General features: G+C 68.9%; 49 protein-coding genes and 1 pseudogene (1 of these 50 only partly in view). 21 read left to right on the plus strand and 29 right to left on the minus strand.

Annotated features, from left to right (window positions below; translation table 11 throughout):
• A partial coding sequence (locus ABZ552_RS11590) for an NAD-dependent epimerase/dehydratase family protein (protein WP_357437214.1) occupies positions 1 to 152 on the minus strand: 152 nt, incomplete at its 3' end.
• 32 nt (positions 153 to 184) lie between these two features.
• Here ABZ552_RS11590 and ABZ552_RS11595 point away from each other — a divergent pair.
• From ABZ552_RS11595 to ABZ552_RS11605, 3 genes are all read left to right on the plus strand, one after another.
• Complete coding sequence (locus ABZ552_RS11595) at positions 185 to 331, plus strand: hypothetical protein (protein WP_281881289.1); 147 nt, start codon at positions 185 to 187, stop codon at positions 329 to 331.
• Positions 331 to 678, plus strand: a complete 348-nt coding sequence (locus tag ABZ552_RS11600) for a transposase (RefSeq protein WP_357437217.1) — start codon at positions 331 to 333, stop codon at positions 676 to 678. The genes ABZ552_RS11595 and ABZ552_RS11600 overlap by 1 nt, the downstream gene beginning before the upstream one ends.
• 432 nt (positions 679 to 1,110) lie before the next feature.
• Positions 1,111 to 2,070, plus strand: coding sequence for a ferritin-like domain-containing protein (locus ABZ552_RS11605; protein ID WP_281873251.1), 960 nt, complete (start codon positions 1,111 to 1,113; stop codon positions 2,068 to 2,070).
• A 192-nt stretch (positions 2,071 to 2,262) separates the two neighbouring features.
• Here the strand turns inward: ABZ552_RS11605 and ABZ552_RS11610 are convergent, their stop codons facing one another.
• Positions 2,263 to 3,300 carry a medium chain dehydrogenase/reductase family protein gene (locus ABZ552_RS11610; RefSeq protein ID WP_281873249.1) on the minus strand — a complete coding sequence of 346 codons (1,038 nt, stop codon included), beginning with the start codon at positions 3,298 to 3,300 and terminating at the stop codon, positions 2,263 to 2,265.
• Positions 3,301 to 3,375: 75 nt separating this feature from the next.
• Positions 3,376 to 3,948, minus strand: a complete 573-nt coding sequence (locus tag ABZ552_RS11615; RefSeq protein ID WP_281873248.1) for a TetR/AcrR family transcriptional regulator — start codon at positions 3,946 to 3,948, stop codon at positions 3,376 to 3,378.
• Between the two features lie 296 nt (positions 3,949 to 4,244).
• Here ABZ552_RS11615 and ABZ552_RS11620 point away from each other — a divergent pair, with 296 nt between their 5' ends.
• Together ABZ552_RS11620 and ABZ552_RS11625 are read left to right on the plus strand one after the other, a co-directional pair.
• Positions 4,245 to 5,432, plus strand: coding sequence for a serine hydrolase domain-containing protein (locus ABZ552_RS11620; RefSeq protein ID WP_281873246.1), 1,188 nt, complete (start codon positions 4,245 to 4,247; stop codon positions 5,430 to 5,432).
• A 134-nt stretch (positions 5,433 to 5,566) separates the two neighbouring features.
• Positions 5,567 to 6,970, plus strand: a complete 1,404-nt coding sequence (locus tag ABZ552_RS11625; protein WP_281873245.1) for an alpha/beta hydrolase — start codon at positions 5,567 to 5,569, stop codon at positions 6,968 to 6,970.
• Here ABZ552_RS11625 and ABZ552_RS11630 read toward each other — a convergent pair whose 3' ends face one another.
• Both ABZ552_RS11630 and ABZ552_RS11635 read right to left on the minus strand, forming a co-directional pair.
• A complete protein-coding gene (locus ABZ552_RS11630; RefSeq protein WP_281873244.1) occupies positions 6,971 to 7,618 on the minus strand; it encodes a response regulator transcription factor in 648 nt (215 codons plus the stop codon).
• A complete protein-coding gene (locus tag ABZ552_RS11635) occupies positions 7,606 to 8,937 on the minus strand; it encodes a sensor histidine kinase (RefSeq protein ID WP_281873242.1) in 1,332 nt (443 codons plus the stop codon). Before ABZ552_RS11635 ends, ABZ552_RS11630 begins: the two co-directional genes overlap by 13 nt.
• Before the next feature lie 523 nt (positions 8,938 to 9,460).
• Here ABZ552_RS11635 and ABZ552_RS11640 point away from each other — a divergent pair.
• On the plus strand, positions 9,461 to 10,216 hold the full coding sequence (locus ABZ552_RS11640; RefSeq protein ID WP_281873240.1) for a DUF6882 domain-containing protein: 756 nt from the start codon (positions 9,461 to 9,463) through the stop codon (positions 10,214 to 10,216).
• A gap of 19 nt (positions 10,217 to 10,235) precedes the next feature.
• Here ABZ552_RS11640 and ABZ552_RS11645 read toward each other — a convergent pair whose 3' ends face one another.
• Entirely contained in the window at positions 10,236 to 11,432 is a 1,197-nt protein-coding gene (locus tag ABZ552_RS11645) for a hypothetical protein (RefSeq protein WP_281873238.1), read from the minus strand.
• A 436-nt stretch (positions 11,433 to 11,868) separates the two neighbouring features.
• Here ABZ552_RS11645 and ABZ552_RS11650 point away from each other — a divergent pair, with 436 nt between their 5' ends.
• Both ABZ552_RS11650 and ABZ552_RS11655 read left to right on the plus strand, forming a co-directional pair.
• Entirely contained in the window at positions 11,869 to 12,447 is a 579-nt protein-coding gene (locus ABZ552_RS11650) for a hypothetical protein (RefSeq protein ID WP_281873235.1), read from the plus strand.
• A gap of 164 nt (positions 12,448 to 12,611) precedes the next feature.
• Positions 12,612 to 14,567, plus strand: a complete 1,956-nt coding sequence (locus tag ABZ552_RS11655; protein ID WP_281873233.1) for a GMC family oxidoreductase N-terminal domain-containing protein — start codon at positions 12,612 to 12,614, stop codon at positions 14,565 to 14,567.
• 15 nt (positions 14,568 to 14,582) lie between these two features.
• Here the strand turns inward: ABZ552_RS11655 and ABZ552_RS11660 are convergent, their stop codons facing one another.
• From ABZ552_RS11660 to ABZ552_RS11685, 6 genes are all read right to left on the minus strand, one after another.
• Positions 14,583 to 14,957, minus strand: coding sequence for a DUF742 domain-containing protein (locus tag ABZ552_RS11660; RefSeq protein WP_281873231.1), 375 nt, complete (start codon positions 14,955 to 14,957; stop codon positions 14,583 to 14,585).
• Positions 14,954 to 15,364, minus strand: coding sequence for a roadblock/LC7 domain-containing protein (locus tag ABZ552_RS11665; protein WP_195089227.1), 411 nt, complete (start codon positions 15,362 to 15,364; stop codon positions 14,954 to 14,956). The genes ABZ552_RS11660 and ABZ552_RS11665 overlap by 4 nt, the downstream gene beginning before the upstream one ends.
• A gap of 32 nt (positions 15,365 to 15,396) precedes the next feature.
• Positions 15,397 to 17,709, minus strand: a complete 2,313-nt coding sequence (locus ABZ552_RS11670; protein WP_281873226.1) for a nitrate- and nitrite sensing domain-containing protein — start codon at positions 17,707 to 17,709, stop codon at positions 15,397 to 15,399.
• Between the two features lie 721 nt (positions 17,710 to 18,430).
• The gene (locus ABZ552_RS11675; RefSeq protein ID WP_357436842.1) at positions 18,431 to 20,227 is read right to left on the minus strand and encodes a 3-deoxy-7-phosphoheptulonate synthase; all 1,797 of its coding nucleotides are present in this window, start codon (positions 20,225 to 20,227) and stop codon (positions 18,431 to 18,433) included.
• 50 nt (positions 20,228 to 20,277) lie between these two features.
• Positions 20,278 to 21,753 (minus strand): NAD(P)/FAD-dependent oxidoreductase, encoded by a 1,476-nt coding sequence (locus ABZ552_RS11680; protein WP_281873223.1) that lies wholly within the window; start codon positions 21,751 to 21,753, stop codon positions 20,278 to 20,280.
• 919 nt (positions 21,754 to 22,672) lie between these two features.
• Positions 22,673 to 23,329, minus strand: coding sequence for a TetR/AcrR family transcriptional regulator (locus ABZ552_RS11685; protein ID WP_281873221.1), 657 nt, complete (start codon positions 23,327 to 23,329; stop codon positions 22,673 to 22,675).
• Positions 23,330 to 23,418: 89 nt separating this feature from the next.
• Here ABZ552_RS11685 and ABZ552_RS11690 point away from each other — a divergent pair, with 89 nt between their 5' ends.
• On the plus strand, positions 23,419 to 23,613 hold the full coding sequence (locus tag ABZ552_RS11690; protein WP_281918684.1) for a hypothetical protein: 195 nt from the start codon (positions 23,419 to 23,421) through the stop codon (positions 23,611 to 23,613).
• A gap of 322 nt (positions 23,614 to 23,935) precedes the next feature.
• Positions 23,936 to 25,057, plus strand: a complete 1,122-nt coding sequence (locus ABZ552_RS11695) for a hypothetical protein (RefSeq protein ID WP_281918683.1) — start codon at positions 23,936 to 23,938, stop codon at positions 25,055 to 25,057.
• 70 nt (positions 25,058 to 25,127) lie between these two features.
• Here ABZ552_RS11695 and abc-f read toward each other — a convergent pair whose 3' ends face one another.
• Complete coding sequence (gene abc-f / locus ABZ552_RS11700) at positions 25,128 to 26,762, minus strand: ribosomal protection-like ABC-F family protein (RefSeq protein ID WP_357436847.1); 1,635 nt, start codon at positions 26,760 to 26,762, stop codon at positions 25,128 to 25,130.
• A 293-nt stretch (positions 26,763 to 27,055) separates the two neighbouring features.
• Here abc-f and ABZ552_RS11705 point away from each other — a divergent pair, with 293 nt between their 5' ends.
• The 3 genes from ABZ552_RS11705 (at position 27,056) to ABZ552_RS11715 (ending at position 31,009) form a co-directional block, all read left to right on the plus strand.
• Positions 27,056 to 29,767 carry a LuxR family transcriptional regulator gene (locus tag ABZ552_RS11705; protein ID WP_281918681.1) on the plus strand — a complete coding sequence of 904 codons (2,712 nt, stop codon included), beginning with the start codon at positions 27,056 to 27,058 and terminating at the stop codon, positions 29,765 to 29,767.
• A 327-nt stretch (positions 29,768 to 30,094) separates the two neighbouring features.
• Positions 30,095 to 30,523 (plus strand): hypothetical protein, encoded by a 429-nt coding sequence (locus tag ABZ552_RS11710; protein WP_281873212.1) that lies wholly within the window; start codon positions 30,095 to 30,097, stop codon positions 30,521 to 30,523.
• A 312-nt stretch (positions 30,524 to 30,835) separates the two neighbouring features.
• Positions 30,836 to 31,009, plus strand: coding sequence for a hypothetical protein (locus ABZ552_RS11715; protein ID WP_281873209.1), 174 nt, complete (start codon positions 30,836 to 30,838; stop codon positions 31,007 to 31,009).
• 123 nt (positions 31,010 to 31,132) lie between these two features.
• Here the strand turns inward: ABZ552_RS11715 and ABZ552_RS11720 are convergent, their stop codons facing one another.
• Complete coding sequence (locus ABZ552_RS11720) at positions 31,133 to 32,335, minus strand: glycoside hydrolase family 19 protein (protein WP_357436852.1); 1,203 nt, start codon at positions 32,333 to 32,335, stop codon at positions 31,133 to 31,135.
• Positions 32,336 to 32,483: 148 nt separating this feature from the next.
• On the opposite strand from ABZ552_RS11720, the gene ABZ552_RS11725 reads away from it, so the two are divergent.
• Entirely contained in the window at positions 32,484 to 34,016 is a 1,533-nt protein-coding gene (locus ABZ552_RS11725) for an FAD-dependent monooxygenase (protein ID WP_281873203.1), read from the plus strand.
• A 136-nt stretch (positions 34,017 to 34,152) separates the two neighbouring features.
• On the opposite strand, the gene ABZ552_RS11730 is transcribed toward ABZ552_RS11725, so the two are convergent.
• The 3 genes from ABZ552_RS11730 to ABZ552_RS11740 all read right to left on the minus strand — a co-directional run bounded on the left by ABZ552_RS11730 (position 34,153) and on the right by ABZ552_RS11740 (position 37,196).
• Entirely contained in the window at positions 34,153 to 34,827 is a 675-nt protein-coding gene (locus ABZ552_RS11730) for a hypothetical protein (protein ID WP_281873201.1), read from the minus strand.
• A 532-nt stretch (positions 34,828 to 35,359) separates the two neighbouring features.
• The gene (locus ABZ552_RS11735) at positions 35,360 to 36,583 is read right to left on the minus strand and encodes an oxygenase MpaB family protein (protein WP_281873200.1); all 1,224 of its coding nucleotides are present in this window, start codon (positions 36,581 to 36,583) and stop codon (positions 35,360 to 35,362) included.
• The gene (locus ABZ552_RS11740; RefSeq protein ID WP_281873198.1) at positions 36,534 to 37,196 is read right to left on the minus strand and encodes a TetR/AcrR family transcriptional regulator; all 663 of its coding nucleotides are present in this window, start codon (positions 37,194 to 37,196) and stop codon (positions 36,534 to 36,536) included. The genes ABZ552_RS11735 and ABZ552_RS11740 overlap by 50 nt, the downstream gene beginning before the upstream one ends.
• A gap of 182 nt (positions 37,197 to 37,378) precedes the next feature.
• On the opposite strand from ABZ552_RS11740, the gene ABZ552_RS11745 reads away from it, so the two are divergent.
• Positions 37,379 to 37,960 carry an LppA family lipoprotein gene (locus ABZ552_RS11745; protein ID WP_281873196.1) on the plus strand — a complete coding sequence of 194 codons (582 nt, stop codon included), beginning with the start codon at positions 37,379 to 37,381 and terminating at the stop codon, positions 37,958 to 37,960.
• Between the two features lie 262 nt (positions 37,961 to 38,222).
• On the opposite strand, the gene ABZ552_RS11750 is transcribed toward ABZ552_RS11745, so the two are convergent.
• Complete coding sequence (locus ABZ552_RS11750) at positions 38,223 to 39,158, minus strand: helix-turn-helix domain-containing protein (RefSeq protein WP_281873194.1); 936 nt, start codon at positions 39,156 to 39,158, stop codon at positions 38,223 to 38,225.
• A gap of 71 nt (positions 39,159 to 39,229) precedes the next feature.
• Here ABZ552_RS11750 and ABZ552_RS11755 point away from each other — a divergent pair, with 71 nt between their 5' ends.
• A complete protein-coding gene (locus tag ABZ552_RS11755; RefSeq protein ID WP_281873193.1) occupies positions 39,230 to 39,565 on the plus strand; it encodes a cupin domain-containing protein in 336 nt (111 codons plus the stop codon).
• Positions 39,566 to 39,800: 235 nt separating this feature from the next.
• On the opposite strand, the pseudogene helR reads toward ABZ552_RS11755, so the two are convergent.
• The 6 genes and pseudogenes from helR to ABZ552_RS11785 all read right to left on the minus strand — a co-directional run.
• A pseudogene (helR, locus tag ABZ552_RS11760) lies at positions 39,801 to 41,960 on the minus strand (RNA polymerase recycling motor ATPase HelR); the annotation flags it as partial.
• A gap of 215 nt (positions 41,961 to 42,175) precedes the next feature.
• Positions 42,176 to 43,162, minus strand: a complete 987-nt coding sequence (locus ABZ552_RS11765) for a glycine betaine ABC transporter substrate-binding protein (protein WP_281873191.1) — start codon at positions 43,160 to 43,162, stop codon at positions 42,176 to 42,178.
• Positions 43,159 to 43,896, minus strand: a complete 738-nt coding sequence (locus tag ABZ552_RS11770; protein ID WP_281873188.1) for an ABC transporter permease — start codon at positions 43,894 to 43,896, stop codon at positions 43,159 to 43,161. The genes ABZ552_RS11765 and ABZ552_RS11770 overlap by 4 nt, the downstream gene beginning before the upstream one ends.
• Positions 43,893 to 45,176 (minus strand): ATP-binding cassette domain-containing protein, encoded by a 1,284-nt coding sequence (locus ABZ552_RS11775; RefSeq protein WP_357436859.1) that lies wholly within the window; start codon positions 45,174 to 45,176, stop codon positions 43,893 to 43,895. The genes ABZ552_RS11770 and ABZ552_RS11775 overlap by 4 nt, the downstream gene beginning before the upstream one ends.
• Positions 45,173 to 45,817 carry an ABC transporter permease gene (locus ABZ552_RS11780; RefSeq protein ID WP_281873183.1) on the minus strand — a complete coding sequence of 215 codons (645 nt, stop codon included), beginning with the start codon at positions 45,815 to 45,817 and terminating at the stop codon, positions 45,173 to 45,175. The genes ABZ552_RS11775 and ABZ552_RS11780 overlap by 4 nt, the downstream gene beginning before the upstream one ends.
• A 297-nt stretch (positions 45,818 to 46,114) precedes the next feature.
• Positions 46,115 to 46,681 carry a TetR/AcrR family transcriptional regulator gene (locus ABZ552_RS11785; protein WP_281873180.1) on the minus strand — a complete coding sequence of 189 codons (567 nt, stop codon included), beginning with the start codon at positions 46,679 to 46,681 and terminating at the stop codon, positions 46,115 to 46,117.
• 92 nt (positions 46,682 to 46,773) lie between these two features.
• Between ABZ552_RS11785 and ABZ552_RS11790 the strand changes: the two genes are divergently transcribed.
• On the plus strand, positions 46,774 to 47,712 hold the full coding sequence (locus ABZ552_RS11790) for an SDR family NAD(P)-dependent oxidoreductase (protein WP_281873178.1): 939 nt from the start codon (positions 46,774 to 46,776) through the stop codon (positions 47,710 to 47,712).
• A 58-nt stretch (positions 47,713 to 47,770) separates the two neighbouring features.
• Here the strand turns inward: ABZ552_RS11790 and ABZ552_RS11795 are convergent, their stop codons facing one another.
• Complete coding sequence (locus tag ABZ552_RS11795; RefSeq protein WP_281918671.1) at positions 47,771 to 49,462, minus strand: hypothetical protein; 1,692 nt, start codon at positions 49,460 to 49,462, stop codon at positions 47,771 to 47,773.
• 597 nt (positions 49,463 to 50,059) lie between these two features.
• Here ABZ552_RS11795 and ABZ552_RS11800 point away from each other — a divergent pair.
• Positions 50,060 to 50,536: a hypothetical protein gene (locus ABZ552_RS11800; protein ID WP_281873172.1), complete on the plus strand. Its 477-nt coding sequence runs from the start codon at positions 50,060 to 50,062 to the stop codon at positions 50,534 to 50,536.
• Positions 50,537 to 50,545: 9 nt separating this feature from the next.
• Here ABZ552_RS11800 and ABZ552_RS11805 read toward each other — a convergent pair whose 3' ends face one another.
• Entirely contained in the window at positions 50,546 to 52,321 is a 1,776-nt protein-coding gene (locus ABZ552_RS11805) for a GMC oxidoreductase (RefSeq protein ID WP_281873169.1), read from the minus strand.
• The gene (locus ABZ552_RS11810; protein WP_357436866.1) at positions 52,314 to 53,183 is read right to left on the minus strand and encodes a hypothetical protein; all 870 of its coding nucleotides are present in this window, start codon (positions 53,181 to 53,183) and stop codon (positions 52,314 to 52,316) included. The genes ABZ552_RS11805 and ABZ552_RS11810 overlap by 8 nt, the downstream gene beginning before the upstream one ends.
• Before the next feature lie 334 nt (positions 53,184 to 53,517).
• On the opposite strand from ABZ552_RS11810, the gene ABZ552_RS11815 reads away from it, so the two are divergent.
• The 3 genes from ABZ552_RS11815 to ABZ552_RS11825 all read left to right on the plus strand — a co-directional run bounded on the left by ABZ552_RS11815 (position 53,518) and on the right by ABZ552_RS11825 (position 55,379).
• Positions 53,518 to 54,204 (plus strand): isochorismatase family cysteine hydrolase, encoded by a 687-nt coding sequence (locus ABZ552_RS11815; RefSeq protein WP_281880692.1) that lies wholly within the window; start codon positions 53,518 to 53,520, stop codon positions 54,202 to 54,204.
• A 179-nt stretch (positions 54,205 to 54,383) separates the two neighbouring features.
• The gene (locus ABZ552_RS11820) at positions 54,384 to 54,830 is read left to right on the plus strand and encodes a hypothetical protein (RefSeq protein ID WP_281880690.1); all 447 of its coding nucleotides are present in this window, start codon (positions 54,384 to 54,386) and stop codon (positions 54,828 to 54,830) included.
• A 246-nt stretch (positions 54,831 to 55,076) separates the two neighbouring features.
• Positions 55,077 to 55,379 (plus strand): hypothetical protein, encoded by a 303-nt coding sequence (locus tag ABZ552_RS11825; RefSeq protein ID WP_357437220.1) that lies wholly within the window; start codon positions 55,077 to 55,079, stop codon positions 55,377 to 55,379.
• Between the two features lie 31 nt (positions 55,380 to 55,410).
• On the opposite strand, the gene ABZ552_RS11830 is transcribed toward ABZ552_RS11825, so the two are convergent.
• Positions 55,411 to 56,613, minus strand: coding sequence for a Dyp-type peroxidase (locus tag ABZ552_RS11830; RefSeq protein ID WP_357436871.1), 1,203 nt, complete (start codon positions 56,611 to 56,613; stop codon positions 55,411 to 55,413).
• Positions 56,606 to 56,982 carry the 3' portion of a copper chaperone PCu(A)C gene (locus ABZ552_RS11835; RefSeq protein WP_281880686.1) on the minus strand. 196 nt of this gene lie beyond the right edge of the window, so only the last 377 of its 573 coding nucleotides appear in the window; its start codon lies off the right edge, out of view; it ends in the stop codon at positions 56,606 to 56,608. The genes ABZ552_RS11830 and ABZ552_RS11835 overlap by 8 nt, the downstream gene beginning before the upstream one ends.

Raw genomic sequence — 56,982 nt, forward strand, 5'->3', positions numbered from 1 at the left:
CGGAGTTTGATGAATTCGGCGTCGTGGGGGATTTGGCGGTCGTCGTTGCGGGAGAGGTCGTCGATGACGGTGACGTTGTGTCCGGCGTCGAGGAGCAGTCGTGTGACGGTGGCTCCGACGAATCCTGCACCCCCGGTGACCAGGATTTTCATCTGACCTGCACTTTCATGGCGAGTAGGTGGTGGTGGGCGCTGACCCAGTTGTCGAACACGCCGGAAACCTCTGCGCCGATTGCGCCTGCGCTGCCGGGTTCAAGCACGCGCTCACCGCCGACTTCTTCGACGATCCCACGATCCGCGCGGCGCTGGCAGACCACGACTTGCTCGGCTGATCGGACGCACCGGTCCGGCGACACGGTTCGCGACCGCAGTCGCCTACGCCACCTACAACGGCACCGCGCCGATCGAGATCGCCAGCGCCGACCGCCAGGTACATCGGCTCAGCCGTTACGGAGACCGGCAACTCGACGCCGCCCTCCACACCATCGCCATGGTCCAGGTCCGCATGCCCGCCAGCGCTGGCCGCGCCTATTACGACCGCAGGATCGCTGCCGGAGCATCCCCACGCGCGGCCATGCGCTGCCTGAAACGACACCTGTCCAACGTCATCTGGCGGATCATGATCGCCGACGACACCAACCGCCACCGAAGCCCAGCCGAGCCATGTTGTGCGACTTGACAACATAGAGAGGCACCCCCGGTTAGCTGGAGGGGCTGATGTTCGCCGCTGACGAGGCCGAGGTTGACGAGGATCGGATAAGCGAACTTCTGGCAGATGCCAAGACTCCAGGCAACCGCTAGGGGAAATTTGTTCGATTGGCCGTATGGTTTCCTGCATTCCTCAGCAGGAGCCGCGAGGCTGGACCGACAAAGTCATGGGTTCACTGAGCTCCGATTGTGACCGTGGCACTCTTGGTCCCGCAGCCGTAAGCGTCGAACGTTCCAAGGGGCGGGCATGCGATCTGGCCCTACCCCGCCGCACCACGAAACCGCCGAAGACGGCTCTTCGTGAGATGAAGCGTGTTACCGACCGGTAGGTGTGGGTAGTCGTGGGAGTGGTGCATCGTTGCGCCGACCCGATGCTGTCACACACCGGAGGGACGAGATTCGCATGAGCACACCCGATACCTCTACTTTGCTGGCGCAGTTGCGCGCGGTGCTGTCGTTGACCAATACCGAGCTCCAGGTCGCCGAGACCCGCATCGCCCAAGCCCGCACCGAAGCGGTGCGCCGGGAGCTGTCCGAAAACGCCGAGAACGCCCGCGCCCGCGCGCAGGCCATCGAGGCCGCCATCCGCGACCTGGGTGGAGTCCCGGAGTTGGTCGGCCCATTCCTGGGTCAGGCCGCCGCGGCGGTCAAGGCGATGGTCGAGCAGGCGCTGCCGTTCGATGAGGCCCTGCTCGGTGACCTGACTCTCGAACACCAACTGGTCGACCGCGCCCGCTACATCAAGGCCCTCGCGACCACCGCCCAGTTGCCCGAGGTGGTGGAGTTGGCGGAGCGGTTGATCACCGCGCATTCGGCGACGGTGGACTGGCTGACCACCGTCCTGGCCGAGGACGCCCTCGGCGGCCCGGCCGCGCTGCGCCGCACCCCTTTGCAGGCCGCGGCCGGGACCGCGGTGAAACTGTTCAACCTCCCGGTCACCTGGTCTGCTCGAGGCCTGGACCGGGCCTTGGACACCGTGCGTGCCACCCCACCCGCGCTGGGTGGATTACTGGCCCAAGGCGCGCGGGCGGGTGATGTCGCCGTCAAAACCCTCTCCGCGTCCCGTGACGCCGCGCTCGAAACCGCCGAGCAGGTCGCGCGCCGCGAAGGCGCCGACGCCGCCGCCGATGCCCTGCGGTCGATCCGCACCAGCGGGGTCCCCGAGCCCGGCGAGTTGCCGATCGATGACTACGACGAGCTGAACGTCTCCCAAGCCGTCGCCGAGGTGAAGGAACTCACCGACCCCGCCGACATCCGAGCGATCGTCGCCTACGAGGAGGCCCACAAGAACCGCCACGGCGTCGTCTCCGCCGCGCAAACCCGACTCGCCGCCATCGCTCAAGAAGTCGCCGGCCTCATCTAACGGCCTGAAATCGGATCCCGGCCATCCATCGGCCGCGGCGCCCATGGCCCCCCGCGGCTGGGCACACGGTTGCGACCATGCTCGGTTATCGGCAGCAGCGGCGGGGCCGCACTGACGGAACGTGGTCTATGGGGGCAGTGGCAGGTCGCGTGGTCTGGCGGGCGTGGTGGTGAAGAGGCCAGCAGGCGTGGCTCAGTGGTGGGCGTCGGCCACGATCACGACCTTGCCGACGACCGTGCCGGACTCGGCGAGTTCCATGGCGCGGGCGGCCTCGGTCAGGGGGATGCGGGCAGCGACCTGTGCGCTGAGCGCGCCTTTGGCGGCGAGGTCGAAGATGTTGCCCAAGTCCTCGGCGATGCGGCTGCGGAAGCGGGGGAGGTTGCGTTTGCCCGCCCACAGGTTGAAGAAGTGCGCGTTGCGGTGGTTGGGCAACATGTTCCACAGCGTCAGCTGGATGAGCAATTTCAGCACTGGAAGTCGTGAGTTGCCTTCGTCGTTCTTGGTGGCCGCGGTTCCGTAGGAGACCAGGGTGCCGTGCGGTGCCAGCAGGGCGAACGAGTCGCGGATGCCGGGGCCGCCGATGTGGTCGAAGACCGCGTCCACGCCGTGGGGAGCGAGCAGGCGAACCTGGTGCGCCACGTCGCCTCGGTAGTCGACCCAGGTCGCGCCGAGGGCTTCGATGGCGTCGGCGTTGCGCGCCGACGCGGTCCCGATGACGTGGATTCCGTGGGCGCGGGCCAGTTGGACGAGGGTGGAGCCCACGCCGCCGTTCGCGCCGTGCACGAGGATGGTCTGTCCGGTTCGCGCCTTCGCGGTCCGGAAGAGCATCTGCCATGCCGTGATGCCGTTGACGACGAAGGTTTCCGCCTCGGCGGCGTCGAGTCCGGTGGGGACCCGCACGAGGTCCGCGGCGTCGAGCAGGGCGTGGCTGACCCAGCCGCCGGTCTTGGTCAGCGCGGCGACGCGGCTGCCGACCAGGGCCGGGTCCACACCGGCTCCGACCGCGGTCACGATCCCTACCAAGTCGTAGCCGGGCACGAAAGGAAACGGTGGCTGGTCGTAGTACTTGCCGCGCCGCATCTGCTGCTCGGCGAAGGAGACGCCGCTGGCTTCCACTCGGACGAGGGCTTGGCCCGGCCCTGCTGCGGGCAGGTCGCGGTGGGTGATCAGCAGTCCCCGCGGCTCGACGCGGCCGGGAAGGACGATCTCGGTGGCGGTGATGGTGGACATCTGTTCTCCTAGTGTGTGACTGATCAATCACTGAATGGGTGAAAGAAATGCCCCCGAAGGGGCGGTGGGATCGGGTCAGTAATTGTTCGGGTGGCGAATGCCCGCTGTGAGGATGGTGGCCCACGGGCTGGTGTCGCCCTCCAGTCCGAGGGTGGTGATCAGGTGGCAGAGCTGCCCGAAGGCGATGAATCGTTGCACGAGTTCGTCGTCGGCGCCGGAGCGCCGTTTGGCCAGCTCGGTCACGCCGGCCAGGCCGCGGCGCAGCGCCTCGCCGATCTCCGGGACATCCGCCACGGACTGAGCATGAACCTGCAGCATCAGCAAACTCTTGTCGCTGATGAGTTCGGCGTAAGCCCCGCCCATCGCGTGCAGGATCTGCTCGGGACCGGCGCCGTCGTCGACGTGGGCGGCCCCGGAGGACATCGCCCGCTCGATGGAGTCGAAGCATCGTTCGAGCGCGGCGACGAACAGCGTCACCTTGCTGGGGAAGAGTTTGAAGACATACGCCGGGGAGATCTGCGCGGTCGCCGCCACGGTGCTGATCGGTGTGCCGTGGTAACCGGCCCGGGCGAACTCGGTGATCGCGGCGTCGATGACGGCGTCGCGACGCTGGTCCGATCGGGAGAGTGTGGCTCCGCTCCTGCTCATGTGAGTGACTGTACACTCACTCTACGGAGGCGTCAACATGTTCAGGCTGGTTGCGTCCCTGCCCCTTGTCGCCCCGAGTTTTAGCATCCGGCCCGGGCTGAGCTGGCCGGAGAGAAGACTCTCGCGTCTCGCGCAGTGGCCCCAGAACTGACCTTGCATGTAGGTGGTGCTGGCGCTACCTCCGCCCGGGTAGCGCGCACGACTGTGATTCGGGCGTGCGGGGTATGGGCCGCGCGCCTCCGGATTCCTACGCTCGATTTGGCCGAAAACCCGACCTGAAAAGGAGAAATGTCTTCATGAGCGCAATGCGGCGACATCGCCGAAGGATCGCGCTGGCCGGTGTCGGGCTGCTGGGCGCGCTCGCAGTCCAAGCATGCGGCACCGACACCGGCGACGGTGAACCAACCCGAAACGAGATGTACCGCCCCGTCACTCAGGCCCTCGACATGCTGGTTCGCAGTGGCTTCCCAGGCGCGCAGGTCACCATCGACGGCCCGGATGGCCACCGGGTGCTGACCACCGGCGCGGGCGACCTGGCCACCGGAGTGCCCATCGCCGACGATGCCCGGGTCCGGATCGGCAGCAATACCAAGACCTTCGTCGCCACCGTCGTGCTGCAACTGGTCGCCGACGGCAAGGTCGATCTCGAGGCGCCGATCGAACGCTTGTTACCGGGCGTCGTGCAGGGCAATGGCAATGACGGCAGTCGCATCACGGTCCGCCAACTGCTCCAGCACACCAGCGGCCTGCCGGACTACCTTGCCGGCGGCGATCCGGCTCTGACGGCTGTCGCGAGCACCCCGCAGCTGCGGGCCGATGCCGACGAAATCCGCTGGGCTCATTACGAACCCGCGGACTTGGTGCGAATCGCCCTGTCGATGCCGCCCCGATTCGAACCGGGGGCGCGTTCGGTCTATACGAACACCAATTACATTCTGCTCGGCATGCTGATCGAGAAGATCACCGGGCGCTCGGCCGAGCTCGAGATCGCCGGCCGCATCCTGGAACCACTGGGCTTGCGCGACACCTATTTCCCCGACGCGCGCGAGATCGGCATCCGGGGGCCGCATCCGCGCGGATATCACGAAACCGGCGGTCGCCGCATCGATTTCACCGATCTGGACTCCTCGTGGGCCGGCACCGCGGGCGCGATGGTCTCCACCCCCGACGACCTGAACCGCTTCTTCACCGCCTTGCTCACCGGGAAGTTACTGCGCGCAGCGCAGTTGGCCGAGATGAAACAGACCATCCCCTGGGACCGCGGAGAACCCGGTTCCGGTTACGGACTCGGCCTGATTCACCACCCGGTCTCCTGTGGCAAGGAGGTGTGGGGCCACGGCGGCAGCATTCCGGGCTTCGCAACCCGCAACGGCGTGGCGTCCGACGGCACCGCCGTCGTGGTGACCGTCAATCAGCTTCCGGTCGATACGGCCGCCTCTGACGCGGTGTCGAAGCTGTTCGATGCCGCTGTCTGCGCACGATGAGGAGATTATTCGTGTTTCGATACAAGCTGCCTCGGGCATTGAGCGTTCCGGTAGCGTTCGCCGTCACCGGGCTCGTCGGCGCGGGGGCGTTCACGACGACCGCCGTCGCCGATCGGGCGGGTGCGGCCGAGCCCTTGGACCGCTACTACCACCAGCCGCTTACCTGGAAGTCCTGCGATGCGCCAGGTCTCGATGGCATGGGCGCGCAGTGCGCGGATGTGACGGTGCCCCTGGATTACGCTGAGCCGCAAAGCTCTACGATTACCGTCGCCATCTCTCGCATCGCCGCGGCCGACCCGGCCCAGCGGCGTGGGGTCATCCTCTCCAACCCGGGCGGTCCGGGCGGTGCCGGCCTGGACTACTTCGTCGACACGAGCCAGGCCATGACCCCCGAGGTCCGCGCCCGCTTTGACCTGATCGGCATGGACCCGCGCGGTGTCGGGCGCTCCTCGCCGGTGAACTGTCATTGGCCGCACGGTTTCGGCCTGCAGTCCGCTGGTGTCGATGCCGAGGGATTCGCCGAATCCGTCGCCGACCAAGCCGATCTGGCGGCGCGCTGCGCCGACGCCGAGGGTGAGCGGCTGCCGCACTTCACCACTCGCAATACCGCTCGCGACATGGATGTCATCCGTACCGCGCTCGGCGAAAGCAAGATCAGTTATCTGGGCACCTCCTACGGTACCTACCTGGGTGCTGTGTATATGCAGATGTTCCCGGAACGTTCCGACCGCATGGTGCTGGACGGCGCTGTGGACCCGTACCGCTACGGCGCGGTCGGAATGGTGCAGGACATGGGCTCACCCAACGAGGCCGCGCTCGACGACTGGGCGGCCTGGACCGCTCAACGCGACGACGAATACCACCTCGGCACCACCGGTGGGGCCGTTCGTGGTCTGGTCGAGCGGCTCGTCGAACGCGCCGCCGCCCAGCCGATCCGGATCGGCGAGTACGACATCGACGAGCATTCCCTTCCCCTGGTGTTGTACATCGCCTTCGATTCGCCCCACGGCTACGGTCTTGCGGTGCAACAGATCCGGCAGCTCGCCGATGCCGCCGAAGGTAAGCCGATACGACCGGACGAGGACTTGGCGGCCAAGCTCGCTATTATCCTGCGCGCCCAGCCTCGCGACATGTCGCCTCAGATGGCTATCCTCTGCGGGGACATCGGCGCACCCCGAGATCTGGACTGGTACCGGCGCAATATCGAGGCATCCCGCGCCACCCAGCCGGTCTTCGGCGCCTTGGCGAACAACATCACGCCGTGCGCGTTCTGGGCACCGCCTGCCGAATCGCCCACCGCCATCGGCAATTCAGTGCCGAACCTGATCGTTCAGGCCACCGGCGACACCCGGACCAATTACGGCGGTGCCATCGCCATGCACCGGGCGCTCACCGGCTCTCGTATGGTCACGTTGCAAGACGTCGCCATTCACTCGATCTTCGGCCGCTATCCGAATGCCTGCGTCTACGACGCTGTGAACACCTACCTGGCTGACGGCACTCTGCCTGCCGCCGACCTCACCTGTCGCGACGACTGATCATCCGGCATTCAGATAGGCCAGCACGGCCAGCACCCGCCGGTGCCCCACCTCGTCGGCGAAGAGGCCCAGTTTGGCGAAGATGCTCCGAATATGTTTGAGCACAGCACCTTCGGTTACCACGAGGCGCTCGGCAATGGTCGCATTGTCGAGCCCCTCGGCCATGAGCGCCAGCACCTCGCGTTCGCGTGGGGTGAGCGCGGAGAGTGGATCGTCGGTCTTGCGCCACACCAGCAGCTGTGAGATCACTTCCGGATCCATGGCGGTCCCGCCCTCGGCGACCCGCCGCAGCGAATCCAGGAACCGATCCACCTTCCCGACCCGTTCCTTGAGCAGGTATCCGATCCCGCCAGCGCCGTCGCCGAGCAGTTCGGCGGCATAGCTGCGCTCGACCCAGGCCGAGAGCACCAGCACCGGGAGGCCGGGGTGAAGCTCGCGAGCCCGAACCGCCGCTCGCAATCCGTCATCGGTGAAGGTGGGCGGCAGACGCACATCCACGACCACGGCATCGGGCCGGTCGGCGGTCACCACCGAGAGAAAGTCCTCCGCATCGTCCACCGCGGCGACAACCTCGATCCCCGCCGTCTGCAACAGCAGCGCCAGCCCTTCCCGCAACAGCGCGTCGTCCTCGGCGATCACAACCCGCACGGCAGCTCCACCCGAACCTCAGTAGGCCCACCCGCCGGACTGCTCAGCACCATCCGCCCGTCCAGCGCCTCGGCCCGCCGCCGAATCCCGGCCAGCCCGCCACCCTCGGTCTCTCGTGCCCCGCCCATCCCGTCATCTCGCACCTCGACGGCCAGCAGCCCGGCATCGCCTCCGAGGGATACCCTAAGATTTTCGGCCGCGGAATGTTTAGTCGCATTAGTGATCGCCTCGGAGATGACGAAATAGGCGGCCGCTTCGACAGCCGCCGGCCACCGTGTCTTCGATCTGCCCGAATCCGGTGCCTCGGTCCTGCTCTGGCGCGCTGCGACGGCGCCGTCGAGATCGAGTTCGACCGGAATCGGGGAGCGCGCGGCCAACGCCGAAATCGCGCTCGTCAGCCCGCGATCCGCGAGCACCGGCGGATACACCGTTCGCACCACATCGCGGAGTTCGGCCAACGCAGCCTCGGCGGTGTCCTGCGCCTTGCGGACCAGGTCGGACGATGCGGCCGGGTCCCGTTCCCGCAATTGATCGGCCAGCCCGAGCTGCATGATGACCGCCGCGATCCGCGCCTGCGCGCCATCGTGCAGATCCCGTTCGATGCGTCGCAGTTCCGCCCCATGCGCGTCCAGTGCGGCGGCCCGGGTGGCGGTCAGCTCCGCCACCCGAACCGCGAGCGCAGCGCCCGGCGCCGGACCGAGAAGCGTCCGCGCCAGCAGCGCCTGCCAGCGGGCCACCGTGGGTAGCCGGAGAACGAGGACGGCCAAGGGAATCGCGATGAGCACGCTGAGCCCGGCCAGCGGCCAGGAATCGACCACGAAGCCGAAGCTGTCGACGGTGCCCGGCGGTACGATCTGCCAATAGACCGGAATCGCCAGCTGGTTCAGTACCCCCAATGGCAATCCGATCGAGAACAACGCCACCACCATGCCGGGCACCCCGTGCACGCACAGCCACGCGATATCCCGGCCGTTTGCCGGATCTCCGAAGGCGCTGACCAGTCGTTGCCGTAGGCCGCCGGTCATCGGCCGATACGCCACCACAATCGGCGCGCCCAGCCGCTTGCCGGCCCGCCGCCGTTCGAACTCGGTCAGCGGCCGGATCAACCGCAGGTATTCGGGAATCGCCGGAATACCCACCCCACCGAGGCTGGTGGCCGCGACCACGAACAAGCCGACCGCGGCGAACATGGCCGCCACGCCGGTAGCACCGCCGACCAGCAAATAGCCGATGCTTCCCGGCAGCGCCCGTAGCCGACCCGCGACCGACCATCGCACGGCCACGGGTCCGCGCTCCTGCATCGAGGCGTCGGCACTCATCCCACCAATCTACTGACCGCGGGAGCGGCCCCGCCGTGCAGATCCGCTCGGCGGTCAGCGCTGCTCGCCGCCGCAGCGTGGGTCGTTCGACGAAGCCGACCGCACCCCTCGATCTGAAGTAGCCCGCGCCGGCTCCGCCGACAGCTGCCGATCTCTGCGACGCCGCAGTGATCTCCCGCCGCCAAGCAGGCCTCGGTCAGGCCGATCTCCGGAGCCACCTGGCCGTGACGCTTTTCTTGTCCGCAGGCGATCACGACGGCAGTGGCGGCTGTCCGGGTGAGGTGTGGACACTGCGACATGGAGGTGTCCGCGCAGTCCGGGCCCGCTTTGGCGGCTGATCAACGCCGCCGGGATCGACCACAACCCCGCCGGGCACCAGCAACTTACCCACCGCCGATGGCCGATCCCGTTGCCCAGCAGGCAGCCGTCGTAGGCGCGGTGTCGCCGCGTTCCGGATGACACGCTCGCCGCGGAAGTCCGAGTGGAAGCGGAGCGGTGGCCGCGCGTTGACTACGCTGGCGCGGTGTCCCAATCCGTGCCACTGACGAGACTTCTCGATGACGCGGGCTTGTTGTCGCTCGAGCACCGGCTGCACCTCGAAGACGTGCTCGGCGCACACGTGTGGGAGGTCGACCTGGAAGGACGCCGGCTCGAATTCCTCGGCGACGAGCGCTCCTTCGTGTGCACCGACGTCCACCTGCTCGGCACGGCCGACGCCGAGACGTGGCTGTGGGGATGGGTCAATCCCTGGGATTACCCGCCGTCGTTGCTGCGTGCCGCCGAGACGGTGCGCCAGTTCGGTCTGCGGTACCGCGTGGCCGAATTGTGTTCGGCGGAACTGCCGGTGGTACACGGGGGCGCGGCGCCGGAGCCCTACCAGGTCGCCGGGCTGATGGCGGATGCCGCGAAGATCGTGTGCGGGCGCTGGAATTCCTACTGCGGGATCATCGATGGCGCGTGCGTCGCGTTCCTCGTCGAGCATCCGGCGTTCGAGCTGCCCGCGCCCACGGCGTCCGGCCTCGCTCGCGTGCTCGCCTATGGTTTCGGGGCGCTGCCGCTGACCGATCACCGGCGTGCCGTGCACAGCTACCTGACGCGGCGGGGCCTGGTCACCGAATTCCTCGACGACTACCGGTGGCTGGAATTCGGTGGCCACGGCCTCGCGGGAGAGGCCGAGTTCGACGCCTCCGGCCAGATCGCGCACCTCGACATCCGGATCGCCGTGGCGAAGAGCAACTCTCCCCTCGCGGCGAAAACCGAGTCGGCCGCCTCGCACTGAGCACGGGAGGGCCCGCCGGTCAGCTCGGCGGGAACTGCTGCTGGAACCAGCCGAGGATCTCGGGCAGCGCGGCCCGCGCGGTTCCGCCGTGGTCGAGGTCGCCCAAGTCGCTCAGCGTGGCGTTGCCGCTGCCGAGAGCTCGCAGGCAATGCTCGGCATTGGGATAGGGAACGGCGCGGTCGCCACGGGAAGCGTAGAGGTGGACGGGCACCCGCGGCGTCCAGTCGCAGGTGCCGTCGCTCTCGGCCACGGCCTTCGCGGCGGCGCCGCTCGGCTCGGTCGTCAACTGGAGGAACTGCGGGGTCAGTAGTTGCGCGGGGGTGGTGGCCAGCGAGGTCACGATGGTGATCTCGCTGTGGAAGCCGTCGAAGAGTCCTTCGACCTTGTCGGCATAGGGCAGCTGGAAGGCTTCCGCCGGATCGTCGTAGAGGTGGTGGATCCGGTTCATCGAGGTGATCCAGTAGGCGAGGAACAGTACCGCGGCGCCCGGAACCACCCGCCCGTCGAGCGCGGCGGGCGCCTGGACGTGCTGGAGGTCGTAAGGCCCGCTGATCGGGGCCAGGGCGGCGACCCCGAAGCCCGGGATCGTTCCGGCGTGCAGCGCCTTGCCGAGGGCCATCGCCGCGTGGCCGCCCTGGGAGAAGCCGGTCACCAGCACGTCCGGGTCCAGCTCCCGGCCCTGTTGGGCCGCCAGCGCGCCGGCCGCGCGCAAGAGGTCGGCCGACGCGCTGACCTCCGAGGGCGCGTGAGTGTAGGGATGCGGCCCCGGACCGTTGCCGAGACCCAGGTAGTCCGGTGCGGTCGCCGCGTAGCCCGCGGCCGCGAAGGCGACCGTCCGCAGCCGTTCGGGGAGGTTGCGGGTGTCGACCGACGGGGCGTCGCTCTTGAGCGTCATGGTCCCGTGCTCGTAGCTGACCACGCGCAGCCGCCGGGAGTCGGTGCGCGGGAGAACCACCAGGCCACTGGCGGTGGTCGGTTCGCCCTGCGGGGTGATTGTCCGGTATTCGATGCGGAATGCGTCGACACCGTTGCGGACGGGGGTGCGAATTCCGCCGTTGCCCAGAAGCGTCGCGGCCTCCTCGGCCGCCAGCCCCATCAGGGGCGTGGTCGAGACGACTTCCCCCCGAGTAGGCGGCGATTCGTGTTCGGAGTCAGCGCACCCCGCGGCGCCCAGCAGGACGACCACCGCGATTAGGCAGCGCGTCAGACGGTACATCCGTCGGTCCTCTCGATGGTGATCGGCTTCGCTCCATCATCGCGCTTGCGCGGAGAGGTCATGGAAGAGACCGGCGGGCTGCCGGATCGGCGGTCGCGTCAGGTGTCCCCGAAGACGCGCGACCGCGGCCGGAGGGAGCGACTCGCCGCGGCCGTCCGCCGCAAGCGGTGCCAGGAAGGATCCGGTGCCTGCTCGTAGCTGACGTGTCCAACTTCGATCCAACTGAGCCATAAGTAAATGACCGTTTCAATACAGCTCATCTGTCTACCTGTGGATTGAAGAGATATGTTATGGGCTATTATGATCAAGCGTTGTAGTACGGGCTGATTGCTGTCCGGAGCGGCGCAAGTCTGTCGACGCCATCCGGCCGAAGCTGTCCGGTCGGCGCGGGCAGGCGACGGCGGCTGATCGAGGGTCACCTACCCGAGGAGTGGGCATGGGCACGCTACCGGCGAGCGCGACAACCGGGATCTACTTCCGCGCGGCGGCCGCGACCCTGGTCGAGGCCGCGACGGTCCTGGCGGATTTCGGGTGCTCCCCGGTCGACGTGCCCGGGATTCTCGATCGGCTGCGCCGGGTCGAGGACGCGCTCGGCGTGGTCATCGGCAACCTGTCCACCGCTCTGGCGTCCGAGCCCGTGGTCGCCGATCGCGCGCCACTGGCCGAACTCGGACGTGCCCTCGGCCGCGTCGTCGAGCGGACGCGGGCGGCTGCCGCGGACGCCTACGTCGTCACGGCGGTGCCGGACGAGGTGCTCGAGATCGTGGTGACGATCGGCCGCTGCGCGCACCTCACCGCCGCGGCGCTGAGTGCCTGCGACCAGCCGCTGCTCGGGTCGTATCGCGCCGAACTGCTGCGTCTTGCGGTGCACGCCGAGCGGACGTTCACCCGGTGGTCGCTGTCGCGGCCGCGCGGTGGCGAGGACCCGACGGCCCGGCTCGGCGGTGCGCTCGTCTCGGTCGTCCACGCGTTCCTGGCGGTCGGGCACGCGGCGGCTGTTGTCATTCCGGCATGAACGCGCCGGGGCCGCTGGCGCTGGCGAGTCGTCATCGGGTCAGCGCTATGTGGCCCCACATTCTTTCACCAAAGCCGCCGTCAACTGGCGAAACATGTCTTTAGTTAGTGGTTGTTCATCCCTTGTGATACAACTCACTGGCGACACGAAGGGGACTGCTCCACATGGAACCAACAGCCAAGCAACGCGCGGCGATGACCAGCATCTGCGACACCTTCAACCCGGGCGACGGGTTGACGCTACCGTCGGCGAGCGCGCTCGGGGCCGTCGACACCGTCTTCGAGCTGCTGGGCCGCAACCCCCGCGAGGCCGAGCAGAAGCAACTGGCCACGCTGCTGAATCTGTGGGATTCCCGGCTGACCGGCTTGCTCACCGGCAGCGGTCCCCGGCGCTTCTCCCGCCTGTCGCAGGAGGAACGGGAACGGGCGTTGCTGCGGCTGGCCGATTCCCGCTTCGAGTCGGTGCGGGTGATCTTCCAGGCGCTCAAGCAGGCGTCGCTGTTGTCCTACAACATCACCCCCGGCCCGTCGGGCACCAACCCGCTGTGGAAGGAGATCGGGTATCCGGCGCCGTCCGGCCCGCTGCAAACGGCGCCCGCACCCGCCCTGACTCCGCTGCGCTACAGCGAGAGCGCCGAACTCCAGTGTGATGTCGTGGTCGTCGGTTCCGGCGCCGGAGGCGGTGTCGCCGCCGCGGTCCTGGCCGAAGCAGGTCTCGACGTCGTCGTCCTGGAACGCGGGAATTACTACGACGACCGCGATTTCGGCACCGGCGAACTCGGCGGGCTGCGGCACCTGTACGCGCCGGGCCCGCCCGGCTCCAGCGAAGGTCAGATCACCCTCGTCGCGGGCACCTGCCTGGGCGGCGGGACGGTCGTGAACTGGAGCACGTCGTTGCCGACGCCGCCCGACGTGCGCGCGGAGTGGGCCGGGCTGGGCGCCGCCCAGTTCGCCGAGACGGAGTTCGACGATGCCCTCGAGGTGGTGCAGCGGCGGCTCGGCGTCACCGATCGGCGGTCGGTGTTGTCGGCTCGCGACGGCGTGCTGGAGCGCGGCGCCAAAGCGCTGGGCTGGGAAGTGGACACGCTGCCGCGCAACGTCACCGACGCCTGCGACGCCGGTGTGGAGTGCGGTCGATGCGGCTACGGTTGCCGGCTGGGCGCCAAACAGTCGGTGACCAAGACCTGGCTCGCCGACGCGGCCGAGCGGGGCGCGCGACTGGTCGTGGACGCCGACGTACGGCGGATCACCGTGCAAGGCGGACGCGCGCAGGGAGTGTCAGCGGTCACCTCCGACGGCGTGGAGATCGAGGTGCGTGCTCGCGCGGTGGTGGTGGCGGCCGGAGCGATCCAGACTCCGGCGTTGCTGCGGCGCTCGGGATTGCGCAACGACAACATCGGCCGCCATCTGCGCCTGCACCCGGCGGCCGCGGTGTTCGGTGTGTTCGAGGAGGAGATCCGGCCGTGGGAGGGCGGATTGCAGACCCGGATCTGCCGGAAGCACAGCGATCTGGACGGCAACGGCTACGGCGTGATCTACGAGACCGGCCCGATTCATCCCGGGCTCGCCACCGGATTCATGAGCTGGCGCGGCGCCGCGAATCACCGCACCACCATGCTCGATTTCGGGCGGTCCAACGCGATCGGCATCATCACGCGCGACCGTGATTCGGGGACGGTGTCGGTCGACCGCAGCGGTGAGCCGGTCGTCGACTACCGGTTGTCCGACTACGACGCCGCCCATCTGCACACCGGGTTCGAAGGAGCGGCGAGCATTCTGGAGGCCGCGGGCGCTCACCGCATCTTCTCCGGGCACCAGGCCGGCGTCTCCTACGAGCCTGGCCGGCGCGGCTCGCACGCCGAGTTCGCCGCCGCGTGCCGCGCCGCCGGATACGGCCCGGGACAATGCTCCCTCGGCGCGCTGCACATCATGGGTTCGGCCCGGATGGGCGGTTCCCCGGACACCTCGGCCACCAACCCGGACGGCGCCACCTGGGAAGCGGCGAACATCGTCGTCGCCGACGCCTCCTGCTTCCCCACCTCCTCGGGCGTCAACCCGATGGTCTCGATCGAGGCGATCGCCTACATGAACGCGAAACGGCTTGCCGCGCAGCTGGTCTGAGCGGTAGCGGGACGGTCAGAGCGCGCGGATGCCGTCGAGCACCGCGCGCAGCAGGCCCAGATCCGATTCGGGGCCGGTCGGGGGCTGCGCCGACCGGACGATGAGCCTGCCGTCGTCGAGCAGGTCGCCGATGAGGACTTTCGTCATCGTCAGCGGCAGGCGCAGTCGCGCGGACACTTCGGCCACCGACTGCGGAGTGCGGCACAACTCGATGATGGCCGCGTATTCCGGTTCGGTGCGCCGCAGCGCGGTCCCGGGCGCTCCGTCGACCACCAGGGTGACCAGGTTCAGTTCCCGGCGCACCGCACGACCCCGGCCGCGGGTGATGGCGAAGAGCCGGACCAACGGTCCGGCGTCCTCCTCGTACCAGGAATCGTGCTGATCACTCATGGCTGTGTCGAAGGCTGCGGGCGCGTGTCGACCGACAGGTGTGTTCCGACTCGTTGCACCGTCTGGTTCATCTCGTAGGCCACCATACCCATATCGGCGGTCTCCGACGCCAGCAGCGCCAAGCACGCGTTGGCGCCCGCCGTGGTGACGAACAGTACCGCGCGGTCGAGTTCCACCACCGTCTGGCAGACCCCGCCCGCGTCGAAATGGTGGCCCACGCTGCGGGACAGACTGTGCAGAGCCGATGCCATCGCGCAGAACCGCTCGGCATCGGCCTTGTCCAATCGAGCCGAATGGCCGATCATCAGCCCGTCCGAGGACAGCAGCACCGCGGACTGGGCTCCGACCAGTCCGGTGACCAGCTCGTCGAGCAGCCAACCGATGCCGGTTCCCTGGGAGGTAGTCATCGTCGCCTTCCGAAGGTGGGTGGAATTGCGGACTAGTCGAGGTCGGGACGCTTCCGGCGCCCCTGGCGGGTCCCGTTCTCGATGGCACTCATCAGATTGCGTGCTTCGTCGGCGGACCGCTGCCGAACCGGAGCCGCGGCGGGCTGCGCCGTCTCCGGCTGCTCCTCGGCAGATTGGCGGCGGCGGCGGGGCAACGGCGGCCGGGTATCGGAAGCGGGGTCGGGATGCGGTGCGGAGCCCGTGTCGAATCCGTGGGTGTCGCTGTGCGGAATCGGTGCCGGGGACTGATCGGAGGGGGAAGTGAACCACGCCGACCGTCCCGTCGCCGGCCGAGGCGGTGTGCTGTCGGGCGCCGGCGCCTGTGCGGGCTCGACACGGTCGCCGTCGTTCTGGTCGCGCGAGGGCGTCTCCGATTGCAGCAGGGCGCTCGGAACAAGCACCACCGCCCGGACCCCGCCGTAGACCGATTCCCCCAAACGCACCGAGACGCCATGGCGGTGAGCCAGTTTCGCGACCACGAACAACCCGAGCCTGGTGTCGCTGGACAAGGTCACGACACTGAAATCCGGCGGGTTGGAGAGCACTTCGTTCCGCGCGGCGAAGTCGGCCTCCGACATGCCGAGACCCTGGTCGATGATTTCGATCGCCACACCGCGCCCGACCACGACGCCGGTCACCTCGACCCGCGCCTGCGGGGGCGAGAAAGCTGTCGCGTTGTCCATCAGCTCGGCCAGCAAGTGGATCACATCGGCTACCGCGTTGCTCGACACCTGGGCTTCCGGCAGCCGGCCGGTCTGGATCCTGGTGTAGTCGAGACTTTCCGCGACGGCGGCGCGGACCAAGTCCAGCAGCGGAACCGGCTTGCGCCAGCGCCGGCCCGGCTTCTCGCCACCGAGGATGATGAGGTTCTCGGCGTTGCGCCGGGCCCGGGTGGCCAGATGATCGAGCTGGAACAGCAGCTCGAGCTGGTCGGCGTTCTCCTCCTGGCGTTCGGCCTGGTCCAGCAGGGCGAGCTGGCGGTGCACCACCACCTGGCTGCGATGCGCGATGTTGAGGAACACCGCGTTGACGCCCGCGCGGGTCTTCGCCTCCGCGACCGCGGCCGACACAGCCGCGACATGCGCGCGGTTGAAGGCGTCGGCCACCTGGCCCAGTTCGTCGGTACCGAAATCGAGCCGCGCCACTTCCGCCTCGGATTCGAGGCTCTCGCCGCGCCCGAGTTTCTGCATGAGCTCGGGCAGCTGTTGGTCGGCCAGTTCCAGTGTGTCGCGCCGCAAGCGCCGCATGCGCGCGATGAAGCGATTGGCCAGCACCAGCGCCGCGACGAACGCGAGCGTCGCGACCAGCAGCACCGCCGCGCCGCCGAGCATGGACTGCCGCGCGGTCTCGTCGCCGCGCTCGCGGGCGATGGCGTGCGCGTCGTGGCTCTGGTCGTCCCACAACTTCAGCAGGGCCGAACCGACCTGGCCGGAAGCTTCCTGCCAAGCCGCGACGTTCATGGGCAACGGTGTGGTTCGCGAGGTCGAGCGGCCGCTCTGGGTCCTGCCGGACTCGTCGGAGTCGCCGCCCGCCTCCACCGGCCCCCGCAGCAGCACCGCGTCCTGCATCGCGATCACCTTCTGGTAGGCCGGTCCGCCGGTGATCTCTTGGAGCTGGGCGAGGCGGGTGCCCTTCAACACTTGGGCGGAGTAGGCGACCTGACTGCGGAATTCCCCGACCAAGCGGCTGAATTCGGTCAGTTGCGCGGGCGTGTGCTCCTCCACGGTCAGCGCCACCGCGCCCAACGTGTCCGCCATCGACAATGCTTCCGCCGCGCGCAGTGGCTCCACGCCGTAGCTCAGTTCCATGGCGATGTCGGCTTCCGGCGCCACCCGGGCGGCGAGTGTCGACGCGGCGATGATCGTGCCGATGATCTGGCTGAAGGCGCCGAACACCTCGCTCGGCACGGCCTGTCGCGAGTCGACCCCGCCGCGCAGCGTCGGCACCAGCGCGAACAGCTTGTTGTAGCCCTCGATCTCGGAGGCGGACCCGCCGGGGTTCAGCTTGCGAGCGGCATCGCCTTTGGCGATCACAGCCGCGAGCGCCGCATCCGAGCGTTGGCGCGCGGCGGCGAGCCCGCGGGCGACTTCGGTGTCGCCGGCCAGATACAACAGCGACAGGCGGCGCTCCTCTTCGAACGACTGGACCATGAGGATGGCCGGTACCGTCGTGCTGCTGGCCAGCTCCGCCCATTCCTTCGCCGCCCGCGCGGATCGCACCAGGTAACCTGCGGCGCCCACACCGATCGTGAGCAGCGTGACGCTCGATATCAACACGATCGCCAGCAGGCGCACCCGGACGCTCACTCGGCCACGGACGTCACGCCGGCTCGAGCGAACCACTCCCACAGCGGATTCGCGTAGCTCAGACCACTTGCTCACGGCTAGAAAATGCCTACCTCTGACACGGCCCCGCCCGACCCGGGCGGCACCTCACCTGTACCCGTCCGAAGAATAACGAAAGTGTAGCGGTTCGATCGCGAATCACACGGATTGGTGACCCACAACAAGTGAACCGAAATTATTCCTGAGTTACATAGCACATCCTGGAGTGCGGCCGAAACGGCGTGACGGGCAATTCCCGGCGTACCGCCCGCACAGCACTGGTGATATGCGAGGTGTTCGGCTCGCGACTCTCTGAGTCAGAGCGATCCACTATTGCTAACTTACCGCCTGTTCTGCTGGTTTTTCGAAGTGGCTCGATGTCATGAGTTGTGGGCTCGCGCTGCGCGGTGACCGGCTCATGACGCACGGGTCGCCTGGATGCCGACGCAGCGGAAGGGCACCTGTGCGAGCGGGATCCGGGTGATGATATAGCGCTGATTTCGAAATCGATTTCCCGCTGTTGGCGACATTCTGTCGTCCGGTGGCTTCCCGGCATCGGGCGTCGTTGCTCTTCACCCGGGCGGTCGGTGCCGAACTGTTTTTTCGCCGCGGCGCTTCCGCGCTCGTGGTGGCGAGACCCGGATCTGTGGCCGCAGTCGCAGAGCCCGGTCACAATCGAGATCGGATCAACGGGGTAGACCGCTCAGACGACCCGCTGCTCGAGCGCGGCGACGACACAGTGCAGTGTCTGTACGGGATCCAGTCCGGGGGAGCGGCGAATCCGGCGATCCGTGCACTGTTTGCCCGCATCCCTTTCGGTCCATGGCTCGACGACGTCGGCTTCGCATTCGAGATGCAGGCCGCCGGGAGCGGTTCCGGTGGCCCGGCATGTTCGGAAGAACGCGCGGATTCCGTCGATGACGTCGTCGATGCGGAAGGGCGCGTGACCGAGCCGTATTCGGGGGGTCGTGGGCATCGGATCGCACACCCAGCAGACCGGGGTTCCACACGCGGCGGCCGCGGCGAACAACGCGGGAAGCCTGTCCAGGGTGCCCGCGACGCCCAGCCTCGGGACGAGAGTGAGCTTGCCCGGCTGCTTGCGCGGATTCAGCGCTCGGCACAGCAGTTCGACGTCGTACGGTGTGGCCGCCGGACCGAGTGCCACCGCGACCGGGTTGCCGACACGCGCGGCCAACCGCATCCGGTCGCGCGCACGGTTGCCGGTGTGGTCGCCGATCCACAGCATGTGCGCCGAACGGTCCCACCATTCCCCGTGCGGTTCCTGACGGGTCGGCGCGGCCTCATACGGTGCGGACGGTTCGCGCGAGATACGCGGCGGCACCAGCGAAGTGTGCAGTTCGTGTGCCCCTGGTGGCGTGATCGCGGCGACGGGCAAGAGTCCGCCGACCGCGCGGAGCAGATCACGACGCATCGGGTCAGGGCACCGATCCGCGGCTTGGCGGAGCATGGTCACGCACAGCGTGATCGGCAGGCGGTCGCCGGGCCACTCGTCGAGCGTCGCGGCGGCGCGCGCGGATCCGCGGTGTCGCTTGGGCGCTCGTTCGATGGTGACGGTCGCTTCTCCCAGTCCGTGCGCCAGGACCGCGGCGGTGGCATATATCAGCGCCCGGCGGTTGGCGAGTGTCCGGGTTTCGCCACCGCAGGAGGTGTCGTCGCGGCCACCGAGGTGCAGCACGAAACCCTCTCCGCGCGCTGCCTTCGCCAACCCCGCTGTGAGCGCGACGCATTCGGCCGGATGGATCGGTGCGGGCAAGAGCCTCGAACGCTGGGCGCGGTCGAGCAGTGGTGCGGATACTCCGCCCATCTGGTCGTCGCCCCTGGGCTCGTGCGCCGCGAAGACCTCTCCCGGCACATCGAATGATTCCGCCCGTGTGTGTTCCGGTTCGTCCGACCACGTCGGATCGTCATCGGGCGCAGCGGCGTACTCGGGCGGGATGACGTCAGGGTTGAACGATTCCCGGATGTAGCAGACCGGTCGATCGCCGAGCAGCATGACGTAGGACCGCGTGGCGCACAGGCGACCGTCCGGCCATCTGATCACCCCGGTCCGCAGCAGCCGCCGCCGCTGGGACACCCCGCGGGAGATCAGGCCCGATCCGATCGGTACCCGCACATCGTCCACGCCGGAAGCGGCCGCGCCCGCGCGCACGGCGACGACGTAGTTGACGGACGCGGTGACCAAGTCGGCGTTGACCAGGCACGAGCGTCGGACGATGAGGCGATCGGTACCGGACACGCGCAAGACGTCGGTGACGGTGTCCGGCAGCCGGGCCGCGGCGATTTCGTCTTGGCGCAGAACCCGCACCGTCAAGTCGGTGCCGAGAACGGCCGCGAGCGCGGGCGTGGTGAATCCGTCGCTCGCCAGCAGCGCCCTGGTCAGCGGGTGGCCGAACCGGCCGATTTCGTCGTGATTCGGGAAACCCGAGCCACCGGGCGAGCAATCACCCGGTGGCTCGGGGCCGGTGTGTGTGATCGTCACGACCGGCTCCGAGCGGTGGCTGTCACGGGAAACCCGTTGGGATACCGGTGCTAGGAGGTGGTGGCGCCGGCAGCCGTCGGGGGAAGAACGGGGCGAGCCACGGCTGCGACCTCCGCGTCCGTCCGAGGCCGGCCGGTCAGCCCGAGGACCGGGTCGGTCGTGATCCGCAGCTGCTCGGTCGTGGTGTCCGCCAGCGGATCACGCCAGTGGTCCCACACGACCGACATGTCCAGGTGACCCATGTATTCGAGATTCGCCGACTCCGCATGCAGGCGTTCGGCCGCGGACATGATGGTCTCGGTCGCGGTGCGCTCTTGCACTCCCGAGGACTCGTCCATGTCGGTGAGACCCGCCATGATCTCGGTGAACTGAGCCTGCTTGGTGTCGCCGCTGTGCCCGGTCGTCAGGGTGCCCGCGTGCGCGAAGTATTCCTCCGAGCCCACGTACTGCTCGTACATGCGCGAAACCAGGACCAGGAATCGCGTGTAGGCCCGGCGATACGCGTGCTCATAGAAGCCGAGGGCGTCGGACTCGCTCAGTTCGCCGCGCAGGATCGTCGCGATCGCCGCCGCGGCGACCAGGCCCGAGTACGTCGCCAGATGCACGCCGCTGGACAACAGCGGGTCGAGGAAACACGCCGCGTCGCCGACGACGACCCAGCCGGGGCCGCAGAACCGGTCGGAGCTGTAGGAGTAGTCCTGCTCCGCCTTGACCTCCGCGACCCGTCGCGCACCGGCGAGCAGCTTGCCCATCGCCGCGCTGTCGCCGATGGTCTCCAGGTAGTACGCCTCTCGACCTTGTTCCCGAAGCTTCGGAGCGGCTTTGCGCGCGGAGACGACGTAGCCGACGCTGTGGCGGCCGTCCGAGAGCGGAATGTTCCAGAACCAGCCGCCCTCGGGCGTGGACACCACGTTGATGGCGCCTTCCGGACTGTCCGGATGTAGTTGTGCGCCTTCCCAATACGACCAGACCGCCACGTTGCGGAAAGCCGGATGCTGCTGGCGATCGATGACCTGGTGTTTGGCGAGTACGCCGGCCCGCCCCGAGGCGTCGACGAGGAAATCGAACTCGGTGGTGTGGGTCCGGTCGTCACCGTCGACGGTCCATTCGACGGCGGTGGGCCGGTCGTCCTCGAAAAGGACGTTGGTGACCGTGGCCTGCTCGATCACCTGCGCGCCCTGCTCGGCGGCGTTGCGCAGCAGCAATTCGTCGAAGACGTCGCGTTGCACCTGCCAGGACCAGGCTTCCGCGTCCACCAGCTTGGACCAGTCCAGCAGCCAGTCGTCGTTCTGCCACTGGAAGTGGCCGCCCCGTTTGATCTGGAAGCCGTGCGCGGCCACCGCGTCGTAGGCGCCGGAGAGGCGCAGGGTGGAGAGGACGGAGGCCAAGAGGCTCTCGCCGATGTGGTAGCGCGGGAACTTATCTCGTTCCAGGAGGGTCACCCGGACCCCCGATTTGGCGAGCAGGGCTGCGGTGGTCGACCCGGCTGGGCCGCCGCCGATGACCAGAACGTGTGGATTGTCCATAGCGAACTCCCTGGAACTGCCGACAAGGATCGTGCGCCCGCTTCAGCGACGGAAGAACCCCCGGGGCGAGCCGCGGTCTTCGGCGCGCCCGGAAAAATATTGCCGCTGATTAGCTAGGCTAACGGTGCACGGTCCGATTGTAGCAATTCATAGCGAAAGCTCAATAGTCACAGGCTATTTGGCAACCGTACGACTTCGGGCAGCTGCGTTGCTGAAGGGTTGCCAAATTCCCCGCATGACACGACTTCGGCTGACCGCAGGCGCGCGGCGCGAACGGCGGGCGTCGGAGGGTGCCGACATCGCGCCATTCGTGGGAACCGTTGCGGGGGAGTAAATTTCGCCAGCTCATCGAAGCCGAGGCTGGGAAGGTGGAAGGTCTGAGGTAGGCGGGGATGGGCTTTGTCGTCCGGTCATCACCCCTCTTTCCCTACGGATTCAGGATACGGGGGCCCTTCGCGCCCCACGAGCCGTTTACCCAGAGTTATCCTGCCGGTGGGCTGGTCTCCACCCCGGCCAACTCCGGGCGACGGTTCGAAGTGGCGGATCATGTTGCTGCGCGGTCGATTTGCCCACCTCCGTGACCTGCGCGGAATGGAATTTCGCAGTGTCGGTGGATGTGACACCACGGGGTGATCGCGCGGCCTGTGTGGTGGGCTTCGAGTCGGTACCTTATGTCGAGAAGTGCGCTCGGTCCTCGTCCAGAAGGTCGCCAACGGCGACAGGCGGTGAACGAATTGGTTCCGACGGTCGCGCGGACGAGATCCCGCCGTGCGGTACGCACGCCTCGGGCGTAGGGGCGGTCACCCCAAGGTGGAACGGGTGCTGTCCGGGGTAACCGGATCTGGTGCGATCCGCCGCACTCCGGGTCCGGACGGCCCGGTTCGCGAGAGCGATCACATCGAAGCGAAACGGCGCGGGCTCAGCCGGTTTCCGGCGCTTCGTAGGCGCGCAGGAAGGTATCGACCGCCGCTGTGGCCACCGCGTGCATCTCGGCGGTGGAGACCTTGCGGGTGCCCAGCCGCGAACGGCCTTCCATCGGGCCGGTGATCAGCACGAGGAACTGTTCCGCGGCGGTCGCCGGGTCGCACGCGCGCAGGCGGCCGGACAGCGACAGGCGCGCCAGCCGGTCGGCGAGTGCTTCGGCCAGTTGGTCGGACGTGCGGCCGACAACGATGTCGATCAAATCGGGGAACTGCGCGACCTGACCGTAGGTCAGCCATCGCAGCGATCGGGATCGCTCGGCGCAGCACGCCCGGATCAGCCGGTACGCCACGTCTGCCAAGGTGGCGCGTAAGTCGGAGCCCGGATTGCGCAACCGGTCCACCACCGACAGATTCTCGGCCAGCACCGCGTCGCCGGCGGCCGTCAGCGCGTGCCGGAACAACGTCTCCTTGTCGTTGAGGTGGTTGTAGATCGTCGGCTTGGCGACGCCGGCCTCCTCGGCGATCTCCTGGACGCACGCCTGCGCGTAACCCCGGCGCGCGAATACCACGAACGCCGCGTCGAGTATCGCCTGCCGCTTGTCGATCCGCCCGCGCGAAGCCCTCTGCGCGGCCGGCGATGTCACCTCTGCCACTTTCGCAGTGTAGCGCACCCGGCGCAGCGTCTTTCCTGGCTGGTTCAGTTTCATGAACTGATCTATGATAGACTGGCACGCACATTAGATTGAACTTGCCGTTCGGCATCGCGATGGTCGCGCTCCTGATGGAGACGAGTGTCGGCGCGCAGCCGGGCTTCCGGCGCGCGTACCGATGGATCGCGGGCGCCGCGCTGATCTTGATCGTGGCGCCGCCGTTCTTTCCGGCTACCTCACCCGGCCCGCACCGGATATGGATCCCGCGCAGTTGCGCACGGAGCTGAACTGGCCGGTGCTGCCGCGATGAACGACATCCGCGCGCTCGGTGGTGAGCACCGGCCGCAGCGGTCGGCGGTGCTCATGGACGAGCGGCGGCGCAGCGCCTGAACGGTATGGGTCGCACCGGAAAGGTAGGCGACGCCGGGCGCGGCCCGCAGCGCGAGGCGCGGACGGCGTCGAGCGGCCGATCCGAGGGGCCTCGCGACGTTCCCAGTAGTGGCGAACTCCTGGCTATCGATCGGCCTATCCTGCTTGGGAGCCGTCGGATTCGGGCTTCGAGCGGGTGAACGGCTGATCCGTTCGGGAGAACTACGTGTTGGACAGGCGATGACGCGACTGGTGCACTTCGTGGGCAGCTTGCCCGCGGCATTGACGACCGACGACAGTGACGTCCTGGAATGGTTCGTTCGGCGCAGCCGAGGCCACCGGCTCACCGGTGTACCGCGGGATCTGGATCCCAGCTGGGTCGTGGACTACCTGCGGGCGCGGGAGGAACACGACGACGTTTTCGAAGTGGTGCGCAGTGGTGACTTCGCCGACTACGCCGACATGCGCGTCTACGGCCTACGCCAGGGCGCCATCCTAGAACCTCGCCACGTGGCGATGGACCGCGTCGACCGCATCGGCCCGGTCGTGGCGGCCTTTCGCGCGCTGCGGGATCGGCACCCGGAACTCGCCGACACGAGATTGCAGATCAGTCAACCGAATCCGCTCGACCTGGCGCTGTTCGTGTTCGGCGGCGCCGCGGTGGCCGACGGACTTCCGCTCGGCCGCGCGCTGCGCCACTTCCCGACGGTGCTTCCCGCGCTGCGCAACCTGCCGGTTTTCGTCGAGGCCGTGCTGGCCGAGATGGCCCAGGTCGTCGCGGATCACGGCGACGTGATCACCTGGCAGGTCGAGTCGCCGATCGCTCAGCTCGCACTCGTGAAGGCGGCGCGGTTCGGGGTGCGGGCTCCGGTCGGTCGGCTGGTCGCGCGGCAGTTGGCCGACTTCCTCGCGCGGGCGCACGGCATCGGCGCGCAGACCACTCTGCACCTCTGCTACGGCGACTACCAGCACAAAGAGTTGCTCGCGCCGCGTAACCTCGCGCCTGCGGTCGAGCTGTTGAACGCCGTCGCACGAATCCTGCGCGCTCGCGCGGTGCCGCTGCCACCGGCGCACATTCCGTGCGCTTACGGTGCTCATCCGGCCCCGCTGGACCCGGCCTTCTACCGGCCGTTGCGCCGGCTGGACCCGGACTGGCGCGTGATCGCCGGGGTCGTGTCGCCGATGGGAGCGCAAGACAGTATCCGCGGCCTTGCCTTGTTCGAAGCAGCCACGGGGCGGGCCGCGTACGGTGTGGCGACGGCCTGCGGGCTCGGCCGGTGCACCGTCGAGGAGGCCGAGCGGGCTGCCGTGGCCACCGTGGCGACCGCCGAGGGCGCGCCGAGCGAAGTGGTGGGAGCCTGACCCGCCCGAAGCCGCCTGGGGGAGATACGCAGCCGCCTGCCCGTGGCGAGCGGCTGCGTATCTCGCCGGTTCAGATGATCGGCCCGGGCGCGGTGACTTCGCGGAGCCCGTCTTCGGACAATCGCAGCCAGCGCTGCACCCCGACCTCGGTGAGGAAGCGTTCATCGTGGCTGACGACCACGAAGGCGCCCCGGTAGGCGTTCAGCGCACTCTCCAGCTGGCCGACACCGGTCAAGTCGAGATTGTTGGTCGGTTCATCGAGCAGCAACAGTTGCGGAGCAGGCTCGGCGAACAAGATACAGGCGAGCGTGGCCCGCAGGCGCTCGCCACCGGAGAGCGCGCCTACCGGCAGATGGACGCGCGAGCCACGAAACAGGAAGCGGGCCAGCAGATTCATCCGCTGGGCCTCGGGCATGGTCTTCGCGAACGCGGCCAAGTTCTCCGCGACTGTCCGCTCGGGGTCGAGCAGGTCCAACCGTTGCGAGAGATAGGCTACTCGGCCCTCGGCGCGGGTGATCACACCACCGTCGGCCGCCAGGTCACCGTGAACGATCCGCAACAGCGTCGATTTCCCCACGCCGTTCGGGCCGGTCACCGCGATTCTCTCGGGCCCTCGGATCACCAGGTCGACGCCGGTGAAGACCGTCCGCTGCTCGTAGCGGAACTGGATGCGCTCACCGGCGAAGACCGTGCGTCCGGCCGGAACGTCGGTGCCGGGCAGTTCCAGCACGATTCTCTGTTCCTCGCGCATCGCGCGTTCGGCCTGGTCCAGCTTACTTTTCGCCGCTCCCACGCGGGCGGTGTGCGTCTCGTTCGCTTTTCCGGCCGACTGTTGGGCGTTGCGTTTCATCGTTCCCGCGAAGATCTTCGGCAAGCCCGCGTTGCCCAGGTTGCGTGCGGCGTTGCTCGCACGGCGCGCCGCGCGTTCGCGCGCCCGTTGCAGCTCTCGCTTCTCGCGCTCGAGCTCCTGCTCGGCGTTGCGGACATTCTTCTCGGCGACCTCGCGCGCGGCACGAACGGCGGCTTCGTACTCGGTGAAATTGCCGCCGTAGAACCGCACTTCGCCACGGTCGAGTTCGGCGATGCGGTCCATGCGTTCGAGCAGGGCGCGATCATGGCTGACCAGGAGCAGGCAGCCGTTCCAGTCCGCCAGCAGGTCGTAGAGCCGGTGGCGGGCGTCGAGGTCGAGGTTGTTGGTCGGTTCGTCGAGTACCAGCACCTCCGGCCTGCGCAGTAGTTGCGCCGCGAGGCCCAGTGCGACGACCTGCCCGCCACTGAGCGTGTGCAGACGCCTGGTGGGGGACAGCTGGCCGAGGCCGAGTCGTTCCAGCTGGGCGCGGGTGCGCTCCTCGATGTCCCACTCGGAGCCGATGGTGGCGAAATGCTCCTCGCTGGTGTCCCCGGCCTCGATGGCGTTCAGCGCCGCGAGCACGGGGGCGATGCCGAGCACCTCGGCGACGGTCAGATCGCCGGTCAGCGGCAGGTTCTGGGGGAGGTATCCGAGTACCCCCTCGACCGACACGCTGCCGCCGCGGGGCCGTAGCTCACCGGCGATCAGGCGCAGCAGGGTGCTCTTTCCGGCGCCGTTGGGGGCCACCAACCCGGTCCGGCCGCCGGGCACGCTGAAGGACAGTTCATCGAAGACCGGGGTGTCGTCCGGCCAGGAGAACGACAGGTTCGAGCAAACGATGTAGGCATCGGACATGGCTGTTACCTCGAAGGTCGTGCGGGCGCGCGAAACCGGCGCCGCGCGAGGAAGGATGGTGAAACGACGAAATGGCCACGACGGCGGCGCTCGGATAGCGCCTACCGGTGGCCGTCAGACCCGGGAGTTATCCCGAGATGTCGAGTTCACCCGCCATGTTCGAACTTCCTCGCTCCGATTACTGTCCGTCGACCATAACAGCCGCGCGCTCGACGCCGTCCACGGTGACCCCGCTTCGGTAGGGTCGCACCGGGACCCGCCATCGGGACCGAGCCGGAGAAGGAGTGCGCACCATGCCGCTGTTCGGGCGGGAAGCCGAGCTGAAGGACCTGCGTGCACTCGTCGACGGACCCGAGGATCGCAGTGGGATTCTCATTCAGGGTGAGGCCGGGATCGGGAAGTCCGCACTGGTGAACGAGGCGGTCGCGGCAGCCGCCATCGCGGGAACCCGAGTCCTGCGCACCGCGGGCGCGGAGGCCGAACAGCACTATGCCTACGCGGGGCTGCATCGGCTGCTGTACCCGGTGCGGAAAGGGCTCGACGAGTTGCCGCCACAGCAGCGCGACGCGCTGGCAGCCGCCTTCGGCACCTCGGACTCCGGCGATGAACCCGCCATCTATCTGGTCGGGCTCGCGGCGCTGACGCTGCTCGCCGATACGGCGAGCCCGCGACCGCTCCTGATCGTCGCTGAGGACGTGCACGCACTCGATGCCGCCAGCGCGCAGGTCCTGGCGTTCATCGCCCGCCGCGTGGACACCGAGCCGATCGCGCTGATCGTCACCCTCCGCGACGGGATCGGCTCGCCGCTCGCGGACGCGGGACTGAGCCTCCTGCGTCTGGAACCCCTGTCCGACGACGATGCCGCCGCGCTGCTGGACCTGACCGCGCCCGGCCTGCCCGCACCGGTCCGTCGTCGGCTGCTGGCCGATGCCCACGGCAACCCGCTGGCGCTGACCGAACTGCCGACCGCGGTGGGCGAACTCGAAGACCTTCCCGCGACGCTGCCGCTGACCGAACGGCTCGAACGCGTTTTCGCCGAGCGCGGTACGACGCTGCCCGCCCCCACCCGTGCCGCGCTGCTCGTCGCCGCACTCTGCGACAGCGACTCGATCACCGAAATACTCGCCGCCGCGAGCCTTCTCCTGGGAACGCGGGCCGAACCCGACATCTTCACGCCCGCGGTGGAGGCCCGGCTGCTCGTCCTCGGTCCCGGCACCGTCACCTTCCGGCACCCCCTGATGCGATCGGCCCTGACCACGACGGCGACGGCCGGTGAACGCGCCCGCGCCCACGGGGCGCTCGCCGACGTCCTCACCGACCCGGATCGGCGGGCGTGGCAGCGGGCCGCGGCCACCGCGGGCCCCGACGAGCAGGTGGCGCGCGAACTGGAGGCTGTCGCCGAACGGGCGCGGCACCGCGGCGCCGCGATCGCGGCATGGGAACGAGCCGCCGACCTCAGCGACCATCCGGAACGGCGCGCGGACCGGCTGCTGCGGGCGGCCGAACTCGCCGTCGATTCCGGCCGCCGTGATATCGCCGAACGACTCGTCGTGGCCGCGCGCGCACTCCCCAGCACACCCCGCCACCGCGCCACGGCGGCCTGGCTGCTCAGTGGATTCGACGACGGTGTGCGCGAGAACCCCTCGCGCATAGCCGAGTTGGCCACGCTCGCGGCGTCTGTCGCCGCCGACGGGCACCCCGACGCGGCGACGCGCATCCTGTGGGGTGCGGCAATGCGCTGCTTCTGGTCCGAACCCGGGCTCGGGGTGCGCCAGGCGCTGCTCGCCGTGGCCGACGACCTTCCCATTCCCGACGACGATCCGCGCCTGGTCGCCGTCTCCGCGTACGTCGCCCCGTTCGAACGGGGCGAACGGGTCCTCGGCCACTTGCGCGCCCTTGCCTCGGACACCGGTCGCGACCCCGAAGTCGACCGATTCCTGGGCAGCGCGGCCCTGCAAGTGGGCGCTTTCGACCTCGCCGCCCACTTCTCCGGCGCGGCCGCGCCTGGATTTCGCGTCGAGGGGCAGCTCGGACTGCTGCCGCGCGCGCTCACCGTCCAGGCGTGGAGCCTGACCCGGCTCGGCGATCTCGCCGCCGCGGCGCCGGTCGCGGCCGAAGCCGCGGTCTTCGCCGGCGAAACCGGTCAACCCTTCATGCACGGGCTGGCCACCGCCGTCCAAGCCGAAATCGCCGCGCTGCGCGGGGATTATCCGCGCGCCGCCGCACTCGTGGCCGAGGCCGAACGGATCGGACTCGCCTCCGGCGCACGTCCCGTGCTGGCGACGGTCCAGCTCGCACGCGGGCTCGCGGCTCTGGGCGAGGGGCGCTACGACGACGCGTTCGCCGATCTGCGCCGCATGCACGATTCGCGGGACCCGTCGCACTCGCCGGCGCTGCGCGCCTACTTCCTGGCCGAACTCGCCGACGCGGCGATCCGTGCCGGACAGCCCGACGCACTGCGGGAACTGCTGCGCGGCCTGGAGCAGGCCGCGGCTGCCACGCCCTCGCCCGCTCTGCACATCGGATGGCGATACGCGCACGCGCTCCTGTCGACCGACGCCGCCGAAACACACTTCACCGGCGCGCTCGGCGCGGACCTGACCGCCTGGCCGGCCGAGCGCGGCCGGCTGCACCTGTCCTACGGCGAATGGCTGCGGCGACAGCGCCGGGTCGTCGAGTCCCGCACCCATCTGCGCACCGCCCGGGAGATCTTCGACGCCCTGGGGTTCACCGCGTGGAGCGAACGAGCCCGGCTGGAGTTGCGCGGTGCCGGGGAGTCCAGCCCGAACCGTGACCCCGACGCCCGCGATCGGCTCACCCCGCACGAGCTGAGCATCGCCCGGCTGGCGGCGCAGGGACTGACCAACCGGGAAATCGGGCAGCGGCTGTACCTGTCGCATCGGACGGTCAGCACCCACCTGCATCGCATCTTCCCCAAACTCGGCGTCAGCTCGCGCACCGATCTGGCGGCGTTGCTACCGGCCGACGAGGACGCGACCGGCTGATGCGGACCGGCCCGCGGACCGGAATGCGGATCAGCCCTCCCGCCGCGCACGACCGACGGACTACGTCATCCGACGCTCGGCAGGAGTTCGGACGAGATCGACGCAGTCTCGACGCCGGGTCCCGGAGCAAGGGATGGAGCGGGGCCCGAGTCGCGGGGGCCGATGGTGTAGTCCCGGACGGTGCGACCGATTACGTCAACGCAGCGTCGTCTGACGGATTCGCCGGGATACCCGCAGCGGCGATGCTCGATGAGCGTCCGGAACCGGAGAACACGGCACCGGAACCGCGGACACATCTCGCATCGCCGAATCCCGAGGAGCATTTCCATGACGACGGTCCGTTTCCACCTGCTGTCCACCTTGTCCCCGGCCGAGGTAGTACAGGCGCTCACCGATTTCGGACCCACCCGCACCCAGGTGTGGCCGACCATCGACGCCGAGCACTTCGTCGTTCACGAACGCGGCGACACCTGGGCGGAGGTCACCGAGGGCACCGCGGCCGCGTGGGAACGCGCTCGCTACCAGTGGGATCCGGCGGGCGACACCGTCACCATCACGACGCTGGACTCCAAACTCTTCGGCGCCGGCGGCGGCTGGGTCTTCCGGGCCACCCCCGGCCAGGGCGGCACCCGGGTGGACGTCGAGCTGACCCGCACCCCGCGGACGGTCAAAGGCAAGATCCTCGCGGCGCTGCTGCCCCTGGTCGGGCCGTCCTCGCTGCGTAAGTCTTTCGCGGGCCCGCTGAAGGCCGCGTGATGATCAGCGGCCGGAGAACGCACCGATCCGCCGATCCGCAGACTGATCGGCGGACACGCGCCGCCACGGCGGCGGAGATCTGGGCGGGCCCGGTGTCGCTATGGCTGTGGGCCGAATCCGCGGTGCTGCACGGCCACGGGCCGGCGAGGGGGGACTTCACCGGCTGACCGCTGAGAACCGCCCGCATGCGACGGCTCGGCGCCCCGTGCGGCTCGGCGAGAAACTCCAGTGGCTTACGTCACGGCAATAAGCCGTGACCGACGACCGGCGATCACTATTCTCCGGACCGGTGGGGAGAATAGTCTGTCCGGTATGGGTGTACGTGTCGGTGACAGAGTGCGGCTGGTCCCCGGCGGTCAGCAGGCTTTCCGGGTACTCGAGATCGTCGGCGCGTTCGCGCTCATCACGACCGAACCTGACCTGAACGGCGGCCGGCAGTTCGGGGTGCTGACCGCGAGCCTGGTCCCGAGCGGCGAACAGGCGTGAACCCTCCGTGGTAGACGGTCACCGCCGCGTCTCGCGATGTCGCCGCGCAATCGGCGACCTCCTGATCCCGTGCTTCGGCGCGGGCACGGTTCGGCACACATCCGCGCGCCGAAGGAATGCCGTTCAATCGGCGTCGAGCACTTTGCGGGCCCGGTTGTAGGTCTCATTGCGCTCCGAGCTGCCGTTCGAACCGCCGTTGATCGTTCTGGTGATAGCGTCGAAGTCCGATTCGTCGGCCTGCTCGTTCAAATTCTTGGCGTCCCAGAACCAGCCCGCCGTGGCGAAGGCGTACTTCGGGTCGGCGGCCAGTCCGGGGTTGCCGACGAGATCGACTTCGAGGGCCTCGCCCGCGTCCCGGTAGTTGTTGCGGCCGGTCAGCTGCATGCCGCCCCGTCCGTGAAAGCGGGCGCCATCGCCGGGATGTTTGTTGCCGAGGCTCGGGCCGACGCTGGACCCGGGCCCGTAGTTACGGTTGAAGTACGACGAATCACCGTATTCGGTAAGCGTTTTCAGGTCGTCTGTTTCCACTCCGAGCTGGGCGAGGAACGCGGCTTCGCGTTTCGGGGTGTCTATCCCGTAGTCGCGCATTGCCTGGTTGAGGTAGGGAAGATATTTCCGCAAGGTCGCGCGCGGTGTGCCGGGGAATATGCGCTCCAGCTGCTCCAGAGTCATCGGGCCCATGGTCCCCGCCCGGTCGGCGTTGTGCCCGGCCACCGCGGCGAACTTCGTCTCCACCCGCACGAGCGCGGCGACGACTTCGGTCAGCAGCGCCTTCTCCTCGGTCGGCGTCAATTTCTCCGATCGAGCCGAGACCAGCACCGCGGCAGCTTGCAGGACCGGTGCGAGACGTGCCGCTTCGTCCCTGATCGTTCCGACGAACTCGATGTTGTCTTCGGCCGCGTCTCCCACCTTGCCGGAGATTTCCCTTTCCCGCGCCTTCAGATCGGTGGCGAGCCGCGCCAGCTTCGCGGACTTCTCGTTGTAGTGCGTGGTCACGATGGCTTCGTTCGCGACGTCGTACAGGTCGGCCTCGTCGAGCAGAGCGATCATGTCCGGTATGTCTCGGGTGTGCCCGGTGCCGAGTTGATCGACCATGAGGCCGAATGCGGCGCGGGTGACCTCGATGACCCCGCGCACCGTGGCGGATGCTTGCGGTGGGGCGATCAAAGTCGCGATCTGTTCCCTGGCATCGGCGATCGCCGAGGAAGCCGCCGTGGTGGATTCCGGCACCGGTGCCTGGCCCGGGACCTTGGCCGGTAGCGCGAGCAGACCGTATCGAGCCCGCCCCCAAGGATCCGCCTCCAACGGATCGAAGTGGGAGCCCATCTCGCGATTCTCACATGACCTGGCACCGACGTCCGCCGTGATCCTCCCCAGTTGTGACAGGGCGATGGGAGCGGCCGCGAGGCCCGGTGCAAGCGGCATGCAATGAGCTGCAAGGGCGGCGCAATACGTCCCTCGCACAGTGACTTTCATGAACGAGACATGTGAAGTGGTGGTCGTGGGAGCCGGGCCGGTCGGGCTGATGCTGGCCTGTGAGCTAGGGCTGGCGGGGGTGGATGTGCTGGTGGTGGAGCGCCGCACGGACCCGGACCGCACCATCAAGGCCGGGGCGATCAATGTGCCGACCGCTCAGGCCCTGTATCGCCGCGGGCTGCTTCCGCAACTGCGCGCCGAGCAGGACGCCGCGCTTGCCCGGTTCGCGGAGTTCCGGCGCAACAGCGGTGTGCCGCCGATCGGCGCCGGACGGCGGCCCGCGGTGGGGCATTTCGCGGGCATCATGCTGGACGTGGACGCCGTCGACTTCGACGACCCCGATTTCGCCGATGCGGGTCCGGCCGCCGAGGTCTTCCTGGTGGCCCAGCAGTCCATCGAGGCGATACTCGCCCGGCGCGCCGCCGAGCTCGGCGTGGAGGTCCGGCGCGGGACGCAGGTGACCGGATTCCGCGACGACGGTGCGGGCGTCACCGTCGATTGCGGTGACCACACCGTGCGCGCCGGCTGGCTGGTCGGTTGCGACGGCGGGCGCAGCGGCGTTCGTAAGATCGCCGGATTCGAGTTCCCTGGCTTGGGCCCGGAGATCACCGGCCGTCAGGCGATCGTGGACATGACCGGCGCCGAGGATCTCCGGATGGGCTGGAACACCACCGCTTCCGGCCTCTATGCCTACGGTCCGATGCCCGGCCGTGTTCTCACCGTCGAACCGGACGGTCCGCCCGCCGACCGCGAAACCCCCGTGACAGCCGCCGAACTGCAGCACAGCATCCGTGCCGTGAGCGGTGTCCCGGTGGTCGTCACCGCGGTGCATTCGGCTACCCGCTTCACCGACAACACCCGTCAGGTCCCCGATTACCGCAAGGGCCGGGTGCTGCTGGCCGGTGACGCCGCGCACGTGCACTCACCTTTCGGAGGACAGGGTCTGAACCTCGGTATCGGCGACGCTGTCGATCTGGGCTGGAAGCTGGCCGCCGTCGTGCGCGGCTGGGCACCGGAAGGTCTGCTCGCCACCTATACCGCGGAACGCCATCCGATCGGCGCATGGGTGCTGGAATGGACGCGGGCGCAGGTCGCGCTGATGCGCACCGATGCCCGCAGCCGCGCCCTGCGCGCCGTCGCCGCCGAACTGCTTGCCTCCCGGGACGGTGCTACCAGCGTGTTCAAGAGCATCTCCGGTGTCCGGCATCGTTACGATCTCGGCGGTGGACACCCGCTGGTCGGATCGGCCACTCCCGACATCGAGTTGGCCGACGGCACCCGCCTCGGCGAGTATTTCACCGGGCCCGAGGCCGTCCTGCTCGACCTCACCGATTCGGCCGACCTGCGCTCCCGCGCCGCGGGGTGGTCCGCGCGAGTGCGGGTCGTCACCGCGAAACCGGCTCAGCCGCGCGAACTCTCGGCCCTCCTGATCCGTCCCGACGGCTGCGTTGCCTGGGCTGCCGAAGGCGGCGACCTGGACGGACTGGAGGAATCGCTGGCCCGTTGGTTCGGCGCTCGCACCCACGCCTGACGCTCGTTTCGGACCGTGCCGCCGTCAGGTCGGCACCTACCGGGCAGTGCGCGGCGGCTGCGGTCCCGCTCCGGAACGACCGCCGTAGCCGTCGCGTACCGCCCGAAGGCTTTGTGAGGTGGCATCGCCGGTGCGGTCAGCTCAGCAGCCGCTGCTCCAGTTGCGCGAGAACGGCTCGGTTGCGCTGCGCGTCCAAGGCCAGCGCCGCGGCCCAGACGTGCGCGGAGATGACTCCGGTCTGGACGCGGTCGATCCAATCGTGAATGGTGCTGCGCCGGTCCAGGGTGTCGCTGTCGAAGGTGATGGGCTCGAGCTCGGGCAGGTGCACATAGCGCAGCTGCGTGATTTCTCTTCCGCGGGCGTCGAAAATGCTGGCGGCCCAGACTTCCTCGGTGGTGGCAGGTTCCTCGGGTCCGTCCGGAGAAGTGGTCGTCATATCGGGCTGGTTGTCGATCCCGTGCACGATGGTGTCCGCGGCCGCCTGGTGCGCCAGCCCGAATCCCCACAGCCGGCCGTGCATACCCGCCATCATCCGACCGGCGATGTCCAGGATGGGAGAACCCGCGACCGTGGGGGTGTCATTGGGTGAGAATTCCGCGAAACCTGCCGCGCTCGCCGAGTCGTCCTCGCCGGTGCCGGTGAAACCCCAGATGTGCACGAGCCCGGTGTCGAGGCTCGGCGCGCCGCTGCGGCGCCTGATCATCGCGGGCAGCAGCATGTCGAGGACGGAGCGGGCCGGATACCGGATGGCCGGTACGGTGTCCGGTCGACGTATGCTGCTGTTGCGCTTCTGATTTCGTCGGCCGGACATAAGCTTCTCCGTCGAAGTGTGGTTTCGGACAAGGCATCGACCCGGTGGTAGTCAGCGCTGTCAGTGTAGATAGCGCGACCGGTGGCGTTGTCGACAACCGCGCATACTCGTGCGGTCCGCAGTCCGAATGTCCGGTGGGGGTTGCTGGGTGTGATGACCGTCTGGCCGCGTGCCGCGGCTTGTTCGTCCAGGTCTACCCAGCAGTCGGCGATGCGGTGAACCGGTTGTGCGGCATGGCTGCTCGGACCTTCCCTGTGGCGTCGGCATCAGGGCGTGTTGACAACCGGGAATGCCCGGGATGCGACCACCCCGGCGGCGTCGAACGCTCAGCCGGAAAGCCGGTCGTCGGGCATCAGACGGGTGATCGAGAGATCTCGTTTGGTCGTCGTGATCAGCTTGACTCGAGGGCCGTGCGCAAGGCGCGTCCGCCCATGTCGCCGGGGCCCCAGATGATGAGCCGATGAGGACGTGACGCCACCGTCTCCTTGCCGATCGCGAATTTCTCGGACTGACCGCCGGTCCGGCCGGGAGGTCAGGCGGTGCGTTCCAGCGGCGGCGCGGACTGGCCGATGGTGGCGCTGGTTTCGCCGATCAGGCGTCGCAGGAAGGCTTCTTGCTGCCGCCGGCCCTGAACGGCGGCGCGGTCGAGCCCGCCGGGGGTCAGGTGGGTGTAGGCGGTGCGGACGAGATTGACGGGAATGCGCAAGGCGGGGTACCACGGCGGGACGTAGGCGGGCAGCCCGAGCGTCCGCATCGCTTTCGGCCCGAGGAAGGCACTGCTGACGGACAGATGCCGGGCGCGGGCCAGGCGGCCCCGCAGCGCGGGCAGATTGGGGTAGGACCAGTTCAGCGGATCGTCGGCCATGGGCCGGGCGAGCTGGCGGCTGGTCTCGTCGGGATTGGTGATGGCGGTCAGGCAGTGGTCGAGGATGGCGATGCCGTCGCGGAAGCCGGTGGGCAGCCATTGTTCCTCGACACCGATGAGCCAGCCCACGTATCGGGTTAGGTGCGCGGCGGCCGTCAGTTCGCGGGGGGACAGGATGACACCGAGCGCCATGCCGCCGACGACGGGCGCGAGCAGCGCGCCGACCAAGGTGGCGGCCATGTCGGTCTGGTTGATCGGCAGGCCCCAATCCTCGGTGCGCCAGTCGGGCATGGCGCCGACGTGCCGCCGGACCAGGGAGTGGATGAGCCGCACGTGCAAAGTGGAGCGGTAGCCGACGCCGTACCGGTCCATGCCGTTCTCGGTGGACACGTCCATCGCCCATTGCAGGGTTTCGGCGAACCGGCGGGCAGGGCCCTTCTCCAGGGCGCCGGTGCGCAGCAGCGTCTTGTTGAATCCGGAGGCCAGATAGCCGCCGATGAACGAGACGTCGCGAGCGAAATACAGCCCGTCGTTGCCCCCGGAACGGAACACCCGCTCGCCCTCGCGCAACAGGGCCGGGTCGACCCAGGCCGGGGTGTCCTCGACGACGCCGAAGAATGCGCGCAGCGGCGCGGGAGCGTCGGGGATGCTGTCGATGCCCGACCGGAGCGCTCGCTCGAACAATGGCCGCGTGACGGCCATGCCTTCGGCGTACATCCACTCGACCAGACGGTCCATCGGCTCGTCGCCGACCAGCAGGGATTCGCCGAGCAGCTGCCAGCGCCGCGGAGACGGTTTCCCGATGCCCAGCAGCGCGGAGAAGGGACCCAGGCCGGGCGCCTTACGGGGCCGGGCGGGGTGCCGTGCCGGGACGGTCGCGGACGTGGTCATGGGTGAGCTCCTCGTCGGGGCGGGTGATGCCGTGTTTTATCAGCGGCACGATGGTGGTGCGGACGAAGGCGCGGGCGCGCTCGTCGTCGGTGAAGTCGACGCTGCCTCCGCCTGGAGTGAGCAGCAGCGAATGGGCGAGGCGGGCAACGAGTTCGGCGACCGGGTGCGGGTCGTACGCCGCGATGAGGCCCGCGGACCGGGCATGGGTGAGGATGCCGACGATGTACTCGATGCCGATGGACACCAAGCGTTCGCCCTGCACGGTGGAGAAGCGCAGCGCTTCGTCGGGCGCGACCCGCAGCAATTGGGTGACCAGCCGGTGGATGCGGGTCTGCAAGAGGACGTACAGCATCGTGTCCTCGATCTGGGCGTCCACGCTGTCGGCGGTGGCGGCGATCGCGGTGACCTCGGCGAGCATGCGGCGGGTCTCCCGGGCGAGTACCGCCTCGATCAGGTTGTCCTTGCCCGCGAACCGGCGGTGGATGGTGATCCGGCTGAGCCCGGCCATGCGGGCGATGTCCTCGAGGCTGGCCCGGCGGATCCCGAACTGCAGGATCCGGTCCAGCGCGGCGTCCATGATCCGCTCGTCGACGCCGTCGGCCCGCTCCGTCATGAAACAAGACTAGAAAGATTGTTTCATTGAGTCAATGTTGCGGCGGTGCTCGCCGCCACATCCCGTCGGCCGCGTCCGTTGGCACGCGGGGGTTACGCGCCGCGATCCCGGACTTGCGGCGAATAGGATTGCGCGCGAAGCGAGCTCGCACCCGTGCGGCCGCCGGAGCGTGGGAGGCGCCGATGACCGTTTTGCGATGGCCGCGCGGCGCGCTGCGCTGGTCTGCCGTGCTCGCGGTGGCGGCTTCGACCGGGGGATGCGCGACCCTCCTAGGTGAACCGGCCCCGCCGCCTTCGGCCGAGGAGATCGCCGCCGCAGCAGCCGAATTGGCTGGCTTGCCGTCTTCTGAGGCGGCCGAGCGGGACGTGGAGTCGGTGGTCGAGCGGATCACCGCCGCCGCGTCGGCGATCGAACCGGGATTGCGGTGGAGCCGGAGCGAGGACCGTGCGCTGGGTTCCTGCTACGGCCCATACGAGCACACCGGCGGCAGGCGTGTCGTCCTACCGCGCCACCGGGCCGAGGGTTCGCTGCCGCCGGATGCATGGCCCGGTTTCCAGGAAACGGCCCGCGTTCTGGCCTGGTCCGTCGGCGCGACGGACATGCTGCCCGCCGCCGGCTCGTCACCGGACCGGCACGTCACCTTCGAGGGGTCGGATGCGGCGAAATGGGACAGCAACACCCAGCTGTCGGTGTTCGCCGACGCCCGGTCGATGACCGTCACCGCTACCGTGGGCTGCCGCCTGCCCGAGCGGCCGGGTGGCTGAGCATCCGGCGACCTGCTCGCCACCGGGCAGATCACCCCGCCCGAGCACCGGCGGATCTACGATTTGGGTAAACGGTATGGCGGATCGAGCCGGGTCGCTTCCGCGCCGTCCGTCATAGAACGGGGATCACGCGGGGGCGGGACGAGGCCGAGGTCGAGAATTCGGTGAGCGGCCGGTGGTCGGCGTTCGAGGCGACGGCACGGTTCCGGTCTCGGAAGGCGGCCCGCTCGGGAGGACATCGACGCGGCAGCCGGAGCCGGGATCACGAGCCCCGGAACGCGCGCCGGTAGGCGCCCGGCGTCGTGCCCACCTGGGCGCGGAAGCGGCGGCGCAGGTTGACCGCCGAAGTCAGGCCGACGCGCGCCGCGATCGTCTCCACCGGCAGGTCGGTCTCCTCCAGGAGGGTGCGGGCCTCGGCCACCCGCCGCGACAGCAGCCACGCACCCGGGCTCGTGCCGAGCTGATCGGCGAAGCGCCGGGTGAGCGTGCGAGGCGAGACGCTGAGATACGCGGCCAGATCGCGCACCGACAGCGGTGCCCCGAGGCGCGCGCCGGCCCACTCGAGCAGCCCGTCCAGCGCGTCCGCGGGCGGCGGAGGTGGCGCGTACTGTGCCTGGCCGCCCTCGCGGTGCGGTGGCATCACCATGTGGCGCGCGATCAGCGCGGCGTGCGCCGCCCCGTGATCCCGCCGGACCAGGTGCAGGCACAGGTCGATGCCCGCGCCCGCTCCGGCGCTCGTGGCGACGTCACCGTGGTCCACGTAGAGTACGTCCGGCTCCACGCGCACCTGGGGGAACTCTCGCTCCAGCTGTGCGGCGCGCGCCCAGTGCGTCGTCGCCGAGCGTCCGTCCAGCAGGCCCGTACGGGCCAGTGCGAAGACCCCGGAGCAGATGGTGACCAGCCGCGCCCCGCGCGCGTGTGCCCGCAGCAGCGCGCGGCGCACCCGGGTGGACAGCGGCGCCTCCACCGGCGCCCAGCCCGGGATCAGCACGGTGTCCGCGGAAGCGAGGGCGGACAGTCCCCGCGACACCGACAGTGCGTACCCGGACGTCGTCGGCACCGGGCCGGGCGTCTCCGTGCACACCTCGAATTCGTAGTACTGCGGCACCCCGGCCCGCCGCGTGCCGAACACCTCGGCCGCGCAACCGAGTTCGAATGTCGACTGCACCGGCCGCACCAGGGCCACCACACGATGCATGGCACAAAAGTACCCTTCGATGTCCGACCGGACACTTTCTCCTCCTCCCCGCGCGCGGCACCGTAGGAGGCATGCATCCCGAGATCCTCACCCAAGAGGGCTACACCGCCGTCTCCGTCACCGAATCCCCCGTCCGTGAACTCTTTCCCGGAATCCGGCTGCGTCCACTCTGGAGCGGGCCGTCCGGGGCGCAGGCCAACGTGCTGGAGATGGACCCGGGTACGTCGTGGCCGCGCCGCGACGTCCACGAGCCCGGCCCGGAGGAGGTCTACGTGGTCGCGGGCACGTTCAACGACGGCGCGCGCGACTACCCGGCCGGGACGTTCCTGCACGCCCCGGCGGGGTCGTGGCACGTGCCCGCCACCACGACCGGCTGCACGCTGTTCGTCTTCTATCCGGAAGGGTAGGAAGCCGTGAATCTTCGCCGGGCGGTCATCTCGCCGGTGTCGCACAGCCGCTAGCCGCATTGCGGTCGCGGGCAGTTCGAGTCGCTCAGAGGTGTGTGCGGACCTCCGTCGATGACGAGTGGCAGTCGTTGGTCCCGACCGCCTCTTCCGGCCGATCGACCGTCGGCCGTGCAAGCCGCCGGGGGAGCTGTTCGTCGCATCCGCTCGCGAGTTTCGCCCGGGCGGGTGCCTCGATTTCGGTGAGGCCGGTCAGGACCTGCGGCAGCGGGCCCTGGTGCAGGACGCCGAGGCGTTGGGTGGCGCGGGTGAGCGCGACGTAGAGCTCGGCCGCGCCGCGTGGTCCGCCCGCGAGGATCCGTTCCGGCGCCACGACCAGGACGGCGTCGTACTCCAGGCCCTTCGTCTCCGACGCCGCCACCGTGCCCGGCACCTCCGGCGGACCGATCACGACGCTGGTGCCTTCGCGACCGGCTTCGTCGCGGACGAATTCTTCGATCGCGGTGGACAGCTCGTGCTCGGCGACCCGCCTCGACCATGGCTGGACACCGCATGCGCGCACCGATTCCGGTGGCTGCGCGCCCGGCGCGAACTCGGCCAGCAGCGCGGCGGCGACGGTCATGATCTCCGCCGGGGTGCGGTAGTTCACCGACAGCGACCGGTAGACCCACCGGCCGGGCACGTACGGCTCGAGCATCGCGTCCCACGACGTCGCTCCGGCGACCGACCGGCGTTGCGCGAGATCGCCGACGACCGTGAACGATCGCCCGGGGCAGCGGCGCATCAGCACGCGCCAATCCATCTCGGACAATTCCTGCGCCTCGTCGACCACCACGTGCCGGTAGGTCCAATCCCGGTCCGCCGCGGCACGTTCGGCGAGTTCACGGGTGTCGCGCTCCAGGAAGCGATCCGCCAGATCCTCCGCGTAGAGCAGGTCGTAGGCGAACAGGTGGTCCTCGTCGTCCATCATGTCCTCGCGGCTGACCAGGATGTCCAGCACGCCCGCCGCGTACTCGGCCTGGGCCGTCTGTTCCCGCACGGCGGCGCCGTCGTCCGGCTTCTCGCGGCCGAGCAGGTCGACCAATTCGTCGAGCAGCGGCACGTCCGACACCGTCCAGGCATCACCGACGGCGCGCCACAGCGCCCGGTCGGCGCCTGCCGCCGCCAACCGCTCCGGGGACACGTAGAGCTCCGCCAGGAGTTCTTCCGGTGTCAGGATCGGCCACAGTTCGTCGAGCGCCGCGGTGAACTGGTCGTTGTCCGCGAGTTCCGCGATCAGGTCCGACCGCACGTTCTCCCACGCCCCGCGGTCCTCCCGGGTCAGCCAGCCCCGGCCGATCCGGGCGATCGCCCGTTCGGTGAGCACCCACGTGACGATCTCAGCGAACACCGCGCGGGCTTCGTTGTGCGGCAGGCCGCTCGCGCGCGCCTCGTCCCTGGCCCATTCGGCGGTCTCCGCGTCGATGCGGACCGTGACGTCCGTCAGCTCGATCGGCAGCGGGTGCTCGGGCAGCCGCTGCCGATCGGCGACCGCTGCCGCGAGCACGTCCAGGATCTTCCGAGAACCCTTGAGCCGGGCGGCGTCCGGGTTGTCCTCCGCGGTGACGTGCAGACCGGGCACCAGGTCGCCGGTGGTCATGAACACGACGTTCGTCTCACCCAGCGACGGGAGAACACGGCCGATGTGGTCGAGGAACGCCGGATTGGGGCCGATCACGAGCACACCGTTGCGTTCCATTTGCTCCCGCTGCGTGTAGAGCAGGTACGCGACGCGGTGCAGTGCCACCACGGTCTTCCCGGTACCCGGTCCGCCCTCGATCACCACCACTCCGGGGTGCTCGAGCCGGATGATCTCGTCCTGTTCGGCCTGGATCGTGGCCACGATGTCGCGCATCCCCGCGCCGCGCGGGGCGTCGACCGCCGCGAGCAGCGCCGCGTCGCCGCGCTCGCCTCCGCCGGGACGGCCGAGGACCTCGTCGGTGAAATCGACGATGTGCCGTCCGCGGGTGTGGAACTGGCGGCGCCTGCGCATGTTCTCCGGACTGGCGGCGGTGGCGACGTAGAACGCGCGCGCCGCGGGCGCACGCCAATCGAGCAACAGCGGTTCGTACTCGTCGTCCTCGTCGAAGATGCCGATCCGGCCGATGTAGGAATGCTCGCCCGTAAGGGTGTCCAACCGGCCGAAGCACAGTCCGCTGTCCGCCACGTCCAGCCGCTTCGCCTCCTTGGCCAGTGCGCGCACCTCGGCATCCCGTTCCATCGGCGACCCGCCGTTCCCGCGCAACGCCGCGGCGTAGCGGGCCCGCACCCGCGTGCGCTCGGCGTCGAGCCGCGTGTAGAGCCCGGTCACGTGACTCCGCTCGGACCGCAATTCGTCCTCGTACCCCTGAGTGGACACAGCCCCTCCTTCTCCCGGCTCGACGGTCCCGCGTGGGTCACGCGAATACTGTTTGTCGCCTGAGCGCGTCGAGCAGCAACGCCGCAGCCAGCGATTCTGCGGTATCACCCGGGTCTTGCCGCAAGCCCGGGGGTGCGCTATAGATTGAGAGTGGAAAGAGGCGTGCGCCTCCACGCGGCCGTTCGGGCGGTCGCCCTCTCGGCCTCCGATCCGGCCTATTCGATCAGGTTCTGACCCTTCAGCCAGTCATAGGCGACGTCTGCGGGATCCTCGCCGTCGATGTCGACGCGACCGTTGAGGTCCTGCATCAACTCGTCGGTGAGGCGCTCGGAGATCGTGCCGAGCAGGGTACGCAACTGCGGGTAGCGATCCAGGACAGTCGCTCGCACGACCGCCGTGCCGCTGTAGGGCAGGAAGAACTTCTCGTCGTCGTCGAGGACGACCAGGTCGAGGTTCTTGACCCGGCCGTCGGTGGTGTAGATCATGCCGAAATTGCACGGGGCGCTCTTGGCCGTGGCCGTGTAGACGACTCCGGCGTCCATCCGCGTGACGTTGCCGGACGGAACGCCGTTCGGATCGTTGTAGGGAATCCCGTACTTCTGCAGCATCGGAATGAAACCGTCCGAGCGGCTGAAGAATTCGTCGTCGACGCAGAAGGTCCGGTCGGGAACCGGGAGCGCCGCGACGTCCGACAGCGACCGAACTCCCAGGCGTTCGGCGGTCGGTGTGGACGCGCCGAACGCGTAGGTGTCGTTGAAGTTGGCCGGCGGCAGCCATTCCAAGTCGTGGTCGCGCTTCTCGATGTCGTGGACGCGCTGCCAGAGTTCGTGCGGGTCGGAGATGGTCTCGGTCTGGTTGTGATAGTTGACCCAGCCGGTGCCGGTGTACTCCCAGAGCACATCGGCGTCGCCGTTGAGCTGAGCTTGCCGCGACGACGCCGACCCCGGCGCCCCGGTCAGGTCGGTGATGTTCGCGCCTGCCGCGGCCAGGTAGGTCGCGGTGATCTTGCCCAGTAGTACGCCCTCGGTGAAGCTCTTCGAGGTGACGGTCAGCTTCGCGCCGTCCAGCGGCCGCGCCCGATCCGGCAGGCGCGCGTCGTGGAAGGTTCCGGACGAGCTCACCAGACCGCAACCGGCGAGCATCGCCGCGGCGAGGACGAGGGCGGAAACCAGCGTGGCCGAGCGGGCTCGGGGCGATCTCATGAGAGACCTCGCGGGGTCGCGGCCAGTTCGACCAGTCTGCCGAGCCAGTCGATGAGCAACGCCAGGAGGCCGACCAGGATCGCGCCGGAGACGAGCAGTTTGGGGAGGAAGAGGGTGACGCCGGTCGTGATCAGGGTGCCGAGGCTGGTCGCCCCGATGAACGTGCTCAGCGTCGCGGTGCCGACCAGGATCACCAGCGCGGTGCGCACACCGTTGAGGATCACCGGCACCGCGAGCGGCAGTTCGACCTGCGCCAGCGTCCGCGCGGCCGAATAGCCGATGCCGCGCGACGCCTCGATGGTGCGCTGATCGACCTGCCGCAGCCCGACGATCGTGTTCTGCAGGATCGGCAGCACCGCGTACACGACGAGACCGACGATCGCCGTACGGAATCCGGTTCCCAGCCAGAAGGTGAACAAGACGAGCAGGCCGACCGCGGGCGCGGCCTGGCCGACATTGGCGATGTTGACGGCGATCGGTTCGAGTCGTCGCAACGCCGGGCGGGTCAGGGCGATGCCCAGCGGTATCGCCACGACGACCACGATCACGGTGGCCACCACGGTGAGCTCGATGTGCCGGAGGATCGTGGTCTGCAGGTTGTCCCATCCGAGGGACGCCTTCTCCGTGGCCGTGAACGTCGTCGACCGGTACCAGAGGACGTATCCGGCGCCGATGACGAGGATGATGATCGGCTCGAACCACACGTCGAGCGGAACGCGGCGCAGGCGGCTCATGACGGCTCGGCCGATCCGGGTTCCTCGTCGGCGGCGACCACCGGGGTCGGCGCCGGGTCGCTGCCCTCGACATAGGTCGTGTAGGAGAGCTCCGCTTCGTCGGCGCGCCCCTCGGCGAGCTTGTTCCGGATGACGTCGGTGACCGTGCCGATGCTCAGCGAGCCGAGCACCGCGCCGCGGCCGTCGGTGACGAGCGCCGCGCCCTGGCTGGTGGCGAGCATGGCGTCGAGCGCGTCGTTGAGGGTCGAGGAGCGCGCCACGACGGGCAACCGGCGATCGAGGTAGTCGGAGACCTCCGGTTTGGTCGCCACCTCGGTCAGCGAGGGCCACGACCGCGGCCGTCCGGCCTGGTCGACGACGACGACCCAGGTGTGCCCGGCGGCCTTCGCACGGTCGATCACCTCCCGCGCCGGCTCACCGACCCGGGCGGTGATCACCTCGTCGTAGGCGACGTCACGTACCCGCGACACGGTCAGATACGCCAGCTTCGCGCCGGACCCGACGAACTCCTCCACGAACGGCGTGGCGGGGTCGGTGAGGATTTCCTCCGGGCTCGCGTACTGCTCGACGTGACCTCCTTCGGACAGGATGAGCACCTTGTCGCCGAGCTTGGTGGCCTCCTCGAAGTCGTGTGTGACGATCACGATGGTCTTGCCGAGTTCCTGCTGGATCGCGATCAGGCTGTCCTGCAGGCGGACCCGGGTGATCGGGTCGACCGCGCCGAACGGCTCGTCCATGAGCAGGACCGGCGGGTCCGCCGCGAGCGCCCGCCCCACGCCGACGCGCTGCTGCTGGCCGCCGGACATGTCCTTCGGCAGCCGGTCGGCGAAGGTGCCCGGGTCGAGCCCGACGAGATCGAGCAGGTACTCGGTGCGTTCGGCGATCCGCTTCTTGTCCCACCCGAGCACCCGCGGGATGGCGCCGACGTTCTTGGCGACCGTCCAATGCGGGAACAGACCGCCGGACTGGATGACGTACCCGATCGACTGCCGCAGCTTGTCGGGGTCCTCCCTGGTGACGTCGCGACCTCCGATGAAGATCCGGCCCTCGGTCGGCTCGATCAGGCGGTTGATCATCTTCAGTGTGGTCGTCTTGCCGCACCCGGACGGGCCGACGAACGCGACGATGTCGCCCGCCTCGATCTCGAGGTCGAGGCGTCGCACCGCCGGTCTGTCCTGGCCCTTGTAGCGCTTGACGACCGAATCCAGCCTGATGGAGGCGCCGGTGACGTTGCGCTCCGCCGGCGCGGAAGCGGGCTGACTGCTCACATCATCGGTCATGACAGTCCCTTTGCGATCGTGAGGCGTCCGAGCAGGACGAGCAGCGCGTCGAACACCAGCGCGATGATGACGATGAGGATGGTGCCGGTCAGAGCCATCTCCAAGGCGTTCGCTCCACCCAGACGGGAAAGCCCGTTGAAGATCAACGACCCCAGGCCCGGCCCGAGGACATAGGCGACGATGGCGGCGACGCCCACGATCATCTGGGTGGACACCCGGATGCCGGTGAGGATCACCGGCCAGGCGATCGGCAATTCGACGGTCAGCAGAATGCGCCATCGCGAAAAGCCGATGCCGCGCGCGGATTCGACCACCGCGGCGGGCACCGACCGCAAACCGACAATCGCGTTACCGATCACCGGCAGCGCCGCGAAAAACGCCAGCATCACGAACGACGGGGTCACGCCGAGGCCGAACGGGACCAGCAGGATCGCCAGCAGTGCCAGCGAAGGAATCGTCAGCGCGACGCGGCTGGAGGTCAGGGAGAGCGCCGACACCAGGGGCAGCCGATAAACCGCCACCGCGATGAGCACGGCGACGACGGTCCCGACCAGAACTGTCTGGAATGCCAGCGAGGCATGCTGATAGGTGAGAAACGCCAGAATCTCTCCCCGCCCGCGGACGTAGCTCCATAAATTCACGGGATTCCCCTCGTCAGCCGAAGACCTGTCGGTGCCTGTCCGCGCATAGTCGCCCGGGCGTGCGAGCCGTCAAAGAGTAATCGAAGTCGCGCGTTCGTTCCCCGATGGCGCGCGGAGGACAAATCCTCGGAGCGGCCGGGTGATCGGCGAACATACCAGGGCCCTTCGCTCGAACCTGACGATCGGCTCGAAGGAAACCACGCCCGCACCGGCACGCCCAGTATTACGGTCAGCCAGATCGAAATGCGCGATCGGCCGGATCTTCTCGGCCGCCTGCTCGCGGATGCCGAGCGGAACTCAGGGGCGGGGTCGCAATCCGTCCACGAACAGGTCGAGCAGGCGGCCGGCCTGGCCCCGGCGTTCCGGGCTCTCGGTGGCGAGCGAGATTCCGCTGAGACCGACGAGTACGTCGTCGGGTGCGACGTCCGACCGCAGCGTGCCTGCCTCGGCTCCCGCTCGGAGCAGCGTGGTGACGGCGGTGGTCAGACGATCGCGACTTTCGGAGAACGGGTTGCCGCCGGAGGCGATCAGTGCGCGCAGGGCGTCGCCCATGCCGCGTTTGGTGGTCGTGTAGTCGACGAAACGGTCCATCCACGTGCGCAACGCGCGATCCGGCGGCTGGACGGCCAGGAGGTCGTCGGCGGAGTCGCACAGCCGGGTGAGTTCGCTGCGGTAGGCGGCGTCGATGAGCGCCTCGCGGGTGGGGAAGTGGCGGTAGAGCGTCCCGATGCCGACGCCCGCTTCCTTGGCGATGGCATCGAGTGTGACGTCCGATCCGTCCTGCGAGAACGCGCGCACAGCGACCTCGAGCAGCCGGTCTCGATTGCGGCGGGCATCGGCGCGCAGCGGGCGTGCGTTGGTCATCGAATCCTCCCGGGAACAAAGCGGAGGGTCCTCCGGTTATCACTGGTACCGGAGTATCCTCCGGTTCTAGTCTACCGAGAAGGGGACATGTCATGTCCGATCGCATCACCACCCCGTTCACCGCGGAGTCGACCGCGGCGGAGGTGCTGGCCGGCATCGATCTCACCGGACGGCGTGCCGTCGTCACGGGTGGAGCTTCCGGCATCGGCGTCGAGACCGCCCGGGCACTGGCCGCCGCCGGGGCCGAAGTGACGCTCGCCGTTCGCGACCTCGCGGCCGGGGAACGCACCGCGGCGGACATCATCACGACGACCGGGAACGAGAGGGTGCGGGTCGCCGCGCTCGATCTCGCCGACCGAGCGTCCGTCGCGGCGTTCGCCGGAGATTGGGACGGGCCGCTGCACATGCTGATCAACAACGCGGGCGTGATGGCATCGCCGCTGACGCGCACCCCGCAGGGCTGGGAGATGCAGTTCGCCACCAACCATCTCGGCCACTTCGCGCTGACCACCGGCTTGCGCGAGGCGCTGGCCGCGGCCGGTGGGGCGCGCGTCGTATCGGTCAGTTCCAGTGCGCATCACCGGTCACCGGTCGTCTTCGACGACATCCACTTCGAGCGCAGGCCCTACGATCCGTGGTCGGCGTACGGCCAGTCCAAGACGGCCAACGTATTGTTCGCGGTCGAGGCGACCCGGCGCTGGGCCGGCGACGGCGTCACCGTCAACGCGGTGATGCCCGGCGGTATCCGCACCAATCTGCAGCGGCACGTGTCCGACGAGGAACTTGAGCGGCTCCGCGCGGCCGCGGGCGGGACCGGCATGGTGTGGAAGACGCCGCAGCAGGGTGCGGCGACCTCGGTGCTGGTCGCGGCGTCACCGTTGCTCGACGGCGTCGGCGGTCGCTACTTCGAGGACTGCGGCGAAGCCGAGGTCGGCGTGCTCAGCGCCCGGAACGGAGTCGCCGAATACGCGCTCGACCCCGAAGCCGCCGCCCGGCTGTGGCAGGTGTCGAGCGAGATGCTGGCGGTATGACGGCCACGCCTTCGCTCTCAGCGAGTAGCCGTCCCCGACCGGGGACGGACGTCTCCGGTCAGGGCCGGGCGGTCCGGTCGAGGGCGAAGCGCGCCAGATTGGTGGAGACGATCTCCGGCCGCCCGCCGGGTTGTCTCGCCGCGGCGGTGAGCACGTCGATGTGGTGATAGCCAGGGGCGGTCACAGTCTCGCCGTGGCCGCGCCACCCGGTGGCGACGACGACTCCGGCGCCGCCGATGAGGTTGATGGTCGGATTGGCGAGGACGCCGCCGGGGTGGGTGCGGTGCCGCGCGAGTTCGGGCGCCTGGGACTGGAAGACGTCGAACGCGAGCCGCATCGGGAAGTACCATTCGGTGAAGTCCAGCGGTTGCGCGGCCAGGCTGCGCGCGAGATCCGCGATATCGGTGACCTCGTGGACGGCGTCGGTGAACGGCGCGCCGTTGCGATCGGCTGGGGCCGTCGCGGCCGGATCGTCGTAGTTGCGCCAGGTGTAGAGCGGGCCGTTCGGCTGATCCGGGATCGCTTTGCGGTCGGGACCGAACAACATGCCGGTGAGTCCGCGCAGCGCCGGTACAGCGGCGACATCGCCGGGAAGCGGGAAGTCCTTGCCCGTCACGGTCCCCCCGTCGAAGAAGCCGAATCCGGCTTGCAGCAACGCCAGCGGCTGGGAGTTGGCGTCGAGGAACGCTCCGAGCGCGGCGGCATTGGTGATCCGGAAATCACGGACCGACGGCGAGCCGGTCGCGGCGGCCGCCGCATCGCGCGACAGCAGGACGCGGTAGGTGGTTTCCTGGTTGAGGCTGCCGGGCACGTACCGCGCCAGATCGGACTCGGCGTCGGGCGCCAGATAGGCTGCCAGCCCGGCTATTCCGAGCAGATTCATCGTCTCCGGGTTGATGACCGCGGGCAGAGCCAGCACCCGGGGGAGCGCGCCTCCGTCGAGCGCGGCCTCGACCGCGGTGGCGCCGATGCCGCCGAGGGAGAGGTCGATGATGTCGGGGATGCCGTTGAGCGCGGACAGCGAGGTGTCGATGGAGGAGTCCAGGGCGAAATAGCCGGCGCACTGGTCGGCGCCCGCGGCGCCGCCGAAATCCCATTCGGCGAAGAACGCGGTGAGGACTCCACCCAGGGAATGGCCGCCGCACAGCGTCTTCCGCTTCCGCAGCGCCGGATCCGGCAGCTCGGCGGCCAGCAGATCGAATTGGTCCTGCACCGTTTGCGCGACACCGAGATGACCGAGCCACCCGAGCTGGTCGTTCGGCACCACGCCGCCGAAGCGTCTGCCGTCGACATCCGCGCCGCGGTAGTAGTAGTCGACGGCGAGGTGCACGTCGTTCGCGGCCAACCCGGCCCGCCTGCCGAGATGATCCTCCAAGCAGTTGGAGCGGCGATCCAAGGCCCAGAACTCGACATGGCGGCCGAGTTGCGCCGCCGCGGCGACCGTATTGCGCGCGACGCTGTCGAACGCGCCGGCGCCTTCGAAGATCCCCGGCTGCGCCACCAGAACCGCGTCGGCGTCCGCCGAGCGCGCGGGGCCCGCGCCATCCCGGTAACGCAGGTACGACAGCCGATCACAAGCGGCCGGATGCGGCCCGGCGGACTCCGGCAGCGGAATGCGCAGGCTCACCACGGATTCCGCCACCGAAGAGATCGGCGACGAGGAAACCACCGCGATCTCGGTGCGTTCCATGTCGATCGGCTGCGCGGTAGCGCTCGGTGCGGCGGCCGCGACGACCAGGGCGGTGGTCACAAGGGCGGATCTGAGGAAACGGGGGACATCGTGACGATGTCTCAGGAACCGACCGTGGCCCCCCAACGATTGTGTCGACATCGACGACCTCTCGGCACGACAGCGGAGCAAGCTGCATCGCCGACACTTCCACGTCGGCGCGATGAAACTTATGGTGGGCCCTATCGGCTGTCAACGTCCGCGAAACGGCTTACGAGAGTTCCCAAAACCAGAACGCTCTGCCCTGTGGCACAACCCAGATGTCGGGCACGCCGAGACTGTCGTTCGCGCACGATCGGCCCCGGCGACCAGATCGCCAGCCCGTGGCCGGGCGCCGGGACGTGGTCGGCGAGCGCACGCCTCGGCGTCGGGTGCCACCGGCCGGGCGCGGCGGCCGAGTGGTCCGCCGTGCACTTCGCATACTCACCCGCTCACCGAGCGACGTGACACCCGGCGGCTGGTCGGGTGGGTGCCCGCCTAGCGGCGCGCGCCGGTGCCTGACGGCCGGCGCGCGGTATCGAACGGGCGGACCGTGCGGAAGTCCTGATCAGTCTGGCGTGAGCGCTCCCGTATCGGGTAATCGGCGGGCATATCCGACGACCGTAGGAGGTGGGATGAATGACTGGACCGACTCGCATCGCCGCGTGCGTGGCGCTGGCCGGGGCGGCGGCGGTTATGGCGGCCGGACCGGCGGCGGCAGCGCCGGCCAGTGTCTCGATCAACGGCAATATGCAGGTGATGGGCCTCAGCGTGCTGCACGTCGAGGCGCAGGCGCAGGGCGACGGTCCCGCGACCGGCACTTATGCCGCTACCGGGCAGTTCGGCAACGCCCCGCTACCGCTGAAGGTCACCGGCCCCGTCACCTGCCTGCGGGTCGTCGGCGACACGGTGTCCCTGGTCTACCCGATCACGACCTCGCAGCCGGTCATGCTGTTCGCGCCGGATGAGATGGCGATCCAGGTCACCGTCACCAAGGGCCGGAACGGTGCGCCGAACATGATCGGCTACGGCGCGCCCATGCCGACGAACACGTTCCGGGACTGCCAGCCGGGCCCGACCCCGGCGGTGTTCGACGGCACGATCGACATCAACTGAGGACGGCTCTCACAACCCCAGTCGGTCCATGCGGGCCGTGATACGAGGGTCGGTGGTCACCACCGGCGACTCCTTGTCGACCCAGGTGTCCCCGCCGAAGTAGGCGCTGAAGATCTTCTCGGCGGTCCGAGTGGCGAGCGCCTGGCACGACAAGGTCGGATTGGGGCCGCCGAGAGAATTGGGCAGCGCGGAGTTGTCGGCGACGAACAGCCGCTTGACCCAGCGCGCCTGCCCGTCGGGGTCGAGCACGGAGTCGGTCGGGGAAGCGCCCATCCGCATCGAGGAGTGCACGTGGAGCAGCAGCGGCGCCCAGTCCATCCGATACACCTTCCTGGCGCCGGCCGCGCGCATGATCTCGGCCGCCCGCGCGGCCATGAACTCCCGGTTCGCGATGGTCTGCGGCTTGCGCTGCCGCCGTGCCACGTCGATCTTGGCGGGCGCGCCGTTCTCGTCGGCGGGAAACAGCGACAGGGTGATCCGGTTGCGTGGCTCGACGTGGTCATCGGTGAGCACGAGGAAGTTGAGCAGATGGTCGATGCCGTCGGTCAGCAATTCGATCAGTTCCTCGCCGACGATGCGGCCCGCGGGCCCGTCCCAGGGGCCGGACGGACCGCGGCCGTTGTCGTACACACCTCTGATCCCGCTGTCGGACAGGCACATCGTGAACGCCTGGATCGCGGGGGTCAGGCCGACGTTCTCGATGCCGCCGCGCCCGGGAAAGTCGATGCGGGCCGAGGAGTTGGCTCCCTTGGAGTTGCCGGTGTAGTCGTCGAAACTGCCGATGACCCAGTCGAGGAAGTGGTCGGTGTGCCCGCGTCCCACCCAGTCGTTGGGGTTGGGCAGCCCGCTGTTGAGCCACAGCCGCGGGCTCTGGGTCGTTCCGCCTGCCAGCACCACCACGTGCGCGTCTTCGGTGAATTCCGCGCCGGTGCCGTTCTCGCGCCAGCTGACGCCGGTCGCCACCACCTCGCCGCCGCGCTCCTCCCAGTTGATCGACCGCACGAACGAGTCGGCGCGTAATTCGACCGGCCTGCCGCCGGGCCGGACCGCATCGGCGGCCAGCCCCAGCGGCACATAGCTGTTGTCGGTCGAGCGTTTGGCGAACAGGTTGCGCGGGGCGTGGACGGGCTCGTAGCAGCCTTGGAAGCAGTGCCCGCAGAAGGTGCAGCCGGTGGCGGCCGGGTAGGTCAGCAGCTCGGTGCGGTCGCTGCGCCCGGCGTATCCGCCCGGTTGCAGAATGGCGTTCTGCTGCGGCCGGAAGGATGCCTCGGTGGTCGTGCGCGAGGTCTGCACCGGAAGGCCGACGTTCTCGCAACCACGGAACGTGATGCTCTCCTTGGTTCCCATCGCCGCCGTCTGCACGGGCAGCGTTGCCTCCACCCACTCCAGGTACGGCACGAACTCCGCGAAGCTGAAAGGGAATTCGTGCTGACGATCGTAGGCGGCGGCGTCTGGACCCGAATATCCCTGGAACACGCCGGGGAAAGGTCGCGGACAATTGCCGAAATAGTGGGCGGTGGTGCCCCCGACGCCGGACAGTTCCCACACGAAGATATTGTTCGCCCACTCCCGGAACCAGGCCGGTTTGCGGCGATCCTGTGGTCCGAACCGCAGAAAGCCGTCGTTGGGATTGTTCGCGTCGTTCTCCGCGTGCGACCACTCCTCCCGCGGTGCCGCGTGCCGCGGCCCTGCCTCCAGCATCAGCACGTCCAGCCCGCGCCCGGCCAGCTCCGCGGCGACGACGGGACCACCTCCGCCGGCGCCGATCACGATGACATCACGCATACGCGGGCACCTCCGTGCGGCCCTGGTAGTAGCCGATCAGCTCCGGATGACCTTCGACCAATCCGTCCGGGCGGTATCCGGTGAGCTCCCACGACGGCGGTCGCCGCGCGACGGTGCGCGTCACCGGGTCCAACATCGACAACTCCGAGTGGACGCCGAAAGCCGTGCCCTCCAGCAGGATGCCGCCCGCGAAACGGAGGAATCCGGTACCCGAGCCACGCAACGGTCCCGGCAAGCCGCCGTCGATGAGCGAGACCAACTCCGGCAGCGGCCGTTCGATCAGTTCGATCACCCGGCACTTGTCGCGCAGGGTCAATCGCGCGAACGGAGAGCCGAGCGGCCCGATCACGGTTCCGGGCGCGATGAGCAGCGCACCGAAGGTCAGGACGAGCGCGACCAGCACCGACAACGGCAGGACCCGGTCGGAATAGGCGTACCCGAGCGCCTGGTCGAGGGTTCGGCCCTGTTCTGCGGACACGCCCAGCAGCAGCGGCGCGGGAATACCCAGATCGTTCATTCCCGCCGCGAGCGCCGAGGCCAGCGGCCTGGTCAGCTGGTCGCCCGCGGCCAGATAGCGATCGAACAGTTCCACCATGAACTCGCCGCCGCCTGCCTCGATCGGTCCCGGCCCCGGCCGCGGTGTGCCCTGCACGCGTGACCACTCGTCGGGGCCAGGGAACACCATCACGCACACCGCGCGGATGGTGTCCAGCACGAATACGTCGATCGGTCCGGTGGGCTGTGCCACCGCGACAGCGGGGCGCAGCGCCGAACCCATACCCGCGCCTGCCGCGAAACCCACCGCGTATTTGAGGAAGTCGCGACGATCGTATGCCGTCAGGGCGAATTCTGCGTCCGACATCGTGGCCCCCTGCCGCCCGAAGTCCGAAAGATGATCGGTGGTGACCATATCGAGGTGACGAAAGCCACTATTCGGAATTCCGGTAAATCTGGGCCGATGTCCAATAAGTGCCGCGGGGGACTTGTGAAGCGCACCACGAAATCGGTCCACGCCCGCACGGCGTGCGCACCGAGGCGACTGTCGAGCCGCGGTGAGCGCCGTGTGGTCGACGGGGATCGGCCGCCACGGGATCGGTGTGGTGGCTCGGCAGCGCGGCAAACGGCCGCGCACGCGGTCGGGGAGGTCCTACGCTGTGCTGGCCGAGAACCGATCGTGCTGTCAGTTGGGGGAACCGATGTCCGATACCGCGCTGTTGCTGATCGATCTGCAGAACAGCTACCTCGTCCAAGACGTGCGTGACGCGCTGGGGTGGCCCCCGATCTGGCGGCTCGACCAGATTGTGGCCGAGTGCCGCGATCTGGCCGAAGCCGCCCGCACGGCGCACCTGCCGGTGGTCTACTCACGGCAGATACCCAGCACGGCGAAGATGTTGGCCCTCAACCCGCGGTCCGCCCGGCACAGGCGTTCCCGTGCCGCGTTGGTGCCGAAGCTGACCGCCGAAGACCGGCACTGGCGGTCGCAGATCATCGACGCCGTGGCTCCGCAGCCTGATGACCTGGTCCTCGACAAGACCCGGCACAGCTTCTTCGCGTACACCGAACTCGACCCGATCCTGCGCAGCATGAACATCCGCCGGCTCGTCGTCGCCGGTTTGCAGACCAACGTCTGCGTGGAAGCGACCGTCCGCGCGGCGCTGGAACGCAACTTCGAAGTGGCCGTGGCCGAGGACGCGGTCACCACCGACGGGCCCGCCCTGCACTTCGCGGCCCTCAACGCGATGCGCGTGCTCTACGTCGAAGTCGCTCCCTGGCGTGAACTGCTCGCGCCCGGCGCGGCATGGGACGTGGCCTATCGGACACCGAACTACGGCCGGGATCCCGCGTATTGGTCGGATCCGCACATGCCTGTGCCGAACCGATAGCTACGATGGCAATCCCTGGTCTCGGCGATGGCCGGGGTGCGGTGGCGACCTGGCGGATTCTCTCGTCTTCTCAGAGCGAGCGAGTGCCTTGCCCGACCCGGATTGCCGTTCGTCGTAAGGTCGCGATCATGAACGCACGTATCTGCCTAGGCGCGGTCGTCGCCGCCGTCGGAGTCACAATGACCGGGACCACAGTGGCCGCCGCTGCGCCGGATATGAACAATCCCAATCTGATTCAGGCCGACCCGGCGGACTTCATGGTCGGCGACACGGTGTACTTCTCCGGGTGGCTCGGGTCGACCACTTGCGCGATCCACCCGAACGGCGATGTGGGATGCGACCTTCCGCCCGGACGCACACTGTGGGGCATCGTCCCGATCTCCGACGTCGCTATCGATGTCCCATTCCTGCCCGCGCATCCGACGTTCGGACTGGGCGGCCCGCACGGTCGTCCGGGTAGCCGGTGGATCACCGACGTCCCGCGTCCCGAGGGGACGGTCTATCAGGGCACCCGTATCAGCTACGCGGGCGTGACCTGCATCGGCGGACTCCCCAGGGGCGCCGGAGTGGCCTGTACCTCCAAGGGCCACAGTTTCACCGACGGCGCGCAGGTCGAGATCAGCTGATCGCCGAACTCGACCGCGCGGTCGGTCCGAGGCCGCCGGCCATGCGGCAACGCGGCAGGGGTTGGGGCGGCCCACGGTACAACGGCACGGGGCGTACGTCGGCCACCGTCACCGAGGTGTGCGACAGTGGCGTGTCCGAATATCTCGGGGCACGACCGTGGGCTGTCGCCCCGAAGGATGGGGAGTTGGAACGTGAGTGTGTCGGAGTTGGCCTACAACGTCGTAGTCGTCGCGCATCTGCTCGGAATGGCCGCCGTGGTGGGTGGTTACCCGGCGGGGCGGCCCCGGGTCTCGGAGGTCATGGTCTGGGGCGCACGGTTGCAGGTGGTCACGGGATTGATCCTGGTCGGGATGGCCGAGTCGATCGATGCGCTGGGCAAGGATCCGAACATGGTCAAGATCGGCGTGAAGCTGATCGTGGCGATCGCGGTGGCCGCGTTCGCCGAGATCGGGCACGCCGACGAGAAGCGCGGCAAGCCGGTTCCGCGGCTGACCGATGCCGCGGGCGTGCTGGCGATCCTCAACGTCTTCGTCGCCGTTCTGTGGTGAGGTGTCCGGCGCCCGGCGCGCCGAACACGTCTCACGCCTCGAACAGCGGTTGCCCGAGATAGCCGCCCGGTGTCGCGACACCGGGCGGGATCGCGAATACCGCGGAACCGATCGGCGTAGTCCACACATTGAGCGCGTCGAACTCCGCCAACCGGCGCTGCACCGGAAGGAATTGGGTGTCCACGTCACGCTGATAGGCGGTGAACAGCAGACCGGAGTTGGAGATCCCGCCCGGCGTGGGCGTGTCGTCGTAGTTGTAGCCGCGTCGCAGGAAACGCTCGCCGTCGTGCGTGTGATGAGCGCGAGCGATGTGCGACGACGGTGGGATGACGGGGATGCCGTGGGCGTCGACGGCCGTGAAATCCGGCTCGTCGAACTCGTCGGTTCCGGTCAGCGGCGCACCGTGGGCGATGGTGCGTCCGATGGTGAGTTCCCTTTCCTCCCGGTCGATCTGGTCCCAGGTGTCCAGCGTCATCGCGATCCGGCGGAGCACGCAGGAGGTGCCGCCGTCCAGCCACGGCTGGGTGGCGCCGTCGTCCCACACCAGGCGGGCGAACTCCGGTGTGCCCGGTGTGAGGTTCACCGTGCCGTCGACCTGGCCCATCAGATTGCGCGGCGTCCTGCCCGGCGCGGCATTCCGGAAGCCGCGTTGCACCCAGCGCACGGTGACCAGCGAGGACACGCTGCGGGACAGCACGCGCACCGTATGCGACACGGTGGTCGTCTCGTCGGCGCACACCTGCAGCAGCAAGTCGCCGCCGGTCCAGGCGGATTCGAGCCGGTCGATGACGAACGGTGGCAGCGGCCGCAGCCAGGACGGCCTGCGGTGCTCGAGACCGGCGGCGGGGAAGACCGCAGGCCCGAAACCGACTGTGACGGTGAGCCGCGCCGGGCGCTGCGCGAGTTCGGGTTCGGTGTCAGCGAGGGCGGGCAGGCCCTGGGTGAGCCGGGCGGCGTCGCCGGTCCAGATCTTCAGCAGTCCGACGAGGTCGTCGCGCCCGACACCCGGCTTCAGATCGAAGGCGACGAAGGCCGCGTGCCCTTGCGGGACGGTATCGATGCCGGCCTGATGCGGTCCGTAGAACGGCACCGTCGCCTCCCCGGGCGACGCATCGGGTTCCCGCAGGACGGTCGCGCCGAGCCCGATCCCGGCGACGCCGGCCGCGGCGGCGCCGCCGCCCAGCAGACGCCGCCGGTTGATCCGTGCGGGGCGCGGTCGGTTCCGTTCAGCCACCGTGCGCGGGGGTCTGCGCGCCGGCATGGGATTCGCCGCCCGCGTGATCGGGCACGTAATTCTCCTGGTTGCCGGAGAAGTCGCGCACCTGCGCGGTGAAGGTGGTGGTCGAGCCATCCTCGAAGGTCAGGGTGACCGACGTCTCCGATCCCGTGCGCAGCGGTCCGCGCAGGTCCATGAACATGATGTGGTCACCGCCGGGCCGCAACCGGGTGCGGCCGTGCGCGGGGATGACGAACCCGCCGCGCTTGGGCCGCATCGCCTTCGTCCCGTTCGCGTCGGCGACCACTTCGTGCAATTCGATCCGGCCGGAGGCGGGACTGGTCGCCGAGACGACGGTGCGCGGGGTGTCGCCGCTGTTGATCAGGT

The organism is Nocardia sp. NPDC019219 (genome assembly GCF_040632645.1).
Taxonomy (GTDB): domain Bacteria; phylum Actinomycetota; class Actinomycetes; order Mycobacteriales; family Mycobacteriaceae; genus Nocardia; species Nocardia sputorum.

Excerpts from the sequence above, each read along its gene's own strand:
- ABZ552_RS11735 (WP_281873200.1), bottom strand. The coding sequence starts at position 36,583 with ATGACCACGTCCGCGACCGTCCCGGCACGGCACCCCGCCCGGCCCCGT.
- ABZ552_RS11810 (WP_357436866.1), bottom strand. The coding sequence starts at position 53,183 with ATGTCGGACGCAGAATTCGCCCTGACGGCATACGATCGTCGCGACTTC.
- ABZ552_RS11820 (WP_281880690.1), top strand. The coding sequence starts at position 54,384 with ATGACCGGGACCACAGTGGCCGCCGCTGCGCCGGATATGAACAATCCC.
- ABZ552_RS11660 (WP_281873231.1), bottom strand. The coding sequence starts at position 14,957 with ATGAGTGATCAGCACGATTCCTGGTACGAGGAGGACGCCGGACCGTTG.
- ABZ552_RS11790 (WP_281873178.1), top strand. The coding sequence starts at position 46,774 with ATGTCCGATCGCATCACCACCCCGTTCACCGCGGAGTCGACCGCGGCG.
- ABZ552_RS11695 (WP_281918683.1), top strand. The coding sequence starts at position 23,936 with ATGACGCGACTGGTGCACTTCGTGGGCAGCTTGCCCGCGGCATTGACG.
- ABZ552_RS11715 (WP_281873209.1), top strand. The coding sequence starts at position 30,836 with ATGGGTGTACGTGTCGGTGACAGAGTGCGGCTGGTCCCCGGCGGTCAG.
- ABZ552_RS11650 (WP_281873235.1), top strand. The coding sequence starts at position 11,869 with ATGGGCACGCTACCGGCGAGCGCGACAACCGGGATCTACTTCCGCGCG.
- ABZ552_RS11750 (WP_281873194.1), bottom strand. The coding sequence starts at position 39,158 with ATGCATCGTGTGGTGGCCCTGGTGCGGCCGGTGCAGTCGACATTCGAA.
- ABZ552_RS11755 (WP_281873193.1), top strand. The coding sequence starts at position 39,230 with ATGCATCCCGAGATCCTCACCCAAGAGGGCTACACCGCCGTCTCCGTC.
- ABZ552_RS11730 (WP_281873201.1), bottom strand. The coding sequence starts at position 34,827 with ATGTCCGGCCGACGAAATCAGAAGCGCAACAGCAGCATACGTCGACCG.
- ABZ552_RS11680 (WP_281873223.1), bottom strand. The coding sequence starts at position 21,753 with ATGGACAATCCACACGTTCTGGTCATCGGCGGCGGCCCAGCCGGGTCG.
- ABZ552_RS11785 (WP_281873180.1), bottom strand. The coding sequence starts at position 46,681 with ATGACCAACGCACGCCCGCTGCGCGCCGATGCCCGCCGCAATCGAGAC.
- ABZ552_RS11610 (WP_281873249.1), bottom strand. The coding sequence starts at position 3,300 with ATGTCCACCATCACCGCCACCGAGATCGTCCTTCCCGGCCGCGTCGAG.
- ABZ552_RS11805 (WP_281873169.1), bottom strand. The coding sequence starts at position 52,321 with ATGCGTGATGTCATCGTGATCGGCGCCGGCGGAGGTGGTCCCGTCGTC.
- ABZ552_RS11770 (WP_281873188.1), bottom strand. The coding sequence starts at position 43,896 with ATGAGCCGCCTGCGCCGCGTTCCGCTCGACGTGTGGTTCGAGCCGATC.
- ABZ552_RS11800 (WP_281873172.1), top strand. The coding sequence starts at position 50,060 with ATGACTGGACCGACTCGCATCGCCGCGTGCGTGGCGCTGGCCGGGGCG.
- ABZ552_RS11725 (WP_281873203.1), top strand. The coding sequence starts at position 32,484 with ATGAACGAGACATGTGAAGTGGTGGTCGTGGGAGCCGGGCCGGTCGGG.
- ABZ552_RS11775 (WP_357436859.1), bottom strand. The coding sequence starts at position 45,176 with ATGACCGATGATGTGAGCAGTCAGCCCGCTTCCGCGCCGGCGGAGCGC.
- ABZ552_RS11635 (WP_281873242.1), bottom strand. The coding sequence starts at position 8,937 with ATGAGTGCCGACGCCTCGATGCAGGAGCGCGGACCCGTGGCCGTGCGA.
- abc-f (WP_357436847.1), bottom strand. The coding sequence starts at position 26,762 with ATGTCCGATGCCTACATCGTTTGCTCGAACCTGTCGTTCTCCTGGCCG.
- ABZ552_RS11815 (WP_281880692.1), top strand. The coding sequence starts at position 53,518 with ATGTCCGATACCGCGCTGTTGCTGATCGATCTGCAGAACAGCTACCTC.
- ABZ552_RS11655 (WP_281873233.1), top strand. The coding sequence starts at position 12,612 with ATGGAACCAACAGCCAAGCAACGCGCGGCGATGACCAGCATCTGCGAC.
- ABZ552_RS11645 (WP_281873238.1), bottom strand. The coding sequence starts at position 11,432 with ATGTACCGTCTGACGCGCTGCCTAATCGCGGTGGTCGTCCTGCTGGGC.
- ABZ552_RS11720 (WP_357436852.1), bottom strand. The coding sequence starts at position 32,335 with ATGGGCTCCCACTTCGATCCGTTGGAGGCGGATCCTTGGGGGCGGGCT.
- ABZ552_RS11615 (WP_281873248.1), bottom strand. The coding sequence starts at position 3,948 with ATGAGCAGGAGCGGAGCCACACTCTCCCGATCGGACCAGCGTCGCGAC.
- ABZ552_RS11825 (WP_357437220.1), top strand. The coding sequence starts at position 55,077 with ATGGCCGCCGTGGTGGGTGGTTACCCGGCGGGGCGGCCCCGGGTCTCG.
- ABZ552_RS11740 (WP_281873198.1), bottom strand. The coding sequence starts at position 37,196 with ATGACGGAGCGGGCCGACGGCGTCGACGAGCGGATCATGGACGCCGCG.
- ABZ552_RS11710 (WP_281873212.1), top strand. The coding sequence starts at position 30,095 with ATGACGACGGTCCGTTTCCACCTGCTGTCCACCTTGTCCCCGGCCGAG.
- ABZ552_RS11605 (WP_281873251.1), top strand. The coding sequence starts at position 1,111 with ATGAGCACACCCGATACCTCTACTTTGCTGGCGCAGTTGCGCGCGGTG.
- ABZ552_RS11665 (WP_195089227.1), bottom strand. The coding sequence starts at position 15,364 with ATGACTACCTCCCAGGGAACCGGCATCGGTTGGCTGCTCGACGAGCTG.
- ABZ552_RS11765 (WP_281873191.1), bottom strand. The coding sequence starts at position 43,162 with ATGAGATCGCCCCGAGCCCGCTCGGCCACGCTGGTTTCCGCCCTCGTC.
- ABZ552_RS11705 (WP_281918681.1), top strand. The coding sequence starts at position 27,056 with ATGCCGCTGTTCGGGCGGGAAGCCGAGCTGAAGGACCTGCGTGCACTC.
- ABZ552_RS11620 (WP_281873246.1), top strand. The coding sequence starts at position 4,245 with ATGAGCGCAATGCGGCGACATCGCCGAAGGATCGCGCTGGCCGGTGTC.
- ABZ552_RS11745 (WP_281873196.1), top strand. The coding sequence starts at position 37,379 with ATGACCGTTTTGCGATGGCCGCGCGGCGCGCTGCGCTGGTCTGCCGTG.